55 protein-coding genes, 2 tRNA genes and 1 riboswitch (1 of these 58 running past the window's edge) are annotated in these 57671 nt (G+C 52.0%); of the genes, 9 read left to right on the top strand and 48 right to left on the bottom strand.

Annotated elements, in window-relative coordinates; all coding sequences use genetic code 11:
• Together egtB and ACO0LG_RS25335 are read left to right on the top strand one after the other, a co-directional pair.
• A protein-coding gene (egtB, locus tag ACO0LG_RS25340) for an ergothioneine biosynthesis protein EgtB (RefSeq protein ID WP_423030675.1) crosses the window boundary here: on the top strand, positions 1–290 show its 3' end. The gene continues 979 nt to the left of window position 1, outside the view; 290 of the gene's 1269 nt are visible here — the last part of the coding sequence; the start codon falls outside the window, past its left edge; the stop codon is at positions 288–290.
• A gap of 4 nt (positions 291–294) precedes the next feature.
• Complete coding sequence (locus ACO0LG_RS25335) at positions 295–585, top strand: DUF427 domain-containing protein (RefSeq protein WP_423030673.1); 291 nt, start codon at positions 295–297, stop codon at positions 583–585.
• Positions 586–635: 50 nt separating this feature from the next.
• Here ACO0LG_RS25335 and ACO0LG_RS25330 read toward each other — a convergent pair whose 3' ends face one another.
• The 3 genes from ACO0LG_RS25330 to ACO0LG_RS25320 form a co-directional block, all read right to left on the bottom strand.
• Positions 636–1550, bottom strand: coding sequence for a hydroxymethylglutaryl-CoA lyase (locus ACO0LG_RS25330; protein ID WP_423030671.1), 915 nt, complete (start codon positions 1548–1550; stop codon positions 636–638).
• Between the two features lie 95 nt (positions 1551–1645).
• Positions 1646–2545, bottom strand: a complete 900-nt coding sequence (locus ACO0LG_RS25325; RefSeq protein WP_423030669.1) for a fatty acid desaturase family protein — start codon at positions 2543–2545, stop codon at positions 1646–1648.
• Positions 2546–2559: 14 nt separating this feature from the next.
• Positions 2560–3090: a hypothetical protein gene (locus ACO0LG_RS25320; protein ID WP_423030667.1), complete on the bottom strand. Its 531-nt coding sequence runs from the start codon at positions 3088–3090 to the stop codon at positions 2560–2562.
• 207 nt (positions 3091–3297) lie between these two features.
• Between ACO0LG_RS25320 and ACO0LG_RS25315 the strand changes: the two genes are divergently transcribed.
• Both ACO0LG_RS25315 and ACO0LG_RS25310 read left to right on the top strand, forming a co-directional pair.
• Positions 3298–5178: an ATP-binding protein gene (locus ACO0LG_RS25315; RefSeq protein WP_423030665.1), complete on the top strand. Its 1881-nt coding sequence runs from the start codon at positions 3298–3300 to the stop codon at positions 5176–5178.
• Positions 5179–5182: 4 nt separating this feature from the next.
• A complete protein-coding gene (locus ACO0LG_RS25310; RefSeq protein ID WP_423030663.1) occupies positions 5183–6529 on the top strand; it encodes a sigma-54-dependent transcriptional regulator in 1347 nt (448 codons plus the stop codon).
• A 149-nt stretch (positions 6530–6678) separates the two neighbouring features.
• Here ACO0LG_RS25310 and ACO0LG_RS25305 read toward each other — a convergent pair whose 3' ends face one another.
• The 27 genes from ACO0LG_RS25305 to ACO0LG_RS25175 all read right to left on the bottom strand — a co-directional run bounded on the left by ACO0LG_RS25305 (position 6679) and on the right by ACO0LG_RS25175 (position 36041).
• Entirely contained in the window at positions 6679–7110 is a 432-nt protein-coding gene (locus tag ACO0LG_RS25305; protein ID WP_423030661.1) for a chemotaxis protein CheW, read from the bottom strand.
• A 12-nt stretch (positions 7111–7122) separates the two neighbouring features.
• Positions 7123–7593, bottom strand: coding sequence for a hypothetical protein (locus ACO0LG_RS25300; protein WP_162061272.1), 471 nt, complete (start codon positions 7591–7593; stop codon positions 7123–7125).
• 2 nt (positions 7594–7595) lie between these two features.
• A complete protein-coding gene (locus tag ACO0LG_RS25295) occupies positions 7596–11591 on the bottom strand; it encodes a hybrid sensor histidine kinase/response regulator (RefSeq protein ID WP_423030659.1) in 3996 nt (1331 codons plus the stop codon).
• 70 nt (positions 11592–11661) lie between these two features.
• Positions 11662–13467, bottom strand: coding sequence for a methyl-accepting chemotaxis protein (locus ACO0LG_RS25290; protein WP_423030657.1), 1806 nt, complete (start codon positions 13465–13467; stop codon positions 11662–11664).
• A 99-nt stretch (positions 13468–13566) separates the two neighbouring features.
• Positions 13567–14112 (bottom strand): chemotaxis protein CheW, encoded by a 546-nt coding sequence (locus ACO0LG_RS25285; protein ID WP_423030655.1) that lies wholly within the window; start codon positions 14110–14112, stop codon positions 13567–13569.
• Positions 14113–14168: 56 nt separating this feature from the next.
• Positions 14169–14534: a response regulator gene (locus ACO0LG_RS25280; protein ID WP_110257528.1), complete on the bottom strand. Its 366-nt coding sequence runs from the start codon at positions 14532–14534 to the stop codon at positions 14169–14171.
• Positions 14535–14609: 75 nt separating this feature from the next.
• A complete protein-coding gene (locus ACO0LG_RS25275; protein WP_423030653.1) occupies positions 14610–15518 on the bottom strand; it encodes a response regulator in 909 nt (302 codons plus the stop codon).
• Between the two features lie 37 nt (positions 15519–15555).
• Positions 15556–15640: riboswitch (cyclic di-GMP riboswitch) on the bottom strand.
• A gap of 165 nt (positions 15641–15805) precedes the next feature.
• Complete coding sequence (locus tag ACO0LG_RS25270) at positions 15806–16534, bottom strand: pyridoxine 5'-phosphate synthase (protein ID WP_423030651.1); 729 nt, start codon at positions 16532–16534, stop codon at positions 15806–15808.
• Between the two features lie 242 nt (positions 16535–16776).
• Positions 16777–18771, bottom strand: coding sequence for an acetyl/propionyl/methylcrotonyl-CoA carboxylase subunit alpha (locus tag ACO0LG_RS25265; RefSeq protein WP_423030649.1), 1995 nt, complete (start codon positions 18769–18771; stop codon positions 16777–16779).
• Positions 18772–18913: 142 nt separating this feature from the next.
• Positions 18914–19942: a biotin synthase BioB gene (bioB, locus tag ACO0LG_RS25260; RefSeq protein WP_423030647.1), complete on the bottom strand. Its 1029-nt coding sequence runs from the start codon at positions 19940–19942 to the stop codon at positions 18914–18916.
• A gap of 12 nt (positions 19943–19954) precedes the next feature.
• Entirely contained in the window at positions 19955–20650 is a 696-nt protein-coding gene (bioD, locus tag ACO0LG_RS25255) for a dethiobiotin synthase (RefSeq protein ID WP_423030645.1), read from the bottom strand.
• Positions 20650–21930 carry an 8-amino-7-oxononanoate synthase gene (gene bioF, locus ACO0LG_RS25250; protein ID WP_423030643.1) on the bottom strand — a complete coding sequence of 427 codons (1281 nt, stop codon included), beginning with the start codon at positions 21928–21930 and terminating at the stop codon, positions 20650–20652. Before bioF ends, bioD begins: the two co-directional genes overlap by 1 nt.
• Positions 21927–23264, bottom strand: coding sequence for an adenosylmethionine--8-amino-7-oxononanoate transaminase (gene bioA / locus ACO0LG_RS25245; protein WP_423030641.1), 1338 nt, complete (start codon positions 23262–23264; stop codon positions 21927–21929). Before bioA ends, bioF begins: the two co-directional genes overlap by 4 nt.
• A 41-nt stretch (positions 23265–23305) precedes the next feature.
• The gene (locus tag ACO0LG_RS25240) at positions 23306–23842 is read right to left on the bottom strand and encodes a DUF1569 domain-containing protein (protein WP_423030639.1); all 537 of its coding nucleotides are present in this window, start codon (positions 23840–23842) and stop codon (positions 23306–23308) included.
• Between the two features lie 63 nt (positions 23843–23905).
• A complete protein-coding gene (locus ACO0LG_RS25235; protein WP_423030637.1) occupies positions 23906–24691 on the bottom strand; it encodes an enoyl-CoA hydratase/isomerase family protein in 786 nt (261 codons plus the stop codon).
• A 56-nt stretch (positions 24692–24747) separates the two neighbouring features.
• Positions 24748–25224: a hypothetical protein gene (locus ACO0LG_RS25230; RefSeq protein ID WP_423030635.1), complete on the bottom strand. Its 477-nt coding sequence runs from the start codon at positions 25222–25224 to the stop codon at positions 24748–24750.
• 11 nt (positions 25225–25235) lie between these two features.
• Positions 25236–26858 carry a carboxyl transferase domain-containing protein gene (locus ACO0LG_RS25225; RefSeq protein ID WP_423030633.1) on the bottom strand — a complete coding sequence of 541 codons (1623 nt, stop codon included), beginning with the start codon at positions 26856–26858 and terminating at the stop codon, positions 25236–25238.
• Between the two features lie 8 nt (positions 26859–26866).
• Entirely contained in the window at positions 26867–27250 is a 384-nt protein-coding gene (locus ACO0LG_RS25220) for a YchJ family protein (RefSeq protein WP_423030631.1), read from the bottom strand.
• A 2-nt stretch (positions 27251–27252) separates the two neighbouring features.
• A complete protein-coding gene (locus tag ACO0LG_RS25215; RefSeq protein ID WP_423030629.1) occupies positions 27253–27648 on the bottom strand; it encodes a rhodanese-like domain-containing protein in 396 nt (131 codons plus the stop codon).
• 35 nt (positions 27649–27683) lie between these two features.
• Entirely contained in the window at positions 27684–28817 is a 1134-nt protein-coding gene (locus tag ACO0LG_RS25210; RefSeq protein WP_423030627.1) for an acyl-CoA dehydrogenase family protein, read from the bottom strand.
• A gap of 49 nt (positions 28818–28866) precedes the next feature.
• Positions 28867–29535 (bottom strand): SDR family oxidoreductase, encoded by a 669-nt coding sequence (locus ACO0LG_RS25205; protein WP_423030625.1) that lies wholly within the window; start codon positions 29533–29535, stop codon positions 28867–28869.
• A gap of 163 nt (positions 29536–29698) precedes the next feature.
• On the bottom strand, positions 29699–30880 hold the full coding sequence (locus ACO0LG_RS25200) for an acetyl-CoA C-acetyltransferase (protein ID WP_423030623.1): 1182 nt from the start codon (positions 30878–30880) through the stop codon (positions 29699–29701).
• A gap of 81 nt (positions 30881–30961) precedes the next feature.
• A complete protein-coding gene (gene aceK / locus ACO0LG_RS25195; protein ID WP_423030621.1) occupies positions 30962–32743 on the bottom strand; it encodes a bifunctional isocitrate dehydrogenase kinase/phosphatase in 1782 nt (593 codons plus the stop codon).
• A 9-nt stretch (positions 32744–32752) separates the two neighbouring features.
• Positions 32753–33682: a pyridoxal-phosphate dependent enzyme gene (locus tag ACO0LG_RS25190; RefSeq protein ID WP_423030619.1), complete on the bottom strand. Its 930-nt coding sequence runs from the start codon at positions 33680–33682 to the stop codon at positions 32753–32755.
• Positions 33683–33708: 26 nt separating this feature from the next.
• Positions 33709–34893: an isovaleryl-CoA dehydrogenase gene (locus tag ACO0LG_RS25185; RefSeq protein WP_423010221.1), complete on the bottom strand. Its 1185-nt coding sequence runs from the start codon at positions 34891–34893 to the stop codon at positions 33709–33711.
• A 102-nt stretch (positions 34894–34995) separates the two neighbouring features.
• Positions 34996–35466: a PaaI family thioesterase gene (locus tag ACO0LG_RS25180; RefSeq protein WP_423030617.1), complete on the bottom strand. Its 471-nt coding sequence runs from the start codon at positions 35464–35466 to the stop codon at positions 34996–34998.
• Between the two features lie 179 nt (positions 35467–35645).
• Complete coding sequence (locus tag ACO0LG_RS25175) at positions 35646–36041, bottom strand: MerR family transcriptional regulator (protein WP_423030615.1); 396 nt, start codon at positions 36039–36041, stop codon at positions 35646–35648.
• A gap of 190 nt (positions 36042–36231) precedes the next feature.
• On the opposite strand from ACO0LG_RS25175, the gene ACO0LG_RS25170 reads away from it, so the two are divergent.
• Positions 36232–37305: an MBL fold metallo-hydrolase gene (locus tag ACO0LG_RS25170; RefSeq protein WP_423030613.1), complete on the top strand. Its 1074-nt coding sequence runs from the start codon at positions 36232–36234 to the stop codon at positions 37303–37305.
• Positions 37306–37361: 56 nt separating this feature from the next.
• Here ACO0LG_RS25170 and ACO0LG_RS25165 read toward each other — a convergent pair whose 3' ends face one another.
• From ACO0LG_RS25165 to ACO0LG_RS25125, 9 genes are all read right to left on the bottom strand, one after another.
• Positions 37362–37835 carry a nuclear transport factor 2 family protein gene (locus tag ACO0LG_RS25165; RefSeq protein WP_423030611.1) on the bottom strand — a complete coding sequence of 158 codons (474 nt, stop codon included), beginning with the start codon at positions 37833–37835 and terminating at the stop codon, positions 37362–37364.
• An 11-nt stretch (positions 37836–37846) separates the two neighbouring features.
• Positions 37847–38197, bottom strand: coding sequence for a GFA family protein (locus ACO0LG_RS25160; RefSeq protein ID WP_423030609.1), 351 nt, complete (start codon positions 38195–38197; stop codon positions 37847–37849).
• A gap of 30 nt (positions 38198–38227) precedes the next feature.
• Positions 38228–38659 (bottom strand): VOC family protein, encoded by a 432-nt coding sequence (locus ACO0LG_RS25155; RefSeq protein WP_423030607.1) that lies wholly within the window; start codon positions 38657–38659, stop codon positions 38228–38230.
• 110 nt (positions 38660–38769) lie between these two features.
• Entirely contained in the window at positions 38770–39285 is a 516-nt protein-coding gene (locus ACO0LG_RS25150; RefSeq protein WP_423030605.1) for a hypothetical protein, read from the bottom strand.
• Between the two features lie 8 nt (positions 39286–39293).
• Entirely contained in the window at positions 39294–40109 is an 816-nt protein-coding gene (locus tag ACO0LG_RS25145; RefSeq protein WP_423030603.1) for a glutaminyl-peptide cyclotransferase, read from the bottom strand.
• 172 nt (positions 40110–40281) lie between these two features.
• Positions 40282–41100: an anti-sigma factor family protein gene (locus ACO0LG_RS25140; protein ID WP_423030601.1), complete on the bottom strand. Its 819-nt coding sequence runs from the start codon at positions 41098–41100 to the stop codon at positions 40282–40284.
• A gap of 13 nt (positions 41101–41113) precedes the next feature.
• The gene (locus ACO0LG_RS25135) at positions 41114–41629 is read right to left on the bottom strand and encodes an RNA polymerase sigma factor (protein WP_423030599.1); all 516 of its coding nucleotides are present in this window, start codon (positions 41627–41629) and stop codon (positions 41114–41116) included.
• A gap of 45 nt (positions 41630–41674) precedes the next feature.
• Positions 41675–42049: a hypothetical protein gene (locus ACO0LG_RS25130; RefSeq protein WP_423030597.1), complete on the bottom strand. Its 375-nt coding sequence runs from the start codon at positions 42047–42049 to the stop codon at positions 41675–41677.
• Positions 42050–42281: 232 nt separating this feature from the next.
• Entirely contained in the window at positions 42282–43109 is an 828-nt protein-coding gene (locus ACO0LG_RS25125; RefSeq protein ID WP_423030595.1) for a hypothetical protein, read from the bottom strand.
• Positions 43110–43414: 305 nt separating this feature from the next.
• Between ACO0LG_RS25125 and ACO0LG_RS25120 the strand changes: the two genes are divergently transcribed.
• From ACO0LG_RS25120 to ACO0LG_RS25110, 3 genes are all read left to right on the top strand, one after another.
• Positions 43415–45271, top strand: coding sequence for a glycoside hydrolase family 13 protein (locus ACO0LG_RS25120; RefSeq protein ID WP_423030593.1), 1857 nt, complete (start codon positions 43415–43417; stop codon positions 45269–45271).
• Between the two features lie 205 nt (positions 45272–45476).
• Positions 45477–46619, top strand: coding sequence for an aspartate-semialdehyde dehydrogenase (locus ACO0LG_RS25115; protein WP_423030591.1), 1143 nt, complete (start codon positions 45477–45479; stop codon positions 46617–46619).
• Positions 46620–46676: 57 nt separating this feature from the next.
• A complete protein-coding gene (locus ACO0LG_RS25110) occupies positions 46677–47570 on the top strand; it encodes a DMT family transporter (RefSeq protein WP_423030589.1) in 894 nt (297 codons plus the stop codon).
• 86 nt (positions 47571–47656) lie between these two features.
• On the opposite strand, the gene ACO0LG_RS25105 is transcribed toward ACO0LG_RS25110, so the two are convergent.
• The 7 genes from ACO0LG_RS25105 to ACO0LG_RS25075 form a co-directional block, all read right to left on the bottom strand.
• A complete protein-coding gene (locus ACO0LG_RS25105; protein ID WP_423030587.1) occupies positions 47657–50059 on the bottom strand; it encodes a TonB-dependent receptor plug domain-containing protein in 2403 nt (800 codons plus the stop codon).
• A gap of 164 nt (positions 50060–50223) precedes the next feature.
• Positions 50224–51036, bottom strand: a complete 813-nt coding sequence (locus ACO0LG_RS25100; RefSeq protein ID WP_423030585.1) for a helical backbone metal receptor — start codon at positions 51034–51036, stop codon at positions 50224–50226.
• Positions 51033–51815 carry an SDR family oxidoreductase gene (locus ACO0LG_RS25095; RefSeq protein ID WP_423030583.1) on the bottom strand — a complete coding sequence of 261 codons (783 nt, stop codon included), beginning with the start codon at positions 51813–51815 and terminating at the stop codon, positions 51033–51035. Before ACO0LG_RS25095 ends, ACO0LG_RS25100 begins: the two co-directional genes overlap by 4 nt.
• Before the next feature lie 56 nt (positions 51816–51871).
• Positions 51872–52627, bottom strand: a complete 756-nt coding sequence (locus tag ACO0LG_RS25090; RefSeq protein ID WP_423030581.1) for a thiol:disulfide interchange protein DsbA/DsbL — start codon at positions 52625–52627, stop codon at positions 51872–51874.
• Positions 52628–52689: 62 nt separating this feature from the next.
• Entirely contained in the window at positions 52690–53328 is a 639-nt protein-coding gene (locus tag ACO0LG_RS25085) for an SPOR domain-containing protein (protein WP_422952044.1), read from the bottom strand.
• A 41-nt stretch (positions 53329–53369) separates the two neighbouring features.
• Positions 53370–55082: an arginine--tRNA ligase gene (gene argS / locus ACO0LG_RS25080; protein WP_423030579.1), complete on the bottom strand. Its 1713-nt coding sequence runs from the start codon at positions 55080–55082 to the stop codon at positions 53370–53372.
• A 158-nt stretch (positions 55083–55240) separates the two neighbouring features.
• Entirely contained in the window at positions 55241–55771 is a 531-nt protein-coding gene (locus ACO0LG_RS25075) for a DUF6622 family protein (protein ID WP_423030577.1), read from the bottom strand.
• Between the two features lie 207 nt (positions 55772–55978).
• On the opposite strand from ACO0LG_RS25075, the gene ACO0LG_RS25070 reads away from it, so the two are divergent.
• Entirely contained in the window at positions 55979–56887 is a 909-nt protein-coding gene (locus tag ACO0LG_RS25070; RefSeq protein ID WP_423030575.1) for a recombination-associated protein RdgC, read from the top strand.
• A 320-nt stretch (positions 56888–57207) separates the two neighbouring features.
• On the opposite strand, the gene ACO0LG_RS25065 is transcribed toward ACO0LG_RS25070, so the two are convergent.
• A tRNA-Asp gene (locus ACO0LG_RS25065) sits at positions 57208–57284 on the bottom strand.
• A 32-nt stretch (positions 57285–57316) separates the two neighbouring features.
• A tRNA-Val gene (locus tag ACO0LG_RS25060) sits at positions 57317–57392 on the bottom strand.
• Positions 57393–57671: the final 279 nt, after the last annotated feature.

Genomic DNA, 57671 nt, shown 5'->3' with positions numbered 1-57671 from the left:
GGGAATATGCGGCACAACAGCATGAACTCGAAGGCCAGCTAAGCCAGTTATTTGATCATTGCTGGCAATGGACCAGCAGCAGCTATAGTCCCTACCCCGGCTTTGTCCCCGCTGCAGGTGCAGTGGGTGAATACAATGGCAAATTCATGGTCAACCAATATGTTTTGCGCGGCTCTTCTGCCTTTACCCCGGCAGGCCATAGCCGCAACACTTACCGGAATTTTTTCCCGGCAACCGCACGCTGGCAACTGACAGGCTTGCGCCTGGCCCGGTCACTTATTGAGGAGTAATTTCATGCCTACCGCAAAATGGAAAGATACCGTCATTGCCCAGGCCAGTGATGGCGAGATTGTGAAGCTCGAAGGCAATATCTATTTCCCTAAAAAAAGCGTCAATCCTGAACACTTGCGTGACAGTGACAAACACACAGTTTGTCCATGGAAAGGCACAGCCAGCTATTACGATGTCGTGGTCAATGGTGAAGTGAACTCAGGTGCTGCCTGGTATTACCCAGAGCCCAAGGATGCGGCGAAAGAAATAAACGGATTCATCGCCTTTTGGCGCGGGGTAGAAGTTTCTGCCTGAACATGACATCATGCAAGCACAACTCGCTTGCATGATAGGCGACATTAGTTTTAGCCCAGACGTTTCGCCGCCAAAGCATTACCAGCACGGCTAACCGCCTTGCGCCCAAGATGGGCAGAAATGAATTGCCCTGCATCCACCACGGTATTCAAGTCTATGGCGGTTTGTATGCCCAGACCCTGCATGAGAAAGAGTACATCTTCTGTCGATACATTGCCGGTTGCACCTTTGGCATACGGGCAACCACCGAGACCGGCAACGGAAGAATGAAAAATGGAAATACCAACTTCCAGGCTCGCATAGATATTCGCCAGCGCCTGACCGTAGGTATCATGAAAATGGCCGGATAAAGCCGCAACGGGAAAATCCTGTGCGACGCGCTGCATGACGTTCTGCACTTGCCGCGCCGTGCCTACGCCTATGGTGTCAGCGATGTCGATTTCATCGCAACCGAGATCACGCAAACGCTGTACCACGTCAGAAACACTATCAACAGCAACTTCACCCTGATAAGGACAACCGAAAGCGCAAGAGATACTGCCGCGCAAGCGTATCTTGTTTGCTTTTGCGGCTTCGGCCACTTCGCGGAAACGTTCTATTGACTCTGCAATCGAGCAATTGATGTTTTTTTGCGCAAAGGCTTCGGAGGCTGAACTGAAAATAACTACTTCATCAGCACCGGCTGCCAGTGCTGCTTCAAAGCCTTTCATATTCGGCGTCAGTACAGAATAGATGACACCAGGCTTGCGTGTAATGCCTGCCATGACCTCTGCCGAGGTTGCCATTTGTGGCACCCATTTGGGCGAGACAAAAGAGGCTGCTTCTATATTCACAAAGCCAGCCGCGGTCAGACGGTTCACCAGTTCTATCTTGACGTCGGCGGGTATACTTTCTTTTTCATTTTGCAAGCCGTCACGCGGGCCTACTTCGACGATTTTGACTTGCTTGGGCAGTGATGCGTTCATGTTGTTTTTCCTTGGAAGGCAATAGCACCATTTTACCCCCAAGCTGGCGAAAGCCTGAACTCACCCCGTATTTCTACTTGTGCCAAAAGACCAACTCAAACCACATGCAATACCGCAACACCCAACTTATCGAAATACGGATCCAGCCTGCCTGCCAGTTGCGGCAAGTTATAGCTGGGCACTTGCGGGTACAGATGGTGTTCAAGATGATAAGAAAGATTGAACAACAAAGCCGGTATGATCTTGCCACGCAAGCTCCTGGCTTGACCCAGTATGCGGCTGTCAGGCTTGAAGTGTGGCAACCAGGCAGTAGTGACAGGATACAGGCAAGAACCTATGTACATGAATACGCAATAAGTCAGCGGCGCAGCAGTCCAGGGCAAAACAAATATGGCAATCACAATTCCGAGAATGGCAACGCACAGTTCGGCCAGCATCCAACGCCTTTGCACCGGGTTTTTGGCGAGCCGGTAAGCATGCAGCCAATGACGGGCCAGATAGGTAGGCCCGGCTTTCAGCGCGCCCAACAAACTCAGGTGTGCAGGGCTACCTTCAAAATCATCATGCTCCAGGCAATGGCTATGGTGGTACAGATGCGCCTGGCGGAAGGCGTGACCACTTTCCAGCAAGAGGATACTCATGGCAAACAATACCCATTCTGTGCTGCGCGGCTTGAAACCGGCAGCGCCATGCAATACATCGTGGGTGAAAGTCACCGAGACCAGAAAATGCAAGACGAAAACCAGCGGCAGCAAGAGGTAATACTGCATGGAGAAAACCATGGCATAGACAGCCAGGGTCAGTAGTGGCAGCACTGGCCAGATCAGGCTTTGTAATTTGCTGGCATTCAACAAGTCCAGCCCCAGGCTGCTCAGATTCGGCAAGCCAGCCTGGCGACGGTTGAGCGTGCTTGTGGCAGTATGTTCGCGGGATGCGACTGCACTACGGTGAGCTCCAGGAAATGCCGTCTTAGTCAGGGTAGCACTATGGTTCATGTTCATACTCCTGATCAGAGGTGCCGCAAGTTAATGACAGAAAAGATAATGTAGGCAGTCACTATCAGGCCGCTATATCTGTCTTTCAAACCCCAACGCTTAAGTGCATAGTTGATTGCTCCTTTTAAGTGCCGCACAAAAGAAAATGGCATAGTCAATAAAGGATATAAAAACAGCAGTGCCAGCCATCTGACATCAGGTACAAGCAACAGCCAACCAGCGAAGTTAGCCAATGCCAAACGGTAACCTGTCAGGAGAAAATCATGACGCGGGCTCAGAGGATGCGGACGAAAACCCATGACATGCATGGAAAAAATAAAATTTTTATGTTTGACTTTGGGCAAACCAAACAGCATTAACGACAAAATCCCGTGTGCGACAAAAAACCCAAAACCCGCCAGTATTGCAAGAAAGTGATTTTTCTGTAAAAAAAACTGCACTACAGGTGTAACGACCATGGCCCACGCCAGGCATCGGTTGAACCTGACCCAGTTAGCCTTGCTCAGTAAACTGAAATGTGTGAATCTGGAAGTAAATGCATTCATGATTTTTGCAGTGCTTGCTTGTTTCCGTTTTTTTGGAGTGGCAGGTATGAAAACTGCCTGTCCCTTTGTTCGCAAGCTGCGTGCCAGTCAAAGATCTTTCATAAGCCCTTGTTTCTTAAGGAAATTTAATTTATGCCTCAGTAAAACTGTAAGCTTGCTATATAGTTGACTGAAATTTGCTATCAAGATGCTTAACAGCTATCAGCCATGAATGCCTACGGACTTTATTTTTTCTCGCTCGCCTTGCAGGGCGCCATCAGCCCCTTGCTGGCCATCTGGCTGTGGGTAAAGGCAGGGCAACAGCCAGGTATGAAGGCGCTGGCGCTGTTTTGCGTGAGCATAGGCCTGTGGGCGACAGGCCAACTGGCCATCAATCTGGGCGATGCCAGGATCAGTGAACTGGGCAAGATACTGGTCAATACCGGCCCTGTGAATGCCGTGTTCTTCCTGCATTTTGTATTGCGCTTTTTGGGTCGTTTACGGCCTGCTCATATCATTGCCTGGTATGCAGCGGCGCTCATCCTGATGCTGGGCATTGCCATCTTTGATATGGGCAGTCTCTTGCCCTGGCTGGAATTCCAGCGCTATTACGTGTTTCCAGCCTGGGGCTGGATACCCGGCATCTTTGTCAGTGGCCTGAGTACCTGGGCCTACCTGCTCTTGCTGATGGCATGGCCTGCGGCTGCCCCCAAGAAGCGCGGGCAAATCCTGGCAGTTTGCCTGGCCGGGGTATGGGGCTCGGCCTCCACACTCATGTTTTTAAATGCATCGTTTGGCATAGCCATCTTCCCGTATAGCGTTATCTTGCTGCCGTTTTATGCAGTCTTGCTGGTACTTGGCATCTTGCGTTATGACATGATGGCAGTGAACCTCTGGGCCAACCGCCTCCTGGCCTGGCTCGCCTTAAGTGTGTTGACGGTAGCCATTGCGGGTCTGGTGCTGAGCCTGGTGGCGCAAACCGGCTTTAGCCCACTGGCAGCTTTGCCACTGTGGCAGTTATGGTTATTGGGTACAGGCATGTTGTTCATCATGCTGATACTGGAAAGACCCATGCGCAGCTTCATGGAAAAACTGATCTTCCCCGGCGCGCATCTGGAAGCAGCAGTCCTGAGTAACTGGCGCTTGCAACTCGAAGCGGCGGCTAGCTGGCAAGAGCTGGAGGCGGTCGCCTCTGCATTGCTGGAAACCCATCTGCGCCAGCCCATGCCTGTCTTGCTGTTCCACGCTGGTGCACCCGACAGCAGCGCTGCTGAGCAAACCTGCGTCATCTGCTCCCGGCAGCAAGCACAGTCTGCCCACGCAGAATGGCATTACGAATTGCGTCACTGGGAAGGAGCAACCCCCAGTGTGCAAAGAGTGGGGGCAGTGTTTGGCGCCCTGCTGGCCGCCGCCGCCGGGCGACTCGAGCAATTATTGCGTTATGCCGATCAAGAAAAGCAGCGCCTGCAACAGGCACATCTGACGGAACTGGGTGGGCTGGCGGCCACCGTCGCCCATGAATTACGCAACCCCCTGAACATCATCAGCATGGCTGCCGTTTCTTGTCCTGCTGATGTACGAAATGACATACGCGAGCAGATAGAGAGAGCCGATCATCTGATACAGGATTTGCTCAGTTATTCCGGTGAGGTGCGCTTGAATTGCCAGTCAGTGGATATGGCAGAACTGATTAATCACATCGTGGCGCAACTTCGCCCTTCTGCCATGGCGAATGGTGTACAAATCAAGAGCGATATCGAAGAAAATTTACACGGCCATATAGACCACATGCGCACTGAGCAAATTCTGAACAACCTGCTCAACAATGCACTGGCGATGTTGCGCGGCAGAGCAGATGCCCGCATCCATATCGAAGCAGCTACAGACAAGCAGATGCTGAGGCTGCGCATCTGCGACAACGGCCCCGGCATACCGGCGGAACAGAAAGCCGATTTGTTCCAGGCTTTCAAGAGCCGCCGCCCTGGTGGCACAGGCCTGGGTCTGGCGATAGTGCGCAGGCTGGTGGAGGCCCATGGCGGCAGCGTTGCGCTGATCACTTATCCAGGCTGGAATTGCTGTTTTGAATTTTATCTACCCACATCACCATGACACCATGAGCATGCAAACTATTTTACTGGTCGATGATGAACCAGCCTTTCAACGCCTGTGTGGCAACTGGCTGGCCAGCCTCGGTTATATCGTCAAGGTCGCGGCCACGGCAGAACAGGTACATGCCTTGCTGGCGGAGAACAGCTTTGACCTGGTCTTGCTGGACCTGGCCTTGCCGCCTACGTTTACACCAGATGAAGGCCTGGCGCTATTGCCAGCATTTGCACCTGTACCTGTGGTCGTCATGACTGGTCATGCAGACCGTGAACTGGCGCTGCGTGCCATAGGTCTGGGAGCATGGGATTTTTTGCCCAAGCCACTCGATCCCGATATCTTGCGCGTCGTGGTTGACCGCGCCCTCAACAAAAGCCGCCTGGAACGTGAACTCGTCGTATGGCGCGCCCGCGCTCTGCCAGACGACAATAGCATGGGCCTGATAGGCATCAGTACCGAGCTGGCGGAATTGCGTTCTTTGATACGCCGCATTGCACCTACCGACGTGCCCGTCATGATTACCGGCCCCAGCGGCACCGGCAAGGAGTTGGTAGCACGCGCCCTGCATGCCCAGGGCAAGCGTGCAAGTAAATCTTTTATCGCTGTGCATTGCGGTGCCATACCGGCAGAATTATTCGAGAGTGAATTATTTGGTCATTGCAAAGGCAGCTTCACTGGCGCCGACCGTGACCGCAAGGGCTTGATCGCTGCGGCTGATGGCGGCACGCTATTCCTTGATGAAGTAGGTGAAATGCCCCTGCCCATGCAAGTCAAGTTGCTGCGCTTCTTGCAGTCTGGCAGTTTCTTTCCCATAGGCGCACGCGCCGAATTACGTGTCGATGTGCGCATAGTCGCGGCCACGAATCGTGATCTGGCCGTCATGGTCGAAGAAAAAAGTTTCAGGGATGATTTGTATTACCGCCTCAAAGGCATACAGATGCGCACCCTGGCCCTGGCCGACAGGGCAGAAGATATTGCCCTGATAGCCCAGGCAATTGCGGCGAGATCAACGCCACCAAAACGCCTGACGGCTTCAGCGCAAGAGTGGCTGGTATCCCATGCTTGGCCTGGTAATGTCAGGGAATTGCAGCATTGCCTGCAAACGGCAATGGCACTGGCTGGTGAGATGAACGAGATCGTCGTCGATGACCTGGCACTGGCCTGTGGTGAAGTTGCAAGCGATGCGCCTGTGGTGGATACCGGTTTATTGGAGGAACAGGTGGCGGCTCTGGAAAAGCGCCTTATCGTCGGCGCTTTGAATGACAACCAGCATAACCATACGCATGCAGCAAAACAACTGGGTATATCCCGCGTAGGCTTGCTGAACAAGATGCGCAGGTATGGTTTGCGTGAGTAAGCAATGCATGCCAACTCTGTAGGAGCGGCTTCAGCCGCGAATCTTTGATCCTGAAAAAATGGCAGCCAAGGCAGATCGTTCGCGGCTAAAGCCGCTCCTACAAAATTCAGATGCCTGGTCACCAGCACTTTATCAACGCTTACTCAGCATTAATGTGCGGCAGAAAAAAGGCGGCTCAAATCCAGCACAGGTATGCTCTGCCCCTGTTGCTCAAAACAGGAAATCGCCATCCCTTCCCAGCCTGCTTCATCAAGACTGCTGGCCTGATTATCATCAACCAGCACACGTACCGGCGGTGCCGCGAGGTGTATCGCACCCAGTCCTGCGGTATTGCTGGCTGCATCATGGAAGGCCACCAAAGCGAGGATATTGCCAGTGCACGCCCTGCCCCCGAGGCGCACAGGGAGTTGCATGACGGGTACGGCACGTTTTTGCCAGAAGATGATCTCCCGCATGTGCGCGGGTGCGAGAGGCACCTCAAAGCTGTCCTGCGCATCCATGATTTGTATCAGTTCACGCTGGCCGATGGCGACTTGCCTGCCATCGCCTACGTCCAGTAACCAGGCATTTGCGCTAGACATATTTGCGCTCCATTAATGAGTAGCAGTGATTTGTGCGAAGGCACCATATTGCATTAAATGCCGCGCATCGCTGAGACAGGCCAGGCCGTTTTCAAATGGCATGACAGCCTGCACTGGCGTGTAGCCGGCTCGCATGGCAACAGGCAAGGCGTAGTCGCTGCCGGATTGCTGATTGAGTACCCTGACATCATCACACAGCAAGCCCAGGAAACCCTTGCCGGTAGCCAGCATGACGCAGGCACGGCGTGCTGCAGGTATCTTGTCCAGGGTCTGCAATTCACCATTCAGGCTCAATACTGGCCAGCTTTGTCCCAGGTAAGCGATGCGCCCTATGGCAGGCGCAACTGCATCCTGGCTGACCAGATCAACAACTGACTCCACCGCACAGACATCACCCTGCGGCAGCATGAGCTGCATATTATCAATACGTAGCAACAGACGGTTGCGTATTTCTGTACTCATCCCCGGCATCATCGCTCCCATGATCAGGCTCCCGTCAGGCGGTTAATATGCTGCAGCAAGGCATCTTCGCTGAAGGGTTTGACGAGGTAGGCATCCACCCCGGCGGCATCGCCCTGCTGTCTGTGTTTTTGCGTAGAGCGTGAAGTGATCATGATGATGGGAATGCGTTTGTCGAGCTTGCGGGCACGTACATGGCTGGTCAGCTCCAGGCCATTCATGCGCGGCATTTCCATATCGACCAACATCACGTCGGGTATCACTTCATCGAGTATGGCAACCGCATCCAGGCCATCTATGGCAGTACGCACTTCATAACCGGCATCGCGCATGATCTGGGCAGTGGCACGGCGGGCTGACAATGAATCATCGACCACCAGCGCAGTGCGCACATGTGTTGCTTGGGAATCTGCCTGCGATGGCAAGCCAGCATGGGCATCATCGATATTGATGTACTGCTGGGTCGATGCACGCAACAACTCCGGCAAATCGATCACTGGTGCAACGCTACCGTCACCGAGGATGACCGCACCTATCGTGCCCTGGATTCTTGGTACATAGCGGCCAAATTTCTTGACCACGACTTCACGGCCATCAACCAGTTCCTGCACTTGTATTGCACAGGTTGAGCCGGTATCGGTGCTGACCAGCAAGACCGGGTAGCCATAGCTGCGTGCTTCCTTGCGATGGTCTTGCATGCCCAGCAAGCTATCGAGCTTCAGCAATTTATGCACGGCATCGCCAACGCGATAGACAGGTTGGTCAGCCAGCGTATCAATTTGTGCATCAGTGATGTAATGGATGTCAATGATGCGGCGGCTGGAGATGGCCATCATGTGACCAGCAACTCGCGCCATCAAAGTATGCTCGGACAAGAGACTGGCCGGCAAACGTAATTCCACTATCAGGCCCTGACCAGCGACAGAACGCAGGTTCAACGAGCCTTTCATTTCAAGTATGCGTGCATGCACCATGTCCATGCCTATGCCACGGCCAGAAGTCTGGGTGCTGCTGTCGCGGGTAGAAAAACCTGGCACCAGGATCAGCCTGGCCAGTTCTTCTTCTGACAAGATGCGCTCGGTGCTGATTATCTTGCGTTTCAATGCAGTGCGGCGTATCGCCGCATAATCCAGACCCGCACCATCGTCCCTGCAACGCACGACGATGGAATTACCTTCGCGGGCAAAGCTCAGTTCTATCAGGCCATCTGCCGGTTTATTCGCAGCCAGCCTGCTGGCAAGTGTCTCTATGCCATGATCAACTGCATTGCGCAGGATATGCATCAACGGGTCTGTCAGGTCATTGAGCATATTGCTGTCGATATTGGTATTCGCACCCAGGATGTTCAAGTTGACCTGTTTATCCAGCAAGCGACAAGTCTGACGCACACTGCGTTGCAGGCGCGAGACGATGGTCGTGACCGGCACCAGCCGCGTGCGTATCACGGCATGCTGGTTTTCCATTTGCAGGCGGCGCTGCACTTCCAGCAATTCCGCCAGGCCATGCAGTTGTTCATCGATATGGCTGGACATCTCGAAAGCATCGGTGCGTGCCTCTACCAGTTGTGCGGTGATGGTATGCAGCTCGCTATAGCGTTCAAATTCCAGTGGATCAAAATCACCATCGGTAGTGCTGATACTGGCCTTTTTCTGCGGGCTGCTCATGCCGCGCACATCGACCAGGGTTTCGAGATCAGCAATCAATTTCTGGAACAGGACATCGTGTTTTTGTATGGCTTTCGATTGTTTTTGCGTTTGTTTCAATTGTTCCTGGATTTGCGCATTCGAGATAACATTTTCACCTGCGAGGCGCAATAGTTCATCCACCACTTTCGCGGGTACCCGCAACATCGGTTCAGCCGCATGAGAACCAGGTTCGACCAGGTCAAGTACAGCGCCAGAAGATTGCGGGACCGGGGTATTTGCAACAGGCATAGCGACTGCGACAGCTTCGCTGTGGACGACAAATTCACCACTATGCATATAGCTGACATAGTCGCAAATCTGTTGCAGCAGCTGTTGCGACTGTGCCGGTGCGGCGCCGCCATCGACCACGGCCTCACCCATGGCTTCGAGACAATCACCGGCCTCGGTCAGCAATTCTGCCAGTGCATTGTCAGGCAGGCTTTGTTTATCAGTGAGGGCAATCAGCAAATCTTCCAGGTGATGGGTCAGATTGGCAATGCCCGCTATACCCACGGTATTGGCAGCGCCCTTCAGCGTATGCGCGGCACGTTTGGCTTGCTCTATGTCCTGCATGTTGCCAGCACCATTTGAAAATTTTTCTATGGCGCTGGTGAAATTACCTACCTGCACAGGCAGTTCCTGCAAGAGACCATCGAATAATTCTGTATTCAGATCATCTGGCAGTTGTATGGAGACATCGCTCTCAGTGATGGCAATCGCAGCAGCTTCAGCATCATGAGGGTCTGCTATCAGCTTGATATTGATGAGTTCGGCGAACAGCGATTCATTGCCATCCATGACTGCGGCCTGCGACCAGCAAGGATCCATCAACAGTGACAATAATTCCAGTGCGGCGATTTCTTCTTTGGGTGCCAGCAGGTAGTTATTCAAACTGGCTGGTAATGTTGCCAGCAGGCTGGACTGCTGCGCATCCAGCGCCTGGGTTTGTGCGGCCACCAGGCCAGCGAGCAAGGACAAAAATTGATGCAACGCAGTCAGACCTATGGATTCTGAAGTAGAGGCAATACGCAGCAAGGCTTCGACATAGTTTTGCAATGCCAGGCCACGTTGTTCTTCATCATCACCAGCAGCGATCACTGCTGCCAGGTCTTCTGCCAGCATGTCACTCATCAATCTGAATTCCCTGGCAAACAGGGTCAACATATCGCTGCTGATTTCTTGTGCGGCAGCACTCGCCTGCACGTCACTCACATCTATACCCGCATACGCAATTTCTTCTACAGCCTCTTCTGCGCCATCCTCTATGTGCTCAGCTATGCCTGCATCAGCACCCTCATCAGCGCTGTTGTCTGCACTGCTGGCAGCCTGTTGCAACTCAGTGTAGGTGGCACCACTTACTGCTTCTTGCCTGTTCCATGCCGGGTCATACACGACATCAAGCAGACTGGCTGCGATTTCCGGGTTTTCAGCAGCAGCAATACTATCCATGAGCATCAGCGGGAAGCGTTGCAGCAAGCCCAGTTCAGTTTCATTGACGGTGTCTGCATCTGCGGATCTCATGATAACAACATCAGCAAAAGCCTGGCAGGCATCAGCCACGACATGCAGGTTTAACTGACTCGCACAACTGGAAAAGCCCAGCAATTGCGCCGCATAAGCTTGTAGAGTAGCCGCATCATTGTCACCACCCTGGGCAAAATGTTCATCCGCTGCCAGGCTCATGATGAGGGCGTCCAGCGCTTCATGTAATGCTGAAGCTGATGTATCTACTGTATCTACGGCTACCGGAGATGTTTCTGGCTCAGTGATTTCTGCAGTGTCAGCTTGTGCAGCTTGTGCATTGTTTGCATCTGCTTGATTCAATAAAGCGATCTCTGCCGTAGCTGGCGCTGGCACCAGGAACAAAGGGGGAGGCTCTTCCACTTCAGCTACTGGCGTCAGCGGATCACTATTCAGCAATTGCCTGAGCTCACAGGAATCACCAAGGCTCAAAGGCATGGGCCAGCTGGCTGTCGAAAGATGGTCTATCAGGGTTTCTATATTCTTGTCGCCATGATTCAGGGCATGGCTGGCCAACAAATCTGGCCATTCGCTGAGCAGATGATATTCTTCATCCGTCAGGCGACGGTTCTGGTTATACAGACTGATGAGGTTACGTTCTATCAGCGCGCATACCCAGTGCAGGCCAGGCATATCAGCAGCACTGGCTGCCGCGCGTATGCGGCGCAATTGCTCGATATAACAAGCCAGCGCACGGGTGACTACCGCAACATCCGTTGAGTGAGTGGCATCTGTTTCCAGCGCGTTGAATACCTCATCAAGGGCACCGAGGACGACATGGCTGAAATCTGTAGCCTGGTTTTCTAGCTGTTCCATACTGCCTCAGACGGGTAAGTTGGAAAGAGAGAAACCTGCGCAAAGCCTTGCGCAGGTTTGAGTGGTGGTATCAGGCTGCCAGTTTGAAGACGCGTACGGTGGACAACAACATTCTTGCGTATTCCACCAGGTTGGTGGTTTGCGCAGATTGTTCATCGAGTTGCAAGCTGGTTTCCTGATTGGTTTTCTTGATCTGTATCGCTCTGTCCAGCAACTCCTGGCTGGCCTTGGCCTGACCATGGGATTTGATGGCAATCTGCTGTACCGATTCCACCAGTTCAGTCGTCGCATTTTGCGTTGCCTGCATTTGCAGGCCGGCCTGTTCTGCCAAACGGCTACCTTCTACCACCTGGGCAATTGCCGAGTTCATGGTGTTGACCGTGTCTGAAGTTTCCAGCTGTATGTTATTGACCAGGCCAGAAATTTGCAGCGTCGCTTGCCGCGCATTTTCTGCCAGCCTTTGCACCTCATCCGCAACCACCGCAAAACCACGACCAGCTTCACCGGCGGATGCCGCATGCATACTCGCATTCAGTGCCAGGATGTGGGTACGTTCTGCAATCGCATTAATCAGACCGACGACGCCGGAAATTTCTTGTGAACGTTCACCCAGGCGTTTAATCCGTTTTTCTGTTTCACGTATGATGTCGCGGGTACTGTTAATACCGCCCACCGTGCTGTTCACCGTATCCATCGCCAGCTGGGTTGAACGTATCGCATTGTCAGCAGCGCGGTTACAGGTTTGTGCCAGGTCGGCAATATTGCGCATTTCTTCAGAAGCGGTGGACAGTGACAAGGTCGTATGTTCCACTTCCAGCCTTTCTTCTGCTGCCGCGGCCATCACGTTATCGGACTGTGCTTTCACTTTCAGCGTGGCCTCGGTCACGTCGGCAGAAATATTACTTACATCACGCAACACTTTGGCCGTTTCACTGGTCAGCATGTTCAAGGCATCAGATACTGCGCCTGTCACGTCGGCAGATACCGGCACTTTGACAGTCAGATCCCTGCTCGCCAGTTGCGCCACTGCCTGCAACAAGACCAAGACAGATTCATTGAGTTTTTCATTTTCATCTTCGATGGATTTGCGGCTGGCTTCACGTTCATCCACCATCTTGTCAAACTGGCGTGAGAGTTTGCCGATTTCATCCGGCTGGGTGCTGCGCGCCCTGACGCTGGCATCACCCTGTGTCAGTTTCTGCATAACGCCGATCAGATGCGATACCGGTTTGGTAATACTGCGCGTCATCCAGTAAGCAACACCGGCTGCCAGCAAGATGGACAAAGCCGCCACCAGCGCCAGGACGTTTTTCGCACTCAGGTAAGTGCTGTCGGCGGAGGCACCATCCTTGTTCACCAATTTGGTTTGGTAGTCAATCAGACTATCCATGGAAGAGAACCATTTTTCCTGATCGGCTTGTAAATTACCCAGCAACCACGCGGTCGCTTCAGTTTTTTTACCTTCCGTCGCCAGGCGCAGAAATTCCCTTTGTGAAGCACCGTATTTATTGCGTGCTTCGGTAGCTGTCTGGAAAATACCTTTTTCTTCTTCACTGGCAATCAGCTTTTCAAAACCGGCAATGTTTTCATCCTGGTTCTGTCTACGCGATAGAATCAGTTGCTGTTCTTTTTCAATTGCTGACTGTTCGTTCAGGAGCAGCATATTACGCATGGAGCGCGCATTGGCATTGACGTTACCGAGCATCTTGTAAGCCAGCACCACTTTAGGGTAGCTACCATCCACAATACGGTGGGTACCATCATTGATGCTCTTCAGGTTGGTCATCGCCAGCCAGGCCGTTACCGCCAACAGCAGTAACACTGCTGTAAATCCCAGACTGAGCCGGATACCAATATTCGGAGTACGTAATTTCATTTTGCTCTCCACAAGAAAAACATCGAAGACTGCTTGGTCAAATCAACAGCAAGGGATCAACCAGATGTCACTTAAAGTTTTATGCTTTGGCTTTATGCTTTAAGCGCTACGGCTGAGTCTTTCAAAAAAACTTTCATGATTGAAGTCCAGCCAGACTTTGTCATCCTTGACAAAGGCGGCTGGCACATGGGCTTCCAGCGTGGCAGGCAATTGCGGCATTTGGGTGATGATGCGCAATTCCGTCAGCGGTTGCGGATAACTGTCTATCAGCATGCCGACGGCATTTTCTGCCTTGTCCAAAATCAAAAATAATTTAGATGCAGTGACTTCAGACCTGCGGCCACTGAGTACCAGACCCAAATCAAAAATGGGCACCAGATTGCCACGCAGGTTGATCAGACCAAGCAAGAATGCTGCCGCACCAGGCAAGGGAGCAAGCGCCTGTGGCCGTATCACTTCACTCCCCACCTCGGCCCTGATCAGCAAGTTCAACGAACCCACACGATAGCCATAACGCTTTCTTTCGACCAAGGGTGCCACATCGCTCCACAACAAATCACCAGGCGGCGTGAAGCGCTCAAGGGCAACACTGGGTGGTAGCCATTCTTTAGACTGTCCGGTATTGCTGGAAATGACTAGACTCATGAGCGCCCCCGTTGATGGGTGATGGAAAGAATATGAAATCAGACGAAAATTTAAAATCAGGCAGCGATTTTGAGTTGATCAATGATCTGATCCGCTGTATAGGGTTTGGCGACATAGCCTTTGGCACCTTGCAACTGACCCCAGATCTTGTCGGCTTTTTGCGATTTGCTGCTGACAAAAATGATGGGGATGTCTTTGGTTGCCGGGTCTTGTGTCAGGCTGCGGCAGGCTTCATAGCCATCCATTTCGGGCATGACGATATCGAGGAAAATAATTGAAGGTTTTTCAGCCTTTGCTTTTTCCAGCGTGTCCTTGCCACTGGAGGCGGTGATCACCACATAACCAGCATCAGTCAATATGCTTTTGATGTTGGCCAGTTCAGTAGTGGAATCGTCAACAACGAGTGCTTTTTTCATACCCATGATGTACTCCCGAGATGTGTAAGTGAAACGCTCTGGTCCCCAGAGCAAAGGTAAAAATACTGGGCTGATCTGGTTTCAGGTACCCATCGCCAGGCCATGATTCTTTTCCATGTCAGGCGCTGTCTCAGTTGCGCTCAGGCTCTTTTCGACAACGGCCCGGAACTTCAGGTGTTCTACAGGCTTGGTCAGATAACTGCTGCAACCAGACAGAGAGCCACGGATACGGTCAAACGGAGAGGACTTGCTGGTCAGCATGACCACGGGTGTGCGCTTGGTTTGTGGATGGCGGCGTATGATCTTGCAGATTTCATAGCCATCAGCACCAGGCATGACGATGTCGAGGAAGATGATGTCGTAGTTTTTCTTTTCCAGCATCTGCAAGGCTTGCTCACCGGTCTCAGCGCAGTCAGAGGCGATCTTCATCGAGCGCAATTCCAGGTCTATCTTGATTCTTGCAGTAGGGCTGTCATCTACGATGAGAGCGCGGTGACCACCCTGCAAGACCGAGCTTGAGGGATTTTTTTGCAGCAGGGGCTGCACAATAGCTGCTTTGTCCATTTCTGCCTTATGAGCAACTGCTGCACTGAGTGGAAATGCTGTTTGTAAAACTTTTTCCAGTTCATCTGCTACCTGATCGAGCAAGGCCAGCATCTTGGTTGGTACCAGAGGATGCAGTAAATGATATTTGCCTGGCTGTGCCTTGCCTGCATTGGAAATGAATACCGTGGCAGGTTCGGGAATATTGTGTGTTGCTATAAGCTCCTGTAAAGCTGCTCTGGCCTGGCTATTATCCGGATCGAGTATGACGATGTCAGGGTCAGCAGCCTGACTGGCATCGCACAAGGCATAGGAATGCCTGCGTCCGCTCGCCATGGTCAAGCTGAGCACACTGCGCACCAGACGCAATTCATACTCAGACAAACCGAATACACTAATCAGAATTTTTTTAGAGGCGCCGGGAAGCGCCGTAGAAATGCTGTTCATGAGCACATGCCTCTTAACGAAAAACCGCTATGCGGAATACGGTACCTGGCTACCCTGCCATGTTTAGCGAGGGCCCTATAGTTTTGCGTCCCACGCTTTCGGGTGGTTTGCCTTTAAACAACGCTAATGCTCGCCCTATGGATTATGCTTACTTCGTAGGGCGGTACATCAACCACAGCGCCTCATGCGAAGCACCGTTACCCCAATGTAGTTCAAGAATTTGAAGGCTACAAGGAAAAAGTTAACATTTTTTTGCTTTTTCTTTTTTTATGTAAAAAATACAAAATTTAGCCTTGCTGGCAAATTTTTGCATATTTTGTGAGCACTTCAGCAACGCCCTGTTCCAGACATTCAACGATGACGGCATGGCCTATGGAGACTTCGAGTATGCCAGGGATAGTGAGGAATTTCATCAGGTTGTCCAGGTTCAGATCATGCCCGGCATTGACACCCAGGCCGGCATCCTGAGCGCGCTTGGCAGCGGCCACGAAACCCTGGAAAATCTCGTCACCCTTTGCTGTGCCAAAATGCTCGGCATAAGGTTCTGTATATAACTCGACGCGGTCTGCACCGAGTTCCCTGGCCAGATGCATATCCTGATTGTCGTAATCAATAAACAGGCTGCTGCGTATGCCCAGCGCCCTGAGTTCAGCCAGCACTGGGCGTAAAAAATCAGCGTCCTTGCGCAAATCCCAACCGTGGTCAGAAGTCAGCTGATCTGGCGCATCAGGCACCAGCGTGCATTGCGCAGGCTTGTTGCGCTTCACAACTTCGAGAAAGTCTGGCGCGGGATAACCCTCGACATTCAATTCCACGCCACGCGCCTGACACAACACGCCCAGGGTTTCCACATCGCTATAACGCGCATGCCTTTGATCCTGACGCGGATGCAGGGTAATGCCCCGCGCACCGAGATCCAGGCAGCGCGCAGCAAAAGCCTGCACATCAGGATAATTACGGCCGCGTGAATTACGCAGCAAGGCGATTTTGTTGATGTTGATGGAGAGTGCGGTCATGGCGATTCCAAAGTCTGGGCAAGTAATAAAAAATAATCGTTGCAGATTTTTCTTGTTCAAGTATTCATCATGGACTTGCTTGTGAATTTGTACAAGTAACACAGCGGGGTGATTTGCTGGCGTATCTGTTTTTTTTGCTCCGTCCCATTCAAGGGAGGGAATCCAATCGTATTTTTGCTGAACATTTAGTAAAAAAGCCAGCACAATTGTGCTGGCTTTCAAGTACAAACTCCAGGCATGGCTTACTGGTGGAAAGCCAGCAACTGCGCCCCTTCAGTCACCTGATCACCAATTGCATATAAGACCTCATCAATGACACCATCATGCGGTGCTGAAATCGTGTGTTCCATCTTCATCGCTTCCATGATCAGCAGGGCATCGCCTTTCTTCACTTCCTGCGCCTTGTTGACGAGCACGGCAACGATCTTACCTGGCATAGGGGCAGTCAGGCGGCCAGTTTCTGCCTCGGCTTCACCCGCATGTGCCAGCGCATCGATGTAATGCAGGTCAGTATGTCTGCCCTGGCTGAAGACATGGAAATGTTCACCATCGCGCACTACCGTGGCGGCCACGGTCTGGTCTGCGATCTTGATGACGATATCATTTTCATGCGCCAGCGCCAGTCTGACTTGCGCTGTTGCTGCACCTGCCTGCACTTGCCAGCCGTCAGCCAGATAAGTCACCTGCACATCGTGCGTCTGTTCTTCTTCAGTGAATTGCAGGCTACGTTGCATGAGACTGTTCATGCGCCAGCCGTGGCTGGATTGCCATGGGTCATTGCCTGCAGATTTTTCTGAATTCAGCAGGGACACAACCGCCAGCGCCAGCGTTGTCAGGTCCGCGTCTACCGGTGCCGGGAACAGTTCTGCCTGATTGCGCTCTATAAGACCAGTATCGAGGTCAGCGCCAGAAAAAGCTGTGCTGGTGACCAGGCGTGACAGGAAAGCAATATTGCTGTTCAGGCCGACGATCTGGTACTGCGCCAATGCTTGCGCCATACGGGCCAGCGCTTCTTTCCTGTCCTTGCCCCAGACGATCATCTTGGCGATCATGGGGTCATAGAAAGGTGAAATTGTATCGCCTTCACGCACACCACTATCGATACGGAAAGCCGCAGGATCAGTCGCGCCACCGAGTTCAAAATTCACTGCGACGGGTGTGCGGGCATGCCGCAAAGTACCTATCGATGGCAGGAAACCTTTCTCAGGATTTTCTGCATACACGCGTGCTTCTATGGCGTGACCATGTATCTGCAATTCATGCTGTTGCAACGGCAGTTTTTCACCGGCAGCAACGCGCAATTGCCACTCTACCAGGTCAGTACCGGTGATCATTTCTGTCACCGGATGCTCGACTTGCAGGCGTGTATTCATTTCCATGAAATAGAAAGAACCATCCTGGTTGGCGATGAATTCCACCGTACCAGCACCGACATAGCCAACCGCTTTTGCAGCAGCCACGGCAGCATCACCCATCGCGGCGCGGCGCTCTGCTGTCATGCCGGGTGCAGGTGCTTCTTCCAATACTTTTTGATGGCGGCGCTGGACTGAACAATCGCGCTCAAACAGATAGACGCAATTACCGTGGGTATCAGCAAACACTTGTATTTCTATGTGACGTGGTCTTTGCAGGTATTTTTCTGCCAGCACTTTATCGTCACCAAAAGAGTTGATGGCTTCGCGTTTGCAGGAGGCCAGCGCATCCTTGAAGTCAGCAGATTTCTCGATGACGCGCATGCCCTTGCCACCACCACCGGCACTGGCTTTCAGCAAGACGGGGTAGCCGATACGGTCAGCCTCTGTATGCAAAAAGTCAGCATCCTGGTTATCGCCATGGTAGCCCGGCACCAGTGGCACATTGGCTTTTTCCATCAGGGATTTCGCCGCAGACTTGCTGCCCATGGCTTCAATCGCCGAAGCTGGTGGGCCGATAAAGGCGATGCCATTTTTGGCGCAAGCTTCAGCAAAGTCACTGTTTTCTGACAAGAAGCCATAACCAGGATGTATCGCCTGCGCACTAGTCGCCAATGCGACTTGTATGATCTTGTCGGCACACAGATAACTTTCCTTGGCGGCAGCAGAGCCTATCAGAACTGCCTCATCACAAACCGCGACATGCTTGGCATTGGCATCGGCTTCGGAATACACAGCGACAGTCTTGATGCCCATGCGGCGTGCGGTGGCAGCAACACGGCAAGCAATTTCGCCACGGTTGGCGATAAGGATTTTGGTAAACATGTCTCTAACCTTTTGGGTGGATGTATCAGTTGCGATAATTTTTCTTTAATCAATCACCAAAAAAATGCTAAATAAAAACATGCATTTCTCTGTGTCTCCATCTTTTCTCTGTGGCCTCTGTGCTGAAGACTTATGGTTTTAATCAACCACAACTACCAGCTTTAGCCTCAACCTTGCCTCGGGTTTTCAAGCCCAGTTTATCCAGCAAGACGCGATCATCCTGCGCCTCAGGATTAGCCGTAGTCAACAATTTATCGCCATAGAAAATCGAATTCGCGCCAGCCAGGAAACACATGGCCTGCACTGCTTCACCCATCTGACGACGGCCAGCAGACAGGCGCACACGCGCCTTGGGCATGGTGATGCGGGCGACAGCGATAGTGCGTACAAATTCCAGCGGATCAAGCGGGTCCAGGCCATGCAAAGGGGTGCCCTCCACTTGCACCAGATGATTGACTGGTACGGATTCTGGATAAGGATTCAAATTCGCCAACTGCGCGATCAAACCAGCGCGCTGGCGGCGTGATTCACCCATGCCGACGATGCCACCACAACAGACTTTGAGACCGGCACTGCGTACATGGCCAAGCGTATCGAGCCTGTCCTGATAATCGCGGGTAGAAATAACGTTGCTGTAGAACTCAGGTGCAGTATCGAGATTGTGGTTGTAGTAATCGAGGCCCGCATCTTTCAGACGCTGCGCCTGTTCTTCCTTGAGCATGCCCAAAGTTGCACAGGTTTCCAGACCCATGGCCTTGACTTCGCGTACCATGGTTTCTACTTTTTCCATGTCGCGGTCTTTCGGTGAACGCCAGGCGGCACCCATGCAAAAACGGGTTGCGCCGTTTTCACGGGCGGCTTTGGCGGCGTCCAGCACTTCGCGTACATCCAGCAATTTCTTGGCTTCTACCCCAGTGTCATAACGTGCCGCTTGCGGGCAATAGCCACAGTCTTCTTCGCAACCACCGGTCTTGATGGAGAGCAGGGTCGCCAGTTCTATATCACCATCCGGGAAGTTGGCGCGGTGTGCAGTTTGCGCCCTGAACATCAAGTCATTGAAGGGCAAATCAAACAGGGCCAGTACTTCATCCACGGGCCAGGTCTCGGCTTCGATTTTCTTGACCGGTGGCTGGAATTGCATGGCTTGCAAAGTCGTATCAGTAGCTTGCATCTTTGTTTCCTTTTACTTCAATTGACTCAAATCCAGATACGAGGCAGCAGCTTTTGCCTTCTCGTGATCGGGAGCATTCAAACGGGGAATATGTCCCAGCATGGGTGCGGCTATGCGCTCACGCAGGGCGGCAATATTTTCTTGCGGGTATAGCATGCTGGCATCAACGGTATTGCCAACCCAGCCTGCCAGCCTCAAACCGCGGGCGGCGATGGCTTCAACAGTCAACAGCGCATGATTGATGCAACCCAGACGCATGCCAACCACCAGTATCACGGGTAAATCCAGGGCTTGCGCCATGTCAGCCGTTGTCACCTGTGCATTCAGGGGCACGCAAAAACCACCTACGCCTTCCACCACCACGGCATCTGCCTGTTCACGCAACTGCTGGTAACTGTCGACGATATGAGGCAGTTCAATTTTCACATGCTCCAGTTCAGCGACGATATGCGGTGCCGCTGGAGTCTGCATCAGATAAGGGCATACCAGAGCCAGCTCTGCCTTGACGCTGGCAGCGGCGACCAGCATGTCTACATCTTCATTATGCAAGACGCCATCGCGCTTTTCTGCACCGGCGGCGATCGGTTTCATGCCCACTGCCTGCAAACCTTGTACCTGCATTGCATGCAGCATGGCAGCGCTGACCAGGGTCTTGCCGATCTCGGTATCGGTGCCAGTCACAAAAAAGTCATGCGGCCGTTTTTGCATCAGGCCACCTCGGCAAAACACTGAGCCACATAGCTCATCTGGTCGAGGCGGTTAATCGCCTGCACCAGTTGCAGCACCTGGATTTCTGTATGCGCCGCAGACAGGGTCACGCGCAAGCGCGCTGTACCGACAGGCACGGTAGGAGGGCGTATCGCACCTACCCACAAACCCTGGTCCATGAGATTACCAGCTACCCTCAGCATGGCGGCATTGTCACCGATGAGTACGGGTTGTATCGCAGTATTCGATGGCATGCCCTGCCAGACTTGCAAATGCAGGCCATCGCTAAACAGGCCTATCAGTTTCTGTAAATGTGCACGCCTTTGCTGACCTTCTTCGCCTGCAATAATATCAATGCTGGTGAGCAGTGCATGCGCCAGTGCCGGTGCGGCAGCGGTCGTGTAAATATAAGCGCGGGCACGTTGTACCAGCCATTCAATCACCGTTGCATCGGCGGCGACAAAGGCACCACCGACACCGGCGGCCTTGCCCAGCGTACCCATATAGACCAGATTCGGTGACTTGATATTGAGGTGCGATAACACACCGCGGCCATGTTCACCAAGGACACCAAAACCATGGGCATCATCGACGATGAGCCAGGCGTCATATCGCTCACAAATTGCCAGCAAGGCACCCAGTTCAGCGATATTGCCATCCATGCTGAAGACGCTGTCGGTGACGACTACCCTGTGCTTGGTCTTGCATTGTTGCAGCATGCGTTCCAGCGCTGTGTAATCGCGGTGTGGGAATACCTGCACGGTGGCACGCGAGAGGCGCGCACCATCGATGAGGGATGCATGGTTTAGTGCTTCAGAAAATACGGTCGTGTCTTTATTGATGGCAAGCGCCGTGATGACAGCCAGATTGGCCATATAGCCTGTGCAAAAATACAGGGCGCGGGCATTATCGATATGTGGTGAGACAAACTCGGCCAGACGGTCTTCCAGCACCGTGTGGGCACGGCTATGGCCACTGATGAGATGCGAGGCTCCACTACCTACGCCGTACAGCGCGGCACCTTCCTGCATGGCTTCTGCCAGTTTGGGATGTGCTGCCAGACCGAGGTAATCATTGCTGCAAAAAGCCAGCAAGTCTCGGCCATCGACTTTCATATTTGGTGCTGACGGCGTTTCTACCGTGCGCCGCTGGCGCAATAAATGCTTTTGATCCAGCACAGCCAGCTCTTGCTGCAAACCCTGTATCAGGGATTTGCGTTGCGTGGCTATTCTTATTCCAGGATTATTTATGCCGGGATTACTTTTATTAGCATCTGTCATGCCATTACCTCTTCAAATACCAGTCTGGTTTTATGTGCCAGCAAGCGCATTTCATCCTGCTCAAGGATGTAGGGCGGCATCATATAGACTGTGCGGCCTATGGGCCGCATTAATAATTCCTGCTTCAGAGCCGCAGCAAAAAAGCGGCGTGAAAATGTCGCTGCGCGTTCTGCATTATCGACCACGGCATCAAAAGCCAGGATCATGCCTTGCTGGCGGAAGTGGCGCACGCGTGCATCCTGTTTCAAGTCTGCAAATGCTGTGTTCAAAAACTCTGCCTTGACGCGGTTCTTTTGCAAGACCTTGTCGTCTTCAAATATCGCCAGTGTCGCTAGCGCTGCGCGGCATGCCAGCGGGTTACCTGTGTAAGAGTGCGAATGCAGGAAGCCGCGTCTTACATCGGCATCATAAAAAGCCTGGTACACGGCATCCGTCGTCATTACCAGCGACAAGGGTAGATAGCCACCGCTGATACCTTTTGACAGGCATAGAAAGTCTGGCCAGATAGCGGCTGATTCGCAGGCAAAGAAAGTACCCGTGCGACCACAGCCTACAGCAATTTCATCGGCGATCAGATGGACCTGATACTGGTCGCACAATTCGCGCAAGCGCTTCAGATACACGGGATCATGCATGGCCATGCCGGTGGCACATTGCACCAGTGGTTCTATGATGACAGCAGCAATCTTGCCTGCGCGTTCCTGCAATTTTGCTTCCAGTGCAGCGGCTGCACGCAGGGCCACATCGGCAGCGGTTTCGCCAGCTTCGGCCAGACGCGCATCGGGTGAAGCGACAACGTGGGCACGCTGCAACATGGGGCCATAGGCTTCGCGGAACAGGCTGACATCGGTTACCGCCAGCGCACCCACGGTTTCACCATGGTAGCTGCCCTGTATGCAAATAAACTCTTGTTTTTCATTCTGGCCACCATTGCGCCAGGCATGAAAGCTCATCTTCAGGGCGATTTCGACTGCCGATGCACCGTCAGACGCATAGAAGCAATGACCGAGTGCATGATTAGTAAGAGCCGATAATTTTTCTGATAATTCGACCACAGGCGCATGGGTAAAACCGGCCAGCATCGCATGTTCCAGCTTGTCGAGCTGGTCTTTCAATTCTGCATTGATGCGTGGATTGGCGTGGCCAAACAGATTGACCCACCAGGAGCTGATGGCATCAAGATAGCGCTTGCCTTCCATATCAAACAGCCATGCACCGCGGCCATGGCTGACGGGGATCAGCGGCACGGTTTCATGATGCTGCATCTGGGTACACGGATGCCATACATGTTGCAGGCTGCGTGCTACCCAGTCATTTTCTTGATTCAAATTCATTCCAGACAAATTTTACGATTGAAGCTCAGTTCTTACCAGACTCAAGCCACGGACTGCGTGGACTTGATGAGCTTCAAATGATTTTCTATATGCATGACATGGGCCTGGGCAAATTCTGCCTTGCTCAAACTGCCATAAGCAAAATGCGGCTTGATGTCACCCGCATGGTTTTCATATTTTTGTAATGCCGCAATCAGCATATCGATACCGGCATTCACCTCGCCGCTCTCAGCAATTGCTGGTGCACCTGGTATGGGTTCAGTCAGATTATGCGTCATCGCACCAGCCACTGAAAAAGCATAAAAGGCCGCGCTACCTGCCGTGTGCCGGAAGGCTGCCGATTTCATTTCCGGATAACCCGTCATCGAATATTCTATGCTCTGCGCCAGATGCGCAAAGACTTTAAAGGGCTGCCAGCCGGATAGGCTAGTCAATTTATCCAATTTCAGATTAGCAAGTTTTGCCTGCATCTCTGCTATTGAAGTAATGGTGACTGTGGACTTGCGATAAGTCACAGCGCCCGCTGCGGCCAACAAAGATACGCCCAGGCTTGTCAATACCAGTCTGCGTTTTGTCATCTTTGCCAATCCCTTTCCATTCTGTTCTTGCTAACTATCCAACATTTACTCTTGAAGCCGGATTCAACTTAACCAGGTTGGTTTACGTTTTTCCAGAAAGGAACGTACACCTTCACGCCCCTCATCTGACGCACGGATCTGCGCTATGCCTTCTACAGTTGCCGCTATCAACGCTGGCGTCAATTCACGACTCGCGACATCCTGCACCAGACGCTTGGCCTGTTTCACAGCATTCGGGCTGTTGCTGCTCAAGGCCTTGACGATCTCGGCCACCTTGCCATCCAGCGCATCTGCCGTCACCACTTCATGCACAAAGCCCGTGCGCTGTGCTTCTGCTGCGCTGAAACGCTCGGCAGTAATGAAATAACGGCGTGCCGCGCTTTCACCCATAGCCTTGATGACATACGGCGAAATCGTTGCCGGTATCAGGCCCAGTTTGACTTCACTGAGGCAGAAATTGGCTGTATCCACACTGACCGCGATATCACAGGCCGCCACCAGGCCCATGCCACCGGCATAGCAATCACCTTGCACCCTGGCAACTACTGGCTTGCTACAGCGATAGATGGCATGCAGCATGTCTGCCAACTGGCCAGCATCCGCAAGGTTTTCTTCATGCGTGTAATCGGCCATCTTTTTCATCCAGTTCAGGTCTGCTCCGGCACAAAAAGCAGGACCATTCGCGGCCAGCACAATAGCACGAATGCTGTCATCCGTATCCAAATCGCGGAAAACCTGGGTGATCTCGGCTATGGTGTTTTCATTAAAGGCGTTGCGTACATCGGGGCGATTCAATGTAACCGTCGCCAGTCGATTTGTGATTTCTACAATTAAAGTTTCCATTTTCATACAACCTTTACTAATGCTACCCAATCCACGGCATGCCGCCTTTTTACAGGCAGAAACTAGCGTTTGAAATTCGGACAGGCATTTTCGCCTTTGTCCCTGTTGATGATACCAACTGGTACCAGCGTTTTCATATCAGTCGCATCCCATAATCTGACACTGCAATGGCCTGTCGTAGTCACACTGTCAAGTGCATAAACGTGATTAGCTTTGCCATAAAAACTGAATTTCATCGAACAAGAAGCCGATCCCTGCATTTCTATATAACGCAGTGTTGTCAGTTTCTCAGCAGCGAATTTGAACTTGGAAATACTGATCCTGTTGGCATCACTAATAATGCCTTGCTCACCAGAACAGGTCTCGGCATTTTCGTAGTTGTTCACATAGAACAGGGTGCCGCGCGCGGGCCTGATCCTGACGACCATCTCAGCAGTCTGCCCACTTTGCGGTTCTACATAGGGGGCATTCAAACAGCCACTCAACATCAAGCTGGTTACTAAGGCACACAAGCTAGAAATAAAGTTTTTTTTCATCATCTGATTGTTTTCTACATCCTGAACACGCCAAACTTGACATCCGGTATAGGTGCATTCAAGGCTGCCGACAAACCTAGCCCGAGGACCATGCGAGTATCTGCCGGGTCAATGACACCGTCATCCCACAAGCGTGCTGAGGCATAGTAAGGATGGCCCTGGTGTTCGTACTGCTCCTTGATGGGTTGTTTGAAGGCCGCCTCTTCTTCGGCTGACCAGCTACCGCCCTTGCCTTCTATGCCATCACGTTTTACAGTTGCCAATACACTGGCGGCTTGCTCACCACCCATGACGCTGATACGCGCATTTGGCCACATCCACATGAAGCGTGGTGAATAAGCGCGGCCGCACATGCCATAGTTGCCGGCACCAAAGCTGCCACCGATGATGACAGTGAATTTGGGGACGTTTGCTGTTGCCACTGCAGTCACCATCTTGGCACCATTGCGGGCGATGCCTTCGTTTTCATATTTGCGACCAACCATGAAACCAGTGATGTTTTGCAGGAAGACCAGAGGTATCTTGCGCTGGCAGCACAGTTCTATGAAATGCGCACCTTTCAGGGCAGATTCAGAAAACAAAATGCCGTTGTTGGCGATGATGCCCACTGGCATGCCGTGGATATGGGCAAAACCACAGACCAGCGTCGTGCCGTAGCGCGCCTTGAATTCATCAAAATGGCTGCCATCGACGATGCGGGCAATCACTTCACGCACATCAAAAGGCTTGCGGGTATCGACCGGTATCACGCCATACAATTCTGATGCCGGAAACTTTGGTTCTTCGACTTCTTTCATGACCACGGTTTGTGGCTTCTGGCGGTTCAGGTGCGAAACGATAATGCGCGCCAGTGACAGGGCATGCGTATCATTTTGCGCCAGATGATCTACCACACCAGACAGGCGGGTATGCACATCACCACCACCGAGGTCTTCGGCACTAACGACTTCGCCAGTAGCGGCTTTCACTAGCGGTGGGCCACCAAGGAAAATCGTGCCCTGGTTCTTGACGATGATGGATTCATCGCTCATCGCTGGCACATAGGCGCCACCGGCAGTACAGGAACCCATGACGACCGCAATCTGCGGTATGCCCTTGGCCGACATATTGGCCTGGTTGTAGAAGATGCGGCCAAAGTGATCACGGTCAGGAAAGACATCATCCTGGTTAGGCAGGTTCGCGCCACCGCTATCGACGAGGTAAATGCAAGGCAGATTATTTTGTTCGGCAATCTCTTGCGCACGCAAATGCTTTTTGACGGTCAGAGGGTAATATGTTCCGCCTTTGACTGTCGCATCATTACAAACGATGATGCATTCCTGCCCGGCTACGCGGCCTATGCCAGTAATCACACCGGCAGATGGCGCGGCATCAACATCATTCTTTTCTTTATACATGTCGTAGGCAGCGAGTTGCGAAAACTCGAGGAAAGGCGTACCAGCATCGAGCAGCATTTGTACGCGGTCACGCGGCAAGAGTTTGCCACGCGCCAGATGTTTCTTGCGCGCTTCATCGCCACCACCAAGTGCAATCTTGGCGATCTTTTCTTTGAGGTCATCGACCACGGCTTGCATGGCCGCTGCATTGGCTTTGAATTCTTCAGAGCGGGGATTGAGTTTGGAATCTAAAGTTGTCATTATCTTTTTCACTTTTCTGGAAAACTGCCATCCACGTAAAACCACTTGCCTTCATAGCGCACAAAACGGCTGAGTTCATGCAGCCTGCGCGCCTTGCCAGCTATCTTGTAACGGGCGACAAATTCCACTGTCGCCGCGTCACCATCAGCTTTGAATTTCTTTACTTCCAGCCCCAGCCATCTGGTTGGCTCATCATGCGTGATATGTTCCTTGGGACAAGTCCGCTCATCCCAGGTCGCACGCAGATAAGCTTCATCATTCAGGGTATAGGCCGTGTAGCGCGAACGCATCAGCGCTTCTGCCGTAGGTGCAAGGGCAGCGCCGTTGATGTACTGGCCGCAGCACTGTTCAAGGTTTTTATTCGAGCCACAGGGGCATGCTTGACTGCTCATTATTACTTCTTGCTTTCCTTGATGGCGACTGGTGCACCAGCAGCTTTCCAGGCAGTAAAACCACCATCGATATGGGCAACATTTTCCAGACCCATGTCTTGCACGGTTTTGGTTGTCAGTGCACTGCGCCAGCCAGCGGCACAAAATAAAATAAATTCTTTTTTCTCGCCGAAGACAGGTTTGAAATAAGGTGAATCTGGATCAACCCAAAACTCTATCATGCCACGCGGAGCATGATAGGCACCAGGGATGATGCCTTCACGTTCCAGCTCACGGACATCACGGACATCAATGAACTGCACATTGCTGTTTGCCAGCCTGGCCTGGGCTTCTGCCACGCTATAGGTTTTGATTTCGGCATTGGCTTCATCGACCAGTTGCTTGTAACCTTTTTTCATGCTGTCTCCGTTATTATTTTAAGAAGCGAAACCACTCAGCCAGCCAGTGCACGCCCAATCAAAATCTTTTGTATATCTGACGTTCCTTCATATATCTGGCAAACCCGCACATCGCGGTAAATACGTTCTACCGGGAAGTCACTGACGTAGCCGTAGCCGCCGTGTATCTGTATCGCATCCGAGCAGACTTTTTCTGCCATCTCTGATGCAAACAATTTTGCCATTGCCGCTTCTTTCAAGCATGGCTTGCCTGCATCTTTCATGCTGGCGGCGTGCCAGATAAGCTGGCGGGCAGCTTCTATCTGCGTCGCCATGTCGGCCAGTTTGAATTGGACTGACTGGTGCTCGAAAATAGGTTTGCCAAAACTGGTCCTGTCCTTGGCATAGCTGAGTGCGGCTTCAAAAGCAGCTCTCGCCATGCCCACTGATTGCGAGGCTATGCCTATGCGTCCACCTTCGAGGCCTGACAGGGCAATCTTGTAACCCGCACCTTCAATACCTATCAGGTTTTCTGCCGGAATGCGGCAATTCTCGAACAGGATTTGTGCCGTATCGGATGAATGCTGGCCCATTTTTTGTTCCAGGCTGGCGACGATATAACCAGGCGTGCTGGTTGGCACCCAGAAGGCGCTGATGCCCTTCTTGCCTGCCTCTTTATCGGTGACAGCCATGACGATCGCCACATCAGCATATTTGCCGCTGGTGATGAATTGCTTGACACCGTTGATGACGTAATGATCACCATCCCGTTTTGCTGTCGTTCGCAATTCAGACGCATCACTGCCTGCATGTGGTTCAGTCAGGCAAAAAGCACCGAGCATCTCTCCTCGCGCCAGTGGTGTCAGCCATTGCTTTTTTTGTGCATCATTGGCATACATCATGGCGATGCTGCACACCGGGCAATTGTTGACGGATACCACAGTAGAGGTACCACCATCACCGGCGGCAATTTCTTCCAGCACCAGGGCCAGCGACAGATAATCCATGCCCGCGCCACCAAACTCTTCTGGCACGGCCACGCCATAGGCACCCATTTGTGCCAGTTCCTTCAATTCTTCTGCGGGAAAGTGATGCTCCTTATCCCAGCGTGCGGCATTGGGCACAAGACGTTCCTGGGCAAAAGCGCGCACGGCGTCGCGGATCATTTCGTGTTCTGGTGTGAGTAACATCGTGATTTCTACCTAGCTTCTTATATTTGTTTGCGGAATCGCCGGGAGATTACCAACTCAGGCTGCTGCCGTCGTAATTCAAAAACTTGCCATTGTCTGCATGCGTCAAAGACGCCAGCGTGTTGCGTATGCCCTTGACACTTTCGCTAACGGTAATATCGGCACCAACACCACCCATGTCAGTCTGTACCCAACCAGGATGAAAGCTCACGCATGCAGATTTTTCTGCTTCCAGGGATACATCTTTCAATATCGAGTTCAGCGCTGCCTTGCTGGCCCGGTATAACCAGCCATAAGAGTTTTGTCGCATGCTGATTGACCCCATGGTGGAAGAAATAACCGCGAGTTTGCCCGTAGCATTTTCCACCAATGGCAAAACCAGCGGCAGTATGCGCATCGCAGCAAGGACATTGGTCTGCATGACCGCATCAAACTCGGATTGCGGCGGTGCAGTCAATGCTTCAGTGCGGGTGCCAAAAACACCGGCGTTCAGGATTGCGACATCAATCTTCTCATCCTGAAGTCGCTCTCCAAGACCCCCACAGTCATTGAGCCTTGTCACATCCAACTGCAGCGCCTCGCAGCCCGCTGACTGCAATGCAGCCAAATCTTCCTCCTTGCGTGCAGTGGCGATGACACGCCAGCCAGCTGCCTTGTATTGCATGGCCAGTTCATGGCCTATACCGCGTGAAGCACCGATGATTAAAGCGACTGGCATGGTTTTCCTTCGATTTACAAAATTGTGACCACTGGTATTCTATAAGGTCGAGTAAGCGTAGCGAGCGGCGCAATATTGCGTTAAGAAGCCCTTCGTACTTTAGTACCCAGGCACAACTGGCATCGCAGGCTCAGGAGTGCGTTTCGCTTTAGCTTAATCGGCCTTATACCATTTCAATTGCCAAAGCCGTCCCCTCACCACCACCAATACAAAGCGAAGCCACACCACGTTTCTTACCCTGCTTTTTCAAAGCACCGATCAGCGTAATAATGATACGCGCACCCGATGCACCGATAGGATGACCCAGCGCACAAGCACCGCCGTGCACATTGATCTTGTCGTGAGGTATACCCAGCTCTTTCATGGCGGCCATGGGTACGGTGGCAAAAGCCTCATTGATTTCAAACAGATCGACATCGTCTGTCGTCCAGCCCAGTTTTTTGTACAGCTTCTGGATGGCACCTACTGGCGCGGTCGTGAACCAGCCTGGCTCTTGCGCATTGCTGGCGTGACCAAGGATTCTGGCGATCGGCGTCAGGCCGAGTTCTTTGGCCTTGGATTCGCGCATCAAGACCAGTGCCGCAGCACCATCATTGATGGAAGAAGAAGAGGCAGCGGTAATCGTGCCGTCTTTTTTGAAGGCGGGTTTGAGCGCGGGAATTTTATCCAGCTTGGCTTTCAGCGGGCCTTCGTCCTTGTCGATAATAACATCACCACCACGGCCAGATACAGTCACGGGCGCGATTTCCCATGCGAAAGAACCATCGGCAGTTGCGGCTTGTGCACGCTTGACGGAGGCAATCGCGAATGCGTCCTGGTCTTCACGGCTGAAGTTGTATTTGGCTGAACAGTCTTCAGCAAAAGTACCCATGGAACGGCCCTTGTCGTAGGCATCTTCGAGGCCATCAAGCATCATGTGGTCATACATCATGCCATGGCCGATGCGGTAGCCACTGCGTGCCTTGGGGATCAGGTAAGGGGCGTTAGTCATGGATTCCATACCGCCGGAAACGATGATTTCATTGCTGCCTGCATTGATGGAATCAAAGGCCATCATGGTGGCCTTCATGGCCGAGCCGCACATCTTGGACAAGGTCACGGCACCCGTTGACACTGGCAAACCCGCAGCCAGCAAAGCCTGGCGCGCCGGGGCCTGGCCCTGGCCTGCCATCAGGCAGTTGCCGAACAAGACTTCTTCTACCAGTTCTGGCTTGACACCAGCGCGTTCAACGGCAGCCTTGATGGCAACTGCGCCGAGCTGACTGGCTGTCAGGGAAGAAAAATCGCCCTGAAAAGCACCCATGGGGGTACGGGCTGCACCAACGATTACGATAGGATCATTCATCTTGTTCTCCAAAAATAAAAGCAGATTCACTGCCTGACTAATGAGGGTCTGCGTGCAATAAAATAAATCGGCACGCAACTACTAAGTTGTACTGCTGGCCTGATTGCAAAAGCGGATTTCCTGCGGATAGGGAAACACATCATCCACCTTGCCATCGACTATGCGCTTCTTGCGGGCCTGCCAATATTCGGCGGTCAGCAAGTCAGCGTGATGCTTCATGAAATATTCCTTGACGTTCTTATTCCCCAGCAGAAAGGTACCAAACTGCTCGGGAAAAACATCAGTCCTGCCTATCGGATACCAGGGCTCGGCTGACATCTCTTCTTCTTCGTTGCGTGGCAAAGGTATCTTGCGGAAATTGCAGTCGGTGATGTATTCGATTTCATCATAGTCATAAAACACGACACGGCCATGACGGGTAACGCCGAAGTTTTTATACAGCATGTCACCAGGGAAGATATTTGCTGCCACCAGGTCCTTGATGGCACTGCCATATTCTTTCAGGCCATGTTCCATCGCAGCCATGTCACCATGACGCTCAGCCTCGGTCAGCCAGATATTCAGCGGCGTCATGCGGCGTTCTATGTAGAGATGTTTGATGACGACTTCATCATCATTTACTTCCAGCAGCGACGGGGCATATTGCTTAATTTCAGCCAGCAATTCTTCTGAAAATCGCGAGCGTGGAAATGCCACATCCGAGTATTCCAGCGTATCTGCCATGCGGCCTACACGATCATGGTTTTTCACCAGCAGGTATTTTTCCTTGATCAGGGCCTTGGTGGTTTCCTTTGGTGGCGGGAAACTGTCCTTGATGAGTTTGAACACATACGGGAAAGATGGCAGCGCAAACACCAGCATCACCAGGCCGCGTATGCCGGGTGCGGCTTCTATGCGGTCGGATGAATATTTAAGGTGATGCAGGAAGTCACGATAGAACAGATTCTTGCCATGTTTTTGCAGACCTATCATGGTGTAGATTTCACTGCGTGGCTTTTTGGGCAAGATGCTGCGTATGAATTGCACATAGGCAGACGGTACCTCCATATCCACCATGAAATAAGCACGGGTGAAAGAGAACAGCACGGTGATCAGCGTGGTGTCAAAGATCACCGTATCGAGCACCAGTTCTGCCTTGCGCTTGTGCATGACGGGAATGACAAAGGGATATTCCTTATTGCCATTGATGCCCTTACCTATGATGTAAGCTGACTTATTGCGATAGAACAGGCTGGCCAATACCTGTATCTGGTGATTTGGCTCAAGCTTGGCGGGGCCGAAATTCTCGCGCAGGCGTGCTTCCACCAGGGCAACATCACGGTCCAGGTCTTCAAATTTTGCGTTCAGCTGAAAGTTGGTGACGATACGCTTCAGGGTAAAGTTCAGGCTATCTGCTGCCGGGTAATACACACGGTAACTGGGCGGTGTATCTTCACTTTCCAGATACTCGGTCGAGGTTGCCGGGCGCACAAAGATGAAATCGTTGTGATAATAGTTTCTGTGCAAGAGCTTGGTGCAAACGGTATTGAAAAATGTCTCGGCCAGCTCGGGGCGCAGATGATCGATGAGCATACCCATGTAATGCAGTTTGACTTCGCGCCAGACTTCGTCACTGAGGTCTTCTTCTGCGTATTCATCTTCCAGTGCCTGCACGCATTCACGCACGCGGGTGTCGTAGTAACCTATGCGTTCGCGTGCAGCAACTTGTGCGGCCTTCCAGTCACCTGCTTCAAACTGCTGCTTTGCCCTTTGGCTACTGGCCCTGAACAAACGGTAATGCTTGTCAAAACCATCAAGTATCGACCTGGCGATATCGAAGGCGATTTGCGAAGACAGCAATTTGGGAAAATAGGTGTGGGGCATGGTTGGCGCTCAGGTCAGATGGAACTGGTTTTTCCAAGCCTGTAGTTTACCCAAATCCACGGCAATGCCACCACAAACTACGATCAATGGTTTTTTGAACTCAGCCAGTACTGGCAAGTTCTGGTAAGCAACAGCCAAGGCAGCGCCACATGCGGGTTCCACCAGGGCCAGCATATCGTCGGCAAAGTCCAGACAAGCCTGAACAGCCTGGGCATCACTGACGGTGACGGTGTGGACAGTGCGCTTGCGCGTCCAGTCAAGGGCCTGTTGCGCCACCTTGCGCGCACCCAGTGTGCTGGCAATCGAGGTAATCGCAGGTAAAGTCACCAGCTCGCCTGCCTGCACTGCGGTATGCAGCGAGGCTGCGCCCTCAGTTTCCGACGTGATGATGGGGATGTGGCCGAGGCCATTGCGCTCAAGGCCCAACGCAATGCCACTCAGCAAGCCACCACCACCGACGGAACAGATGACAGCATCAAAATCGAGCTTGCCAGCCACTTCGTCAATCAGCGTCGCATTGCCATCCCAGATGTCGGTATGGTCAAACGGCGGGATATACACTGCACCTGGTTGTTCACACAGGCGCAAGGCGGCCAGATTTGTTTCATCCCAGACACCGCCTTCAACGATGACGGTGGCTCCGATGGCACGTATGGCAGCGCGCACGCTTTCATGCGTGGTTTGCGGCACAAGGATAGTGGTTTGCACACCCAGCGCCACGCCTGCCACCGCAGCGGCAAAACCGGCATTGCCACCAGAAGGGCAAACAAAGTGTCTGGCCCCATTGGCAGCAGCTCGCTGGCACATCAGGCCTATGCCGCGCAACTTGAAAGAGCCGGAAGGCTGGGTATTTTCCATCTTCAGCCAGACTTGTTTGGCCAGGCTGGCAGACAGACGCCGATGCTCAAGCAAGGGCGTAGCGACATGTAATTGCGTCATAAATTGACCAGTGTAGCGCAAATGGCTTATTTGGTTTCTGCAAACAATTCACGGCCTATCAACATGCGGCGTATCTCGCTGGTGCCTGCACCGATTTCATACAGCTTGGCATCGCGCCACAGGCGGCCTACCGGGTATTCATTGATATAGCCATTGCCACCCAGGGTTTGTATGGCTTCGCCTGCCATCCATGTGGCTTTTTCTGCGGAATACAAAATCGCACCGGCAGCATCCTTGCGCAGGGCGCGTACTGCTTCTGGTGTCTTGGCGCGATCACAAGCCTGGCCAACTGCATAGACATAGGCTTTGCAAGCCATCATGGTGGAATACATGTCCGCCAGTTTGCCCTGCATGAGCTGGAATTCACCGATAGGCTGGCCGAATTGCTTGCGGTCATGTACATAAGGGACAACTGCATCCATGCAGGCTTGCATGATGCCCAAAGGGCCACCAGACAAAACAGTGCGTTCAAAATCCAGGCCAGACATCAATACATTCACGCCTTTGCCCAAGCCGCCGAGTACGTTTTCTGCCGGGACTTCGCAATCCTGGAACACCAGCTCACCTGTATGGGAACCGCGCATGCCAAGTTTGTCGAGCTTTTGCGCAATGCTGAAACCTTTATAGCCTTTTTCTATCAGGAAGGCTGTCATGCCACGCGGGCCGGCTTCCAGGTCATTCTTGGCATAGACCACCAGGGTGTCGGCATCAGGGCCATTGGTAATCCACATCTTGGTGCCGTTCAAGACCCAGCGGTCACCCTTCCAGTCGGCGCGCAGCTTCATGCTGACGACGTCGGAACCGGCATTTGGCTCAGACATGGCGAGCGCACCTATGTGCTCACCAGAGATCAGCTTGGGCAGGTATTTGGCTTTTTGTTCTTCCGTACCATTGCGCTTGATCTGGTTCACGCACAGGTTGGAGTGAGCGCCATACGACAGGCCAACCGAGGCAGATGCACGGGAAATTTCTTCCATGGCAATGATATGCGCCAGGTAACCCATGTTCGCGCCACCGTATTCTTCGCTGACAGTCACCCCCAGGATGCCGAGGTCGCCCATCTTGCGCCACAAATCCATGGGAAACTGGTCGCTACGGTCTATCTCGGCTGCGCGTGGGGCGATTTCTGCCTGGGCAAATTGCTGCACGGCTTCGCGCAAAGCGGCGATATCTTCGCCGTGATCAAAAGTCAAACCTGGTAAATGCAGCATGTCGTCCTCACACTTTTATAAAATTGAAATTCGCTGGTTTATGTTGACTTATGCTGACTTTTGATCAAGCATGCCAGCCTTGTTAAGCCTATAGCCTATAGCCTATATCTTCGATTCTGCCTTGGGTATCACAAACAAAGTCTGTTGCATGATGGCACAGAGTTTTTCCTGTCCTTCGTGCACGACAAACACTTCTGCACTAGATACCACCAAAGTTTTTCCTGCCTTCAAGACTTTGCCACGGGCGATCAAAGTATCACCTTTGCCGGGTGCGACGATATTGATCTTGTATTCTGCAGTTAAGCACTCACTCACTGGCATCAATTGTGTATTCGCTGCATAGCCACCAGCCGCATCAGCTATCGTACCGATGACACCGCCATGGAAATAGCCATGCTGCTGGCTGACTGCGTCGCTAAACGGCAAGCTGATTTCACAGGCGCCGGGGGTGATACTGGTCAGTCGGGCATTCCAGGCCATCAATGCGCCCTGTGCATTGAAGCTTTCCAGCAAGCTCAAGGCTAGTTTGTGATCCAGCGTCGCTGTGGTTTGCTGTGTTGCCTGATTGCTCATAAAACCCCCATTAGCCAGGAAAAATCATCTCAGGCAAAAATAATACGTCCAATTGACGTTTACGTAAACGTCAATTCACTGATTTGATGTTTTTCTACTGCAAGCTCAGCATGAATCTTATTAAATTGCGCATGCACTCCATGACATTCCGGTTTAAACAAGATAAGACAAGGCCAGACTTATTTTTCTGCATGGTCCAGTTGCCCCAGCAAACTACGGCTCTTTGCTTCATGCGCGCTGATTTCTGCGAGCATGATTTCTATGTCTTCACGCTGTTGTTCCAGCGCCGCCCTGTGTCTGGCGAGCACCACCAGAAAACTCTGCAACTGTACTTCGGTATCCTTGGGCGAACGGTACATATCAACCAGGCTTTTAATGTCCGACAGGCTCAGGCCCAAGCGTTTGCCGCGCAGGGTCAGCTTCAAATGGGTACGTTCCCGCGTTGTATAAACACGGTTGCGGCCGCCCGGCCCTTCACGCGTAGGGCTCAGCAAACCCTGGTCTTCATAGAATCGTATCGCCCTCGGGGTAATATCAAATTCGCGGGCAAGTTCGGTAATGGTATAGGTGGCCATGGTCAATCTGGTGAAAAAACACAGAAACAGTTTTCTGATTACAATCTGCACTTGATGCAGTTGACGTTAACGTCAAATAGTTTTAAATCGCATTGTAGGCTATTCCAGTGCTTCTGGAGTCATCCATAATGAGAAAACAGGCAGTAGATGGCAACACGCCCTGGCCACCACAATAACAACAGAGACGACCATGAACTTACTGGAACAACAACTCCACTACCCTTTTGGCGAAACCTTGCCCGACACCGGCAAGACCATGGAAATCGCCCCCGGCGTGCTGTGGATACGCATGGGCCTGCCCTTTGCACTGAACCATATCAATCTTTGGCTGCTGGAAGATGAGCTCGAAACCAGCCAGGGCAAGGTGCGTGGCTGGACGGTAGTCGATTGCGGCATCGCCAGCGACGCCACCCGAGATGCCTGGGAGATCTTGTTCGGCGACCTGAACAACCATTTGCGTGGACTGCCCATCATCCGTGTCCTCGCCACCCACTGCCATCCTGACCATATAGGCCTGGCTGACTGGCTGTGCAGCCGCTGGAATGTGCAACTGTGGATGACGGCAGGCGAATATGCCTTTGCCCGCATGATGTCGGCCAGCCTGCCGGGTGCGGACGGCACGGCCATGTTCCCGCACTTTCGCAAGCATGGCCTGGTCGATAACGGCATGCAGGAACAGATACAGGAGAGAAAACCCCATTACACGCGATTGGTGCCTACTGTACCAACTGCCTACCACCGCATGCAAGAAGGTCTGGATGTCATCATCAACCAACGCCACTGGCAAGTCATCGTCGGTTTTGGGCATTCGCCTGAACATGCTTCGCTATATTGCGCAGAGCTGAATATCCTGATCTCTGGCGATATGCTATTGCCGCGCATCTCCACCAATGTTTCGGTGTTTGCGATAGAGCCGGAAGCCAATCCCGTGCAGCAGTATATGGATTCACTGCAAAAATATCTGCCGCTGCCAGAAGACGTGCTGATCCTGCCTTCGCATGGCAAACCCTTCAAGGGCTTGCACACCCGCGTACAGCAATTGCAAGACCATCATGCCGAGCGGCTGGAAGAAGTGAAGACTGCCTGCGCCATTCCACAGTCAGCGATGGATATCGTCCCCATGATGTTCCGCCGCCCGCTTGATTCTCACCAACTGACTTTCGCCATAGGCGAAGCACTGGCGCATTTGCACAAGCTTTGGTATGACGGTGTCTTGCGCAGGGAAACAGGTGACGATGGGGTGCTGCGCTTCGTTGTGAAATAAGTGTAAAGAAATATCGCTCCCGCCCACGCTCTCCAAGGTACGCAGGGGCGATATTTTTATTGCTGGGGTATTCTGCTGATCTGCACGCTAACGATCTGCCATTTACCATCGCGCTGTGCATAGATATCGATATAGCGGTAATGTGATTTGAAAGGCTTGCCATCGTAGCGGCCAGTCATCTTGGTGCGGCCACTGAGCAGGGCGACATTGCCGTACAGGCGTATTTCAAAATCCTCAACCTTGTAGGGGTCTATTGTCAGCTTGTCTGATACCAGGCCATTGACGAAACTGGTCTTGGTTTCAAGATCACCGTCGCCATCTATCTGGCGGAAGTCTTCCGCCATATTGGCTTCTATCGCCGCCTTGTCCTTGCGGACGATGGCAGCATCCCAGTCATCAGACAATTTCGTCAATTGTGCGACCAGGGCGGCGTTTTTTGCATCAGTGGAGTCGGCTGCATGTGCAGGCAATAATCCCAGACTGGCAATGGCCAGCAATACACTGGCCGCTCCCCAATATTTCTTGAACATCTTCATCCTTTTTATAAAGCACGGCCATCATAGTGATGCACGGGTATAGCTGCCAGGTCTATATCTTCCAGGCAGCGCAAATTGATGGCAGCCACCTTGTTGCCTTTGGGATCGACGCCCTCGGCATATGGATGCATGCCGCAAGTGGAGCAAAATTTATGCAATATCACATGCTTGTTGAAGATGTAGGTACTGGCGGCCTCTTCCGGCGTCAGCAGATGCAGATTAGCAAACGGCACAAACCACAGCAGCGAACCCTTGCGCTGGCAGATGGAACAATTACAGGCGAGCCCGCTGTCTATTTCACCCTCTACTTCAAATGCGATTTTGCCGCAATGGCAGCTGCCTTTATGCATGAGCATGTCTCCGAAAATGATAGATAAAACCGGGCTTCAGCTTGTCTGGGTTTGCCAGTATTCACCGGGCCGGTAGTTGCCAAAATACCAGAGATGCCCTTCAGGATCGAGCACCATATAACCCCTGGCGCCATAATCCTCGGTTTGCAATGGCCGCACCAGCTTGGCACCGGCGGCAATTGCCCGTGCATGATGGGCATCCGGGTCATCTACATAGACGCTGAGCGCCTGCGAAATACCGGTCAATGAGTTGGGGCTGACATGATGCGTCTCGGCCTTGGGCGACGCCACCATGACGATACCTGTGCCCAGGCTCAGTTCTGAATGTTCTATGCGATTGCCTTCTCCAGGCACGACAAAGCGGGAGGTAAAACCAAAGGCCTTGACCAGCCAGTCGATGGCAGCAGGTGCATCATCATAAATCAGGCTGGGATGGATATCAGACGGGGTACGGTAAGACTCAGACATGACGCTTTCCTTTTAGGATGGAAACGACGGGACCGACGAGACTTACTTTATATACAAAAAGGCAATCATATACAAGCGATCAATCCCCATGTAGACTAGACTGCCCGCATTTATTTTTGCGCATCCCGCTCACGGCAACTGAGTGAAGCGTAGTCGGCTTTGGGTAATGTATGTCTGATGCCATAGGTCTTCAGCGTATCGAACACATCGGCATGTGATTTGAAGGTACAGGCGTTTTTCTCGGCAAAATCCTGCAGTGGGCGCGTATCAGCTTCTACTTGCAGCACCAGGCCAAGACCAGGACTGACGCAGCAACCTACATAGGTATCCATATACTCTTCTTCCAGCAAAACCAGCTTATGACCCATAAAGTTGGCTGGTTTGCGCACAAGGTAAAAATCGACGTAATCAGCACGCTGATCTGGTTTCTTGCTCAGTATGCCTGCTTGCTGATAAGCCTGTATCACAGGCCTGGATTTGGTCTGTCTTACCTCAGTATTTTGTTTGATTTTGAGGGCATTTACCAGCTGGCTTTCCAGTGCTGACTCTGCCGCCAGACTCGAAGATGAAGACATGGCCAGCAACAAACTGCCGCTCAAAAGGCAATGCAGGATTTTTTTCATCATAATCAGGTCTAGCGTTTGATCAAACGGATTTCAAACAATTTGGGCCACAACTTACCCGTCACAAACAGCCTGTCTTTCGCCGCATCATAGGCAATGCCGTTCAGCACATCGGGGTTACCCAGTATGCGGTCGCCCATGGGCAGCAAGCCATTCAAATTGATCCAGCCTATGACCTTGCCAGTCTTGGGATCAATACGGGCAATGTTATCGGTTTGCCAGATGTTGGCAAAAATTTCACCCTTTACCCATTCAAGCTCATTCAACTGATCTACTGCCTTGCCATCTGCGGTGACCTTGATGCGGTGGGTTTCACGCAAAGTGACTGGGTCAAGAAAACGCAATTCCGAGGTGCCATCGCTCATGATGATTTCTTTATCATTGCGCGCGAGACCCCAGCCCTCACCTTTGTAGGTAAATTCTTTTTGGAAGGCGAAAGTGTCCAGATCAAGCACATAGCCCGCCTGCGTAGTCCAGGTGATGCCTATGATGCGTTTGTCCCACCAGGTAATGCCCTCACCAAAAATCTGCCTGGGCAAATCCATTTTTTGCAGGACTTCACCGGTTTCCAGCCTGACCTTGCGTACGGTAGAACGGCCTTGTAATCCAGTACTTTCAAACAGGAAGCCATCCTTGATAAACAAACCCTGGGTAAAGGCATTCGGGTCATGCGGGTAGGTATGCACTACTTCATACGTATAGCCTGGAATTGCAGATGCCGCCTGGGCGCTTGTCACAGGCAAGAATACGGCGCTACTCAATAGCAAGCCGGATAATACGCCCGACAACAAGCTTGCCGATAACCCTGTTAACTTCCATTTACGCATGCAGATATCCCATCCTTGGCAGGCAACAGCATTGCCGCCTCTGTTACTGAATTTTACCAAGCGCCGTCATCAAAGAAAGCTTTGGCATAGAAGGAGGAAAGAATAGATATTTTTTGCATAACTGTCACCTGAATTTACTTAGCGTGACAAATCTCTTGTCAGGAGAACTGATTCAGGAAGGTTTTTCCAATTGCTCATACACAGCATTGGAAATACGTGCAAGTTCAGCTTTACTGATACTACCCGACAAGGCATAGCCAAACTTGCCATCTATCCAGTAAAACACATTGACCTTGCCATCTTGCAGAAACTTGAAACCAGTATCCTTGTTTTGTACCTGATCATTGCTGACATACAGGGTAAGACGCTGACCCGTCGCATCCTGATACATGAACTGTGCCACCGGGCCGGTGCCACCTGGCAAAAGTCGGCCACCAACCAGCTCATACGATAGTTTGCCAAGCTTGGGTGCACGCATGGGGCTGCCCATGCGTTTGGATAACCAGGCGACCAGTTGCTCTTCCTGCTCGGCACCCACCTCTACCGGGCGGCGTACATCAGGACTGTAAACCAGATGGGCAACTGCAGCCTGGTGGGCAAAGCCTGCCGCACCATGGACACCATTTTTTTGCACCTCAGCCTGTGCCAGCACCGCACTTGCATCACTGCCTGCGCGCAACCACCAACCGCTACTGGCACTAACGAAGGCAATGGCGATACCGGCTGCCAGATGACGCCAGCCCCAGACAGGCTGATTGGCTGCAGCAGTAGTTGGCCCGCGTATTGAACTGAGTCGGGCAGGAACAGGTTCATCAACAACGGCATCAAACAAGGCATGGAGGTCAGCATTTTGCCTGCGCCAGGCGGACACTTTTTGCTGCTCAGCCGGATACGCCTGCAGATAGCTCTCTACCTCTGCCAGACGTACGGCAGGCAACTGTCCATCGACATAGGCATGCAAGTCTGCTTCGCTGACGGGCTCGTGTTTCATGTTCTGGCCTTGTTCACTTGACGACTTTCAAGACTGTACTGGTGGGACGCATTTCCATGATGGCACGCAATTTTTCACGGCCGCGCGATAAGCGCGACATCACGGTTCCCAGAGGGATATCTAAAGTAAGGGCAATGTCTTCATAGCGCATTTCTTCCAGCACGACCAGCAATAATATTTCGCGCTGTTCTAATGGCAATTGCATCAATGCCGCCTGCAGGTCGCGCAACTCGAGGCCATGGGTCTGGCAGGCGGCTTGTGCTGGCAAGGACGCATCATCATATTCAAGCGCTACTGTACTCAGCGCCGGCTTGCGCAATTGATCCAGCCGTAGATTGTGCATGATGGAAAACAGCCAGGCCCGCATATCGCCATCAGGCAGGAATGATCCCAGCTTTAGCCAGCCACGCTCCATGGTGTCTTGCACCAGATCATCCGCACCTGGCTTGTCACCCACCAGCGCACGAGCATAGCGGCGCAGGCGGGGAATACAGGCCAGTAACTGGCTGCGGCTGTCTGCCTGCGTCATTGTTCAGCCACAATGGAGCGTGAAACGGACAAAGCCTGGCATGCTTTATTCCTTGACCAGATGCCAGACATTTTTAAAATTATCACCAGTACGCTCACCCGCCTTTTTATCTGCCGCATACAGGTACAAAGGCTTGCCATCATAGGCCAGTTGGGTGCTACCATCATCGCGGGTGACAACAGAATATTTGCCAGATGGCAGCTTGGCAGGTACGGCGACTGGCGGCCAGTTTGTTGCGCATGGCCCATTGCAAGTGCTTTTGCCGCTACCAGCAGCATCCTTGTCGAAACTATACAGTGTCATGCCTGTATCACTGACGAGTACACCGTCAGCCACCTTGGGCGCGGACTGGGCTTGCGCAAACCCGCCGATAAATGTGACGCTGGTCAGCAGGGCGAAGCAAATTTGTCTGGTTTTCATCAAAGGACTCCTGAGTATTGAAATAAGTATAGATGGATAAACGACTGTCAGCAGCATCACGCGCTTAAACTGCTTACACAAGGATATACGTAAGCCTGTTAGTCTTTATTCCAGCAATTTAAAAAATATTTTTCAGGTAGTTTTGCCTGGCCTGCCTGGATTGCCAGACAAGAAAGCAAAAACCCGCCGGAAGTGCTGGCGGGTTCTCACAGTTTTTAGAACTTCAGCAGGCTTAGCCTGGTGCCCTGGTCGGGTCAGCCAGTGCAGCCAGGTAATACGGATCAGTCTGTGCCGCCAGATTAACGCCACCACTGGTTGTGACAAATGCCGCATAGGGGGAAGCTGCCAGCGTCTGGTTGCGCATTTGTATGTTTTTCTGGTTCCAGTCAGTATTGTCTTTGCTTAATTTTTCATAAGTGACTTCATAGTTTTTCAGTTGATCACCCCATTCGGCAGTGCCCTGCTCCGCTGTCGGTCGCTTGATAGAATTGACTGAATCTGGCCTGGGGTCAGTATTGAAGATTAGGTCTGCCGCCAGCAGATTGGGGCCGCCGCCGGGATTGGATGGGGAGGCAAAAGCCGATGGATTAGCCGGGTCATATACCCTGTAAGCAGCATGAGTAGGGTTGACTGCTGCGATGGTCGTGGTGGGTGCGGCTGGCAACGTGGCGGCTGGTTTGCTCGCAACAGCAGTGGTTTTACTGCTCGCAGTTGTGTCGCCAACGCTGGCAATTGCTGTTGAACTCGCTGACACACCAGTCACTGCTGTCAAGGTGCTGTTAGCCACAGGCGGTGGTGCCTGCAATTGTTCACGCAAGGCTGTCAGTGTGGCCTGTATCTGCGCAGCCAGGTCTGTGGTCTGGGTATCTGCACCAAGGCCAGCGGCTTTTTCCTTGATGGCGCTCACCAGATCTGCTTTGGTTTCTGGCTTGACTGCTGCCTGCAATGCCGCTTTGAACTTATCTGCGCTCTGCTCAGCATCAGCCAGCCTGGATTTGAGCTTGCTTTGCAAAGCCTGCACATCGCCAAAAATCGAATTTAAGTTTGAAATGTCCTGCATATATCCTCCCGGGATGGGGCTGCGCTTTATATACGCGATCACCCTTGCTTTTGCTGAGATCGCTCAGCCTGATTTGATAAGCTAGAAAATATCAAACAAAGTGCCCGGGTGAAGCTCAAAAAAGAGGCAATTTCCAGCGCCAGTTCCAGCTTTGGAACAAGATGCCGTTTCCAGCCGCCGAAAAAATGTACCTAAAATACATAATTACGATGAATAAAAATACTTTATTTAATCTTGGTAAATTAAAATAATTGATTAAATGTAGTTTAAATACACAAAATAAGACTTACCCATCAGGAGATGACATGAAAACCAGCGCCTTGGCACGCCTATGCATTCACTTGCTAGCCTTGCTACCTCTATTTGTACAGGCCCAGCCTGTCATGGAACATGTAGAACCCGGTTTTTGGTGGATAGGGATGAAGAACGACAAGCTGCAAGTCATGTTGCACGGGAAAGAAGTGGCCACGTACACGGCACATATCAATTACCCAGGCGTGCAAATCAAGGGCGTGCACAAGCTCAGCAATCCCAATTATCTGTTTCTGGATTTACAGATTGCGCCATCCGCCCGCGCTGGTAAATTTGATATCAGCTTGCAGCATGGGGAACTAAAATTTAGCATTCCCTATGAACTCAGGGCTCGTGAAAAAGGCTCGGCGCAACGGCGCGGCTTTGGTCCATCAGATGCGATCCTGAATTTCATGCCAGACCGGTTCGCCAATGGCGACACCAGCAATGACCGCCTGCCCGGCTTTGCCGACAAACTGGACCGCGCTGATGCCAGCGCCGGCCGCCACGGTGGTGATCTCAAGGGTGTACGGGATCATCTCGACTACATTGCCAGCATGGGTTACACCATGATCTGGCCTACTCCAGTAGTGGAGAATAATCAGCAAACTTATTCTTACCATGGCTATGCAGCTACTGACTATTACAAGGTCGATGCCCGCCTGGGCAACAATGAAGAATATCTCCAACTGGTAGCAGACGCAAAAAAACAGGGCATAGGCGTAATCCAGGATATCGTGCTCAACCATATCGGTGACGGCCATTGGTGGATGAAGGATTTACCCAGTAAGGACTGGCTCAGCTACAACAGTGAATTTACTCCGACCTATCATGCGCGTACCACGGCCAGTGACCCGTATGCTTCTGCCATCGATAAAAAGAATTACACCCAGGGCTGGTTTGAAGTTCATATGCCGGACATGAACCAGCATAACCCGCTGGTGGCGAACTACCAGATACAAAATACTATCTGGTGGATAGAATATGCCGGGCTAGCGGGCATACGGGCAGATACCTATGGTTATTCTGACCATGCCTTTTTAACAGAGTGGTCGCGCCGCGTCATGCACGAATACCCACACCTGACACTGGTCGGCGAAGAATGGTCAGATAACCCCAACCTGGTGGCGCACTGGTTGCGCGGGCACAAGAATGCGAACGGCTATGTCTCGTACATGCCCAGCATGATGGATTATCCCTTGCACGATACACTGCGTAAATCCCTGGTCGCACCAGAGAATCTGCATTCCGGTTTTGCCACTTTGTATGAAACCCTGGTCAATGATCAGCTCTACCCCAAGCCATCAGCTATGGTGTTATTTGAAGGCAATCATGATGTCAGCCGCTTGTACAGCGCCCTTGATGAAGACCTGGATTTATTCAAGATGGCGATCACCTATGTTGCCACCATGCCGCGCACGCCGCAATTTTATTATGGCACAGAGATTTTGATGACCAGCACCAAGCATAGGGATGACGGCGCTTTTCGAAAAGACTTTCCCGGTGGCTGGACAGGTGATGCAGTGAATGCTTTTACAGGCGTTGGTCTCAATGCAAAACAACTGGAAGCGCAAGCCTTTGTCAAAAAGCTGCTGAACTGGCGCAAGAACCAGATTGCCATCCACAACGGCAAACTTATGCACTTTGCACCACAAGATGGCATGTATGTGTATTTCCGATATGACCATCGGCATAAGTTCATGGTGGTGATGAGCAAGAATACTACTGAGACAGAGTTGGCGACAGCACGCTTCGCAGAGATTTTACCTGTAAACGCCAAGGCAAAAGATCTGTACAGTGGACAGGAATTTGAACTGGCGCAAAAAATCAAAGTGCCTGCGCGCGGTGTCCTGTTGCTGGAAATTATGTAAACTTGGGCTGGCAAAACCCGGCTTGATCACTGTTATCAAGTCTGTTACCATCAATTCATGAAAAGCCCATTTGCATCGACGCTGAGCATTAAGACCACCATTATCGCAATGGTGGGTTAGCGCTTTTTCATTTTTTCGCAACCCGCCTACGAGGCGGGTGCATATCAATTGATGCCTGTCTCCCGGCCACTTTAAGGAGATTTACATGGTGTCAGATTCTCATCATCAAGACCGTCAAGATCATCAGGCTTCAGTTGCCAGTCCACCACGACCGGCACGCTCTGCCTTGTCGCTCAAACATTACCCACATGGCATGCATGTAGGTGTCGTTGGCGCAACTGGCCTGGTCGGTGAATTCATGCTCAAACTGCTGGAAGAACGCAATTTCCCGGTCAGCTCATTGCGCCTGTTTGCGTCTGCGCGTTCTGCCGGAAAATCACTAAACTGGAAAGAAAAGCAGATCGCCGTCGAAGATGCGGCGACGGCTAATTATTCTGGTCTGGACGTGGTTTTTTTTTCGGCAGGTGGAGACACTTCATTGCGACTGGCACCGGTGGTCGCGTCTGCGGGTGCGCTGATTATCGATAATTCCTCCGCTTGGCGCATGGACCCTGCCGTGCCGCTGGTGGTGGCAGAAGTCAATCCATATGACTTGGCAAATATCCCCAAGGGCATCATCGCGAACCCCAACTGCACGACCATGGCGGCCATGCCTGTGCTGAAACCCCTGCATGACAAGGCTGTGCTGCGGCGTCTGGTCGTCAGCACTTATCAGGCAGTGTCGGGCGGTGGTGTTGCGGGTGTGGAAGAGCTGGCGAGCCAGATGCAAAAAGCCGGAGAAGACTGCACCAGACTGGTGAATGATGGTGAAGGCATAGACTTTCCCGCACCGAAGAAATGGCGGGTGCCGATTGCCTATAATGTCGTGCCTTACAATTATAAGGTTGTTGAAGACGGTTATACCGAAGAAGAAATCAAGCTGCGTAATGAAAGCCGCAAGATACTTGGCATCCCGGAATTGAGCGTTTCCTGCACCTGTGTGCGTGTGCCTGTCTTTACAGGACACTCACTGTCCATCAATGCTGAGTTTGAGCAGAGTATTTCTGCAGAGGCCGCGCTTGAGCTACTGCATGGCGCTGCTGGTGTGGTTGTTACTGAAGTGCCCAATCCCTTGATGGCGACTGGCCGCGATCCTGTATTCGTTGGCCGGGTACGCCCTGACCCTACTGTAGCACATGGTCTGGCAATGTTCGTCAGTGGCGACAATCTGCGCAAGGGCGCTGCGCTGAATGCCATACAGATAGCCGAAGTGATCTATGAGCAAGGCTTGCGCAGCATGCACAAGTGAAAACCAGGGGCGTGATTTTGGTGTAGGCTAACAGGCTTTTGCATCGCCTGGATTATCGTGAACAAAGCCCCTGTCTCTACCTATCTGAAACTTGTCTGTGTCGCCCTGTTCTGGGGTGGCACTTTCATTGCCGGGCGCCTGGTCGCCAAAGAAATACCGCATATGATCGCAGCCTTTATCCGTTTTGCCGTTGCCTGTGCCTTATTACTATTGCTGGCATGGCGCCTCGAAGGTGGTCTGCCCAAACTAAGCAAACAGCAAATGCATGCCACCTTTGCGCTGGGTGCGACCGGCATCTTCTTGTATAACCTGTGTTTCTTCGCAGCGCTGGAGAATATGCCGGCCGGGCGCACTGCCCTGTTTGTGGCCTTGAACCCGATAGTCACCGCGCTGGCACTGGCGCTGATATTTGGAGAGAGACTGAGCAAGATACGCTGGCTCGGCATCATGGTCGCCTTTGCTGGTGCGGCAGTCGTGATTACCCGAGGTGACCTGATGGGTGCCATGCATGATTTGTCGCAATCACTAGGCAAGGGCGAGCTGTTCATGCTGGTGGCGATTTGTGGCTGGGCGGCCTATACCATCATAGGCCGGCACGCCTTAAAAGGCCTGTCACCGATTGCTGCCACTACTTATGCATCGCTCTGGGGCTTGCTCTTGCTGGGCCTGGGTGCGGTACTGGAATTGCCGCGTTTTGAACCCGCCCGCCTGAGCTGGCAAGTGCTCGCGTCCCTGGTGTATCTGGGTGCTTTTGGCACGGTCATTGGTTTTGTGTGGTATTACGAAGGCGTGAAAAGCATAGGCCCTGCACGCACTGCGGTGTTCAATAATCTGGTGCCAGTATTCGGTATCAGCCTGGGTGCGCTGATCTTGGGTGAACCGATTCTGCCATCAATGATCGTCGGTGGCTTGCTGGTCATCGCCGGGGTGACTTTGACCAACAAAACCTGATGCATCAATCATAAAAACCGGCCTGACATTTGCATGCAGGCCGGTTTTTTTTGATGGAGAGGAACTAAACTTTTCTTATCTCTGGATTAAAACTTTTTCCAGAGTTTCAGGAAGTAAGAAGCGCCGCCCAGACCAAACTGTACGCTGTCGTAGTAGAAACCATTATCGGTTTCATTCGGGTCTTGACGGGTAGGTTTGACGTTGAATACATTATTGCCGCCTATGGTCAGCTTGGTGGTGTCATTGAAGGCATAAGTCAGCGCCACGTCAGCCGAAGTTTTAGGTTCGTAATAAGCATTTGGTACACCCGCGGCTGTACCTGAGAAAGTACCCAGGGTTTGAGAGCCGTAATGGATGACCTTGAACTCGCCTGACCATGGACCCTGGTCATAATTGAAGGCCAGAGTGGCTTTCATTCTTGGGCCGCCTTGCTCTATGAACAGGCGTTCACGCTCAGACAGCAAGACATCTTCATAGCCTTTCAGGGATGCAGGAGCCTGCACCTTGGTGACTTCAGTTTTGCTGTAGTTCAAACCCAGATAGGTCGATAATTTGCCCGCACCCAGATTGGTTTTATGGGAAGCCGTCAAATCCAGACCCTGGGTCTTGGTATTGATGGAATTCACAAAGAACTGTGCCTGGCCCACTCCAAGTGCGGACAAGCTTGCGCCCAGTGCCGGATAGTTGTCGGCATCAAAACGGCCAGACAAAACGATGCGGTCAGCGATATCGATACGGTACAAATCGGCTGTCATGGCAAACGCACTATTCGGTTTGAAAGTCAGGCCGAATGTATAGTTTTTCGAAGTTTCATCTTTCAGTTTGGGGATGCCAGCCGCATTGGCCACGGCACCGCCATTTGGCGCCAGCACCACATCCATAGGCTTGCCACTGATGAAGTCAGTAAAGGTGGATGAGAAATACACTTGTTGCAGCGATGGTGCACGGAAGCCTGTGCTGATAGAGCCGCGCATCAGGACATCGTCAGACACCTTGTAACTGCCTGCCAGCTTGCCTGTCAGGGTAGAACCAAAGTCGCTATAACGCTCACCACGGACAGCTGTCTGTAGCTTGAAGAGTTTGGTGATATCGGTTTCTACATCGATATAGGCGGCGATACTATTTCTGTTTTTGTCAGTACGGTCACCAGGCTGGAAGCCGGGGAAACCCTGGCTACCGGCATTGCCGCCAAAACCCAGGCCGTCAACGTCATTGTAAGAACCTGGCTCACCGGGAGTGATCTTGTAGTTTTCACGGCGGTATTCAGCACCGAAGGCGACGTTGACACCATTCATGAAGCCGTCAAAGAAGCGGCTGAAATCCAGATTGGTGGTCGCCTGCGAGAAAGAAAAACCACCCGCATCAAACCTGCTGGGGCTGATACCCTTGCCACCTGCCAGCAAATCCTTGTTGGCAATTGATGCATTGATAGTATTGCTGACGTTGTACTTGAGTTCATTAAAGCCATAAGTCTGCGACAGGTCAGCACGCCATTCGCCGATATCCCATTTATAACCTAAGGTGCCATAGATATCATTGATGTCGCCATTAATGTAAGGCACGAAACCATTTGGATACATGGCAGCAGAATTGCGCGAAGGAATGTCGTCAGAACCTATGCCACCACGGGCAAACGCAGCAGAAGATGCCTTGCGTTGCTGTGTGCCCAGGGTGAAATACAGTTTGTCATTACCACCGTTGGGCACTTCGCCGTTCAGGTAAACGGTAGGCCCGGTCATCTTGGTGTCGCCGATGGTACGTGGATTACCGGGGTCGGCGCGATTCGAGCGGCCGCGGTCGGTATATTCTACGGTAATGCCCAGCACACCTTTTTCACCCAGGGCGATACCGCAATAAGCGGATGGCAGGTAGTTTTTACCATCCCCAACTGAATACTGGCTATAGCCAAAGCTGGCTTCGCAACCGAGATTTTTCTTGAGGGTGATGTCCATGACACCGGCAATTGCGTCAGAGCCATACTGGGCGGCAGCACCATCACGCAAGACTTGCACATTGCTGATGGCCATAACAGGAATCGCATTCAAGTCCGTACCGGTATTGCCGCGGTTACGGGCACCAAAAAGGTTCACCAGCGCTACGGTATGACGGCGTTTGCCATTGACCAGCACCAAGGTCTGATCTGAACCCAGACCGCGCAAGGCGGCCGAATCGATCAGATCGGCGCCATCCGCACCGGACTGGCGGGTGGAATTGAAGGAAGGCGAAATATTGGCCAGCGTCTGAGCCAGGTCAAACTGACCACCCTGCTCTGCTGCTTTGGATACCGAGATAAAATCGACAGGCAGCGGCGTATTGGTGGCGCTGGTATTGGCACGGCGCGAACCAACAATGGTCATGGTTTGTATGGCTGGTTCTGCGGCTTTTTCTGCTGCGGGGGCAGTTTGCGCACTTACCATTGCGGGAGTGAAAACAGTTGCTGCACTTGCACCATATAGGGCAAGTAAAATCGCTTTACGCATCTTACTCATAACAAACTTCTCCAAGAATATATAGAAAACCTTAACTGGTATCCCCAGAAGTATGGTTGTCGGCATATTAGAGTGTCAATTATTGTGCTGTGCAGTGTGGCATTTTTGTGTAATTTGTATAGACGTATTTCGAATTTGGGGCGGATACGCAGAATTGCATAACCTTATTGCGCAGACAATCGCTTCAGGTAGTGCAAACCGGCAATCGCCCTGCTGCCATACCATGACAGCATTTCACCGTCGACCAGTTGCACAGGCAGGCCCAGTTGCTTTTCCTGCGCATCGACATGGCGTTCAGTAAAGCGGTAAGGTTCGGTAGAAAGCAAAATCCGGTCGATGGGATGCTGCATTGCACTAGCCCATTGAAAACCCGGGTAACGCAAGATGCAGTTTGGCGGCGACCAGGTTTGCCAGCCTATCAGCGCCAGCATGGCAGCGATGTAGGTGTCGCGGCTGACAGTCATCCACGGATCTTGCCAGATGCAATAAATAACATGCTGAGGGCTGACAGGTGCGTGGTCCACGGCAGCATAAGCAGCTTCGAACTGCGCGCACAACTCCTGCGCTCTTTCCTCAACCCCAAATATCCCGCCCAGCAATTGATACAAGGCCAGATTGTCGCGTGGCACCAGTGGGTGGGTGACGATGACATGGGGGATGAATTCGGCTAGTGCTTCTACCGTCGGCTTTTCATTTTCATCAATATTGACGATCAAATGAGTAGGAACCAGCTTGCGGATTTTTTCTATATTCACATCCTTGGTGCCGCCTATCTTGGGAATAGTTTGCACTACAGAATTGGGATGTATGCAAAAACCCGTGCGGCCAACCAGATAAGGCGACAGCCCCAGCTCACAAACCAGTTCCGTGATGGAAGGTACCAGGCTGACGATACGAGGTTCAACCCTGATGTCTGCACCGGTATCAGCTCCACAGGCTTGATGCACAGTACCTAGCGCATCAATCAACATGCTCATGCCTGGTCTGCCGCACGCGGTTTACGGCGTGCCCTGGCAAAAACTGCGTCATACAGCCAGTTAGGCAAGATGCGCATCAACTTGGCGACCACACCCATTTGCCAGGGAATCACGCGGTAAGTATTGCCGGCATCAATGGTCCCTAATGCAGAGGCACAAAAAGCCTTGACCGGCATCAGAAAAGGCATGGGGTAAGGGTTACCCTTGGTCATGGGTGTATCAATATAGCCCGGTGCAATCGTCACAACGCGTATGCCGCTGTCACGCAATTCCACCCGCAGCGATTCGCAGTAACTGATGACCGCTGCCTTGGATGCACAATACGCACCGGCACCTGGCAAGCCACGTATACCGGCAACGCTGCCTATGCCAACCAGACGGCAATCAACACTTTTTGCATAGGTTTTCATGGCATTGATGAAGGGTGAAAAAGTCGCCACGGTTGCCATCAGATTGGTTTGTAACACACTGTCAAACACCTTGATGTCACCTGCATATTCACTGAGCGTGCCGACTGAAATACCGGCATTGGCGATGACGATATTGACCTGCCCTACAGCCAGCATGAACGCATTCGCCGCCTTGGCCAGCGCTGCATGGTCGGTAACATCCACGGCATAGATATGATGCAGGCCAGGATTGGGCAGGCTCTGCCGCAGTTCTTCCAGCACTTCCTGGCGGCGTGCCAGCAAGCCCAGGGTAACGCCTTGCTCGGCATACGCTCTGGCAAGCGCGGCACCTATGCCAGAAGATGCACCGGTGATGAAGACTGTTTTCATGATATCCAATGAAAAAGTCCGCCGGGTTGGCGGACTATCTATAACGCTATCGCTACCTATTTCTTTTTGCCTGCTGCTTTGGCTGATGCAGCCGCTGAACTGGCTGAGGCCGCAGCAGGTACCGCTGCTGGTGCGCCACTTTTCTCTTTTTGTATTTTGGTGATCAGACTATCGAGCACCTGTATGACTGCATGGTTCTGTATGTCTTCTGTCACCTTGGTCATGGTGGAGACGGCCAGCACTGGTGAAGTCACATAGCGCCCATCAATGGCAATCGACGGTACGCCGTCAATCTGATAGGCATTTGCCAGTTGGGTAGCGCGGCTGAGCTTGCTGGTAATAGAGAAAGAATTGTAGATATCAGCGAATTTTTGCTTGTCCAGGCCAGACTTGCCAACGAATTCCATGATGTTGGCATCTGTTTGCAAACGGTTGTGATCAACATGGAAAGCGTTGAAAGCCTTCATATGGTATTCATCTGCCTTACCCATGGCTTCCATGGTGAAGTAGAGTTTTTGCTGTGGCACCAGGTCATGAAAATTGACATGGATGCGCTTGAAGGAGATATTGTCGCCCTGCTTCTTCACCCATTCTGCCAGCAAGGGTTCCAGCGCATAGCAATGCGGGCAAAAATAACCAAAGAATTCAATGACTTCAATTTTCTTGCCACTATCAACAGGTTGAGGGCGTTTCAAGACCTGATATTCGACACCAGGCTGAGGTGCGGTCGGGCTGGCATTGACGACACCAACCACGAGAGACAGGCCAGCCAGCATGACCATGCGACGTTTGATTTGACTGAAAAATGGCATCACGTTTCCTTTATTAATCGCTTTTTTGTACGCTAATTGCACGTTGATTACTTACCGGTCTGTTATTTGACTGTGCGAACCACGGCAACATCCACACTATTCTCTGACAAGCGGGCACGGGTACGGTTCATTGTTTCGAGTTGCGCATACGGACCAAGGCGTACATGGTACATGGTGCCGGCGTCTGAGTTCTTTTCCACAATACGCGCTTCAAAACCGATCAGTGCCAACTTGGCGCGGCTATTTTCTGCTGCCACCTGTTCCTTAAACGCACCAACCTGCAAAAAGTAAATATATTTTTCGTCTGCATTGTCAGCTTTGGCTGCAGCGGCAGCTTCTGCCCTCTCTGCTTTTTCGGCAGCTTTTTCTGCTGCCGTTTTTTCTGGCGGTTTGACTTCTACGGGCTTAACTGGCGGCGCTACTGTTTCTGCCGGTTTGCTGGCAGTCAGTTCCTTATTGGCTTCTTTGGCCGCATCCTTGTTGCCATACAGGGGCTTGTTAGGATCCTGCAACTGCGTCAGAGGGATATCTGCCTTGTCCGATTTACCATTTTTATTGGTAAATGGTGTCGATGACTTGGTAATCACCATGGCTACTCCTACTGCAATAGCCAGACCAATTACCAGGCCGATGATAATGCCAGTCAGGGTACTGCCGCGCTGGCTATTCTTTTGTTTTGGGGCGTTCTGTTGAGATTTCATGCGTCTCCGACGAGTTTCGTTAGCTAGATGAGGCAAACCATTTACATTTGTGTTGGTGCTGAAACACCGATCAGTGCCAGACCATTGCGCAAGACCTGACGGGTTGCCAGCACCAGTGCCAACCTGGCCAGTTTGATGGCTTCATCTTCAACCAGGACTTTTTCAGCAAAATAATAACTATGCAATTCGCCAGCCAGCTCGCGCAAGTAAAACGCCACCTGGTGCGGGCCCAGCTCGTCAAGTGCTTTTTCCAGGATTTCTGGATATTCTGCCAGCTTGGTCAGCAAACTGGCTTCACTTGGCGCTGTCAGCGGTGATAAATCAACAGAGGTCAGCGCAGCATAGGCTGTTTCGTCAGTGGAGAATTGTTCCAGCATGCGGCAAATCCGTGCGTGGGCATATTGCACGTAGAACACAGGGTTTTGCTCAGAGCGCGCCAGAGCGACATCCACATCAAACACAAATTCTGTATCCGCCTTGCGGGAAATCAGGAAGAAGCGTACTGCATCACGGCCACGCTGTTCATCACCACCACCTGACCATTCGATCAGGTCGCGCACGGTGACATAAGAACCGGCACGTTTGGAAATCTTGACTTCGGCACCATCCTTCATGACAGTGACCATCTTATGCAGGATGTAGTCGGGATAGCCTTGCGGTATACCTACATTCAAGGCCTGCAGGCCACCGCGCACACGGGCTATGGTGCCATGATGGTCACTGCCCTGGATATTGATGGCCTTGCGGTAACCACGTTCCCATTTGGTGACATGATAAGCCACGTCCGGCACGAAATAGGTGTAAGTGCCATCTGACTTTTTCATGACGCGGTCTTTGTCGTCACCATAGTCGGTCGTGCGCAACCACAGCGCGCCTTCCTGCTCATAGGTTTTGCCTGCTGCCTTCAGGGCGGCAACTGTGGTCTCGACCTTGTTGTCTTTGTACAGCGAAGACTCAAGATAGTAATTATTGAATTTGACGCCAAAAGCCAGCAAATCGGCATCCTGTTCGCGGCGCAGGTAGGTTACGCTGAAATGACGTATGCATTCGATATCGTCGACATCACCACTAGCAGTGATCGGCGCACAGTCGCCGGCGGAAACGGTTTTCTTTGCAAGAAAGTCTTGTGCAATTTCGGCGATATAGTCGCCGTTGTACGCAGACTCAGGCCAGTTTGCATCACCAGGCGCAAAACCCTTGGCGCGGGCTTGCACCGACAACGCCAGATTATTGATCTGTACACCGGCGTCGTTATAGTAAAACTCGCGGCTGACGTCATAGCCTTGGACATCCAGCAAGGCAGACAGGGCATCACCCAATGCACCCTGACGACCGTGGCCTACATGCAGGGGACCAGTAGGGTTGGCAGAAACAAATTCCACCACCACTTTTTCGCCATTACCGCGCTGGCTTTTGCCAAATTCTGCGCCCTTTTGCAAAACGGTCGCGACCACAGCCTGCTTTGCAGCTGCTGCAAGACGTATATTGATAAAGCCAGGACCGGCGATTTCCACACTGGCAACCAGCGGACTATCTTGTGCTTCTACTGCTGCAACGATGGCCTGTGCCAGTTCACGCGGATTCTTACGTAGCGGCTTGGCGATCTGCATGGCGATATTGCAAGCTGCGTCACCATGGGACGGGTCACGCGGGCGCTCCAGTGCTATCGTGGGCTTGAGCTCAGAACCGACCAAGATAGGTTCAACCGCATTCTGGAATAGTTTCAGTAATTCTTGTTTTTGTTCAGCTAGCATGGCACGCAATTTTTATTGTATTTTGACAATAAATAAAATAAGGACAGGGGACATTATACTGTCTCACCCTGCCCCTGTCTGAGATGCCGCAAGCGAATCTTGCATCTTCTTGTTACGAATTACTACTCATCCTCCTGCTTTTGCCGCCCGATTGCGTTTTAAACCGTAGCAGAGCGGGTAAATATTGTGTTGGAAGACATTGCTTGTTTGTACATGATCAGGACACGCAGCATTTTGCCAAGGAACAAACCGTTGAACAGGCCGAACAATGCAGTGCTGATAACAGCGAACAACATGTTGCTATGCAGGGCAGGATTCACATGCAAAGCCACATTGACAACATATTTCATGACAAAGATGGACATCATCATGACCAACGGGCCCCAGCTACCACGGTAAAACACAGTGCCCTTGGCAGCCAGGATGCGGACATTCTTGTCGCTGACCATATTCCAGGACACTGCCGCACCTGCTGTCATCGTTGCCAGCCACGCTGCCAGTACCAGAGGATCAGCACCGAAACCGGACAATATGCCTTGCGCAGACAAGGCCAGCATGACCAGGGGAATGATCACTACCGCCCTGACTGTCAATTCACGATCGACACTGGCTTTGATGCCGCGAAATGCCAGAAAGCCCAGAATTGCCCATACATACATTGGTGTGCCGCTGATGATTTGGTTCAACATGATGATCTCCTTGAATACTGTTTAGTGGGGTTTAGCGTTATTTCGCTGGTTTGTTTTGCTGCGATGGAAGAAGTATTGCAAAGCTGAACTGCTATGTATGCCAGAAAGCGACGAAGCGTTAGTTCTTGCCGCGAAAGAGGTGTTTTTGGTCGTGAGTGGCCCAGCGCAGACGTGTAGAATGCTAGGTTTTCTTCGTCTGGATACACTATGTGGTTCAAGAATCTGCAAGTTTTTCGTCTGACAACTCCCTGGCAGATCACTGCCGAGGAGTTACATACCCAATTGTCACGCATCGCCTTTGCGCAATGCGCCTCGAACGAGATGCAAAGCCAGGGCTGGGCATCACCACGCAATAATGATCAACTGGTACATAGCGTGAATCAGCAATTCCTGATTTCGCTGGCAACAGAAAAGAAACTGCTGCCTTCCAGTGTTATCAATCAGGTGACCAAGGCACGCGCGCTGGAAATAGAAGAAGAACAAGGCTTCGCACCTGGCCGCAAGGCCATGAAAGACCTGAAAGAGCGCATTACTGAAGAATTATTGCCACGGGCCTTTGGCGTCAAGCGCAATACCAATGTCTGGATAGACCCAGTGAACCGCTGGCTGGTCATCGACGCTTCCAGCCCATCCAAGGCAGATGAAGTCATCAAGCTCTTGCTGAAATGCTGCGACAAGCTGCCACTGGAAGGTTTGCGTACCAAGACTTCGCCACAAGCGGCCATGACAGGCTGGCTGGCTGGTAACGAAGCACCCAAGGGCTTTACCATAGACCAGGATACCGAACTCAAGTCTTCGACTGAAGACAAGGCTACCGTACGTTATGTGCGCTACACGCTGGAACCGGACGATATCCAGAAACATATCGCTGCAGGCAAGCAATGTACCAAGCTGGCATTGACGTGGGATGACAAGGTCAGCTTTGTCCTGACCGATACATTGACGATCAAACGCATCAAACCGCTCGATGTGCTTGAGGAAAGCAAGGACAAGGGCAGTAACGAAGAAGAACGTTTTGATGCAGACTTTGTACTCATGACTGCCGAGCTGGCGAGTTTGCTCAGTGATGTGGTATTTGCCCTAGATGGTGAGATGGATAGCGCACAGGCGGCGTGATGTGCTGACGCTTCTGCCCCATGACCCCTCTCAAGAAATTGGGCGGGGTTTTGCTTTGTACCCGACATGATGAAGACCTCTCAACACAGAGGCACAGAGGAAGGAAAGGCTGCTTGCAAGCAGCCTTCGTTACGCAGGCAAACGGTATACCGTTCGAAATCCTTGCTACACCACAGAGTCACATCGAGAGATTGCTATGGGTGCCTGATGGCCGGATTTAGCATGTGAGATTTGAAGCGCAGAGGAACTGCTAAGCATTACATACAGGAAAATGCAGACGAAAAAAAAGACAAGCATCGCTTGTCTTTTTTCTTTATAACTGGCGGAGCGGACGGGGCTCGAACCCGCGACCCCCGGCGTGACAGGCCGGTATTCTAACCAACTGAACTACCACTCCGAAACTACTTAACCGTTCTTGCTGTTTATCTGTGGTGGGTGCTGAGAGGCTCGAACTCCCGACCTACGCCTTGTAAGGGCGCCGCTCTACCAACTGAGCTAAGCACCCATATTCTTGCCTAGTCAGATAAACTTGATGTGTGTCACCACATCAACAGAAGCAAAATTATACTTCATCTTTATGCTTCTTGTCTAGTCATTTCCTTCAGCTTATCTCGCTAAAATCTGCGAAACCGCCTACAAAATCGACTATTCTCACTTAAAGCAAAACCCCCGCTTAACTGAATAAGCGGGGGGATGCGGAATAAAAGCCTGACGATAACCTACTTTCACACTGGTTGCAGCACTATCATTGGCGCGTAATCGTTTCACGGTCCTGTTCGGGATG

The organism is Undibacterium sp. Ji42W, from assembly GCF_049340405.1.
Lineage (GTDB): Bacteria > Pseudomonadota > Gammaproteobacteria > Burkholderiales > Burkholderiaceae_D > Undibacterium.
This window is presented reverse-complemented; position numbering and strand designations above follow the sequence as displayed.

What these genes read in the sequence shown, in the direction of transcription:
- ACO0LG_RS25335 (WP_423030673.1), top strand. Translation starts at nt 295, where the DNA reads ATGCCTACCGCAAAATGGAAAGATACCGTCATTGCCCAGGCCAGTGAT.
- ACO0LG_RS25330 (WP_423030671.1), bottom strand. Translation starts at nt 1,550, where the DNA reads ATGAACGCATCACTGCCCAAGCAAGTCAAAATCGTCGAAGTAGGCCCG.
- ACO0LG_RS25325 (WP_423030669.1), bottom strand. Translation starts at nt 2,545, where the DNA reads ATGAACCATAGTGCTACCCTGACTAAGACGGCATTTCCTGGAGCTCAC.
- ACO0LG_RS25320 (WP_423030667.1), bottom strand. Translation starts at nt 3,090, where the DNA reads ATGAATGCATTTACTTCCAGATTCACACATTTCAGTTTACTGAGCAAG.
- ACO0LG_RS25315 (WP_423030665.1), top strand. Translation starts at nt 3,298, where the DNA reads ATGAATGCCTACGGACTTTATTTTTTCTCGCTCGCCTTGCAGGGCGCC.
- ACO0LG_RS25310 (WP_423030663.1), top strand. Translation starts at nt 5,183, where the DNA reads ATGAGCATGCAAACTATTTTACTGGTCGATGATGAACCAGCCTTTCAA.
- ACO0LG_RS25305 (WP_423030661.1), bottom strand. Translation starts at nt 7,110, where the DNA reads ATGTCTAGCGCAAATGCCTGGTTACTGGACGTAGGCGATGGCAGGCAA.
- ACO0LG_RS25300 (WP_162061272.1), bottom strand. Translation starts at nt 7,593, where the DNA reads ATGGGAGCGATGATGCCGGGGATGAGTACAGAAATACGCAACCGTCTG.
- ACO0LG_RS25295 (WP_423030659.1), bottom strand. Translation starts at nt 11,591, where the DNA reads ATGGAACAGCTAGAAAACCAGGCTACAGATTTCAGCCATGTCGTCCTC.
- ACO0LG_RS25290 (WP_423030657.1), bottom strand. Translation starts at nt 13,467, where the DNA reads ATGAAATTACGTACTCCGAATATTGGTATCCGGCTCAGTCTGGGATTT.
- ACO0LG_RS25285 (WP_423030655.1), bottom strand. Translation starts at nt 14,112, where the DNA reads ATGAGTCTAGTCATTTCCAGCAATACCGGACAGTCTAAAGAATGGCTA.
- ACO0LG_RS25280 (WP_110257528.1), bottom strand. Translation starts at nt 14,534, where the DNA reads ATGGGTATGAAAAAAGCACTCGTTGTTGACGATTCCACTACTGAACTG.
- ACO0LG_RS25275 (WP_423030653.1), bottom strand. Translation starts at nt 15,518, where the DNA reads ATGAACAGCATTTCTACGGCGCTTCCCGGCGCCTCTAAAAAAATTCTG.
- ACO0LG_RS25270 (WP_423030651.1), bottom strand. Translation starts at nt 16,534, where the DNA reads ATGACCGCACTCTCCATCAACATCAACAAAATCGCCTTGCTGCGTAAT.
- ACO0LG_RS25265 (WP_423030649.1), bottom strand. Translation starts at nt 18,771, where the DNA reads ATGTTTACCAAAATCCTTATCGCCAACCGTGGCGAAATTGCTTGCCGT.
- bioB (WP_423030647.1), bottom strand. Translation starts at nt 19,942, where the DNA reads ATGCAAGCTACTGATACGACTTTGCAAGCCATGCAATTCCAGCCACCG.
- bioD (WP_423030645.1), bottom strand. Translation starts at nt 20,650, where the DNA reads ATGCAAAAACGGCCGCATGACTTTTTTGTGACTGGCACCGATACCGAG.
- bioF (WP_423030643.1), bottom strand. Translation starts at nt 21,930, where the DNA reads ATGACAGATGCTAATAAAAGTAATCCCGGCATAAATAATCCTGGAATA.
- bioA (WP_423030641.1), bottom strand. Translation starts at nt 23,264, where the DNA reads ATGAATTTGAATCAAGAAAATGACTGGGTAGCACGCAGCCTGCAACAT.
- ACO0LG_RS25240 (WP_423030639.1), bottom strand. Translation starts at nt 23,842, where the DNA reads ATGACAAAACGCAGACTGGTATTGACAAGCCTGGGCGTATCTTTGTTG.
- ACO0LG_RS25235 (WP_423030637.1), bottom strand. Translation starts at nt 24,691, where the DNA reads ATGAAAATGGAAACTTTAATTGTAGAAATCACAAATCGACTGGCGACG.
- ACO0LG_RS25230 (WP_423030635.1), bottom strand. Translation starts at nt 25,224, where the DNA reads ATGATGAAAAAAAACTTTATTTCTAGCTTGTGTGCCTTAGTAACCAGC.
- ACO0LG_RS25225 (WP_423030633.1), bottom strand. Translation starts at nt 26,858, where the DNA reads ATGACAACTTTAGATTCCAAACTCAATCCCCGCTCTGAAGAATTCAAA.
- ACO0LG_RS25220 (WP_423030631.1), bottom strand. Translation starts at nt 27,250, where the DNA reads ATGAGCAGTCAAGCATGCCCCTGTGGCTCGAATAAAAACCTTGAACAG.
- ACO0LG_RS25215 (WP_423030629.1), bottom strand. Translation starts at nt 27,648, where the DNA reads ATGAAAAAAGGTTACAAGCAACTGGTCGATGAAGCCAATGCCGAAATC.
- ACO0LG_RS25210 (WP_423030627.1), bottom strand. Translation starts at nt 28,817, where the DNA reads ATGTTACTCACACCAGAACACGAAATGATCCGCGACGCCGTGCGCGCT.
- ACO0LG_RS25205 (WP_423030625.1), bottom strand. Translation starts at nt 29,535, where the DNA reads ATGCCAGTCGCTTTAATCATCGGTGCTTCACGCGGTATAGGCCATGAA.
- ACO0LG_RS25200 (WP_423030623.1), bottom strand. Translation starts at nt 30,880, where the DNA reads ATGAATGATCCTATCGTAATCGTTGGTGCAGCCCGTACCCCCATGGGT.
- aceK (WP_423030621.1), bottom strand. Translation starts at nt 32,743, where the DNA reads ATGCCCCACACCTATTTTCCCAAATTGCTGTCTTCGCAAATCGCCTTC.
- ACO0LG_RS25190 (WP_423030619.1), bottom strand. Translation starts at nt 33,682, where the DNA reads ATGACGCAATTACATGTCGCTACGCCCTTGCTTGAGCATCGGCGTCTG.
- ACO0LG_RS25185 (WP_423010221.1), bottom strand. Translation starts at nt 34,893, where the DNA reads ATGCTGCATTTACCAGGTTTGACTTTTGATCACGGCGAAGATATCGCC.
- ACO0LG_RS25180 (WP_423030617.1), bottom strand. Translation starts at nt 35,466, where the DNA reads ATGAGCAATCAGGCAACACAGCAAACCACAGCGACGCTGGATCACAAA.
- ACO0LG_RS25175 (WP_423030615.1), bottom strand. Translation starts at nt 36,041, where the DNA reads ATGGCCACCTATACCATTACCGAACTTGCCCGCGAATTTGATATTACC.
- ACO0LG_RS25170 (WP_423030613.1), top strand. Translation starts at nt 36,232, where the DNA reads ATGAACTTACTGGAACAACAACTCCACTACCCTTTTGGCGAAACCTTG.
- ACO0LG_RS25165 (WP_423030611.1), bottom strand. Translation starts at nt 37,835, where the DNA reads ATGTTCAAGAAATATTGGGGAGCGGCCAGTGTATTGCTGGCCATTGCC.
- ACO0LG_RS25160 (WP_423030609.1), bottom strand. Translation starts at nt 38,197, where the DNA reads ATGCTCATGCATAAAGGCAGCTGCCATTGCGGCAAAATCGCATTTGAA.
- ACO0LG_RS25155 (WP_423030607.1), bottom strand. Translation starts at nt 38,659, where the DNA reads ATGTCTGAGTCTTACCGTACCCCGTCTGATATCCATCCCAGCCTGATT.
- ACO0LG_RS25150 (WP_423030605.1), bottom strand. Translation starts at nt 39,285, where the DNA reads ATGATGAAAAAAATCCTGCATTGCCTTTTGAGCGGCAGTTTGTTGCTG.
- ACO0LG_RS25145 (WP_423030603.1), bottom strand. Translation starts at nt 40,109, where the DNA reads ATGCGTAAATGGAAGTTAACAGGGTTATCGGCAAGCTTGTTGTCGGGC.
- ACO0LG_RS25140 (WP_423030601.1), bottom strand. Translation starts at nt 41,100, where the DNA reads ATGAAACACGAGCCCGTCAGCGAAGCAGACTTGCATGCCTATGTCGAT.
- ACO0LG_RS25135 (WP_423030599.1), bottom strand. Translation starts at nt 41,629, where the DNA reads ATGACGCAGGCAGACAGCCGCAGCCAGTTACTGGCCTGTATTCCCCGC.
- ACO0LG_RS25130 (WP_423030597.1), bottom strand. Translation starts at nt 42,049, where the DNA reads ATGAAAACCAGACAAATTTGCTTCGCCCTGCTGACCAGCGTCACATTT.
- ACO0LG_RS25125 (WP_423030595.1), bottom strand. Translation starts at nt 43,109, where the DNA reads ATGCAGGACATTTCAAACTTAAATTCGATTTTTGGCGATGTGCAGGCT.
- ACO0LG_RS25120 (WP_423030593.1), top strand. Translation starts at nt 43,415, where the DNA reads ATGAAAACCAGCGCCTTGGCACGCCTATGCATTCACTTGCTAGCCTTG.
- ACO0LG_RS25115 (WP_423030591.1), top strand. Translation starts at nt 45,477, where the DNA reads ATGGTGTCAGATTCTCATCATCAAGACCGTCAAGATCATCAGGCTTCA.
- ACO0LG_RS25105 (WP_423030587.1), bottom strand. Translation starts at nt 50,059, where the DNA reads ATGAGTAAGATGCGTAAAGCGATTTTACTTGCCCTATATGGTGCAAGT.
- ACO0LG_RS25100 (WP_423030585.1), bottom strand. Translation starts at nt 51,036, where the DNA reads ATGAGCATGTTGATTGATGCGCTAGGTACTGTGCATCAAGCCTGTGGA.
- ACO0LG_RS25095 (WP_423030583.1), bottom strand. Translation starts at nt 51,815, where the DNA reads ATGAAAACAGTCTTCATCACCGGTGCATCTTCTGGCATAGGTGCCGCG.
- ACO0LG_RS25090 (WP_423030581.1), bottom strand. Translation starts at nt 52,627, where the DNA reads ATGCCATTTTTCAGTCAAATCAAACGTCGCATGGTCATGCTGGCTGGC.
- ACO0LG_RS25085 (WP_422952044.1), bottom strand. Translation starts at nt 53,328, where the DNA reads ATGAAATCTCAACAGAACGCCCCAAAACAAAAGAATAGCCAGCGCGGC.
- argS (WP_423030579.1), bottom strand. Translation starts at nt 55,082, where the DNA reads ATGCTAGCTGAACAAAAACAAGAATTACTGAAACTATTCCAGAATGCG.
- ACO0LG_RS25075 (WP_423030577.1), bottom strand. Translation starts at nt 55,771, where the DNA reads ATGTTGAACCAAATCATCAGCGGCACACCAATGTATGTATGGGCAATT.
- ACO0LG_RS25070 (WP_423030575.1), top strand. Translation starts at nt 55,979, where the DNA reads ATGTGGTTCAAGAATCTGCAAGTTTTTCGTCTGACAACTCCCTGGCAG.